At 64.4% G+C, this 51,633-nt stretch carries 48 protein-coding genes, 1 tRNA gene and 1 pseudogene; 19 read left to right on the top strand and 31 right to left on the bottom strand.

Features of this window, described 5'->3' with window-relative positions; translation table 11 throughout:
* Nucleotides 1-121 precede the first annotated feature (121 nt).
* Nucleotides 122-198 (top strand) — tRNA-Ile (locus tag L0D18_RS10730).
* Between the two features lie 118 nt (nt 199-316).
* Here the strand turns inward: L0D18_RS10730 and L0D18_RS10725 are convergent.
* The 4 genes from L0D18_RS10725 to L0D18_RS10710 all read right to left on the bottom strand — a co-directional run bounded on the left by L0D18_RS10725 (nt 317) and on the right by L0D18_RS10710 (nt 3,576).
* Nucleotides 317-469 carry a hypothetical protein gene (locus L0D18_RS10725; RefSeq protein ID WP_243028976.1) on the bottom strand — a complete coding sequence of 51 codons (153 nt, stop codon included), beginning with the start codon at nt 467-469 and terminating at the stop codon, nt 317-319.
* 2 nt (nt 470-471) lie between these two features.
* A complete protein-coding gene (locus L0D18_RS10720) occupies nt 472-813 on the bottom strand; it encodes an ArsR/SmtB family transcription factor (protein WP_243028975.1) in 342 nt (113 codons plus the stop codon).
* Between the two features lie 169 nt (nt 814-982).
* Entirely contained in the window at nt 983-2,164 is a 1,182-nt protein-coding gene (locus L0D18_RS10715) for a hypothetical protein (RefSeq protein ID WP_243028974.1), read from the bottom strand.
* Nucleotides 2,161-3,576 carry a hypothetical protein gene (locus tag L0D18_RS10710; protein ID WP_243028973.1) on the bottom strand — a complete coding sequence of 472 codons (1,416 nt, stop codon included), beginning with the start codon at nt 3,574-3,576 and terminating at the stop codon, nt 2,161-2,163. The genes L0D18_RS10715 and L0D18_RS10710 overlap by 4 nt, the downstream gene beginning before the upstream one ends.
* 151 nt (nt 3,577-3,727) lie before the next feature.
* Here L0D18_RS10710 and guaB point away from each other — a divergent pair, with 151 nt between their 5' ends.
* The gene (guaB, locus tag L0D18_RS10705) at nt 3,728-5,212 is read left to right on the top strand and encodes an IMP dehydrogenase (protein ID WP_243028972.1); all 1,485 of its coding nucleotides are present in this window, start codon (nt 3,728-3,730) and stop codon (nt 5,210-5,212) included.
* Nucleotides 5,213-5,307: 95 nt separating this feature from the next.
* Here guaB and L0D18_RS10700 read toward each other — a convergent pair whose 3' ends face one another.
* The gene (locus L0D18_RS10700) at nt 5,308-5,538 is read right to left on the bottom strand and encodes a hypothetical protein (protein WP_243028971.1); all 231 of its coding nucleotides are present in this window, start codon (nt 5,536-5,538) and stop codon (nt 5,308-5,310) included.
* 40 nt (nt 5,539-5,578) lie between these two features.
* Here L0D18_RS10700 and L0D18_RS10695 point away from each other — a divergent pair, with 40 nt between their 5' ends.
* A complete protein-coding gene (locus L0D18_RS10695; RefSeq protein ID WP_243028969.1) occupies nt 5,579-6,040 on the top strand; it encodes a hypothetical protein in 462 nt (153 codons plus the stop codon).
* A gap of 7 nt (nt 6,041-6,047) precedes the next feature.
* Here L0D18_RS10695 and L0D18_RS10690 read toward each other — a convergent pair whose 3' ends face one another.
* The 10 genes from L0D18_RS10690 to aroQ all read right to left on the bottom strand — a co-directional run bounded on the left by L0D18_RS10690 (nt 6,048) and on the right by aroQ (nt 13,707).
* Nucleotides 6,048-7,307, bottom strand: coding sequence for a sensor histidine kinase (locus L0D18_RS10690; RefSeq protein WP_243028968.1), 1,260 nt, complete (start codon nt 7,305-7,307; stop codon nt 6,048-6,050).
* 18 nt (nt 7,308-7,325) lie between these two features.
* Nucleotides 7,326-8,012 carry a response regulator transcription factor gene (locus L0D18_RS10685; RefSeq protein WP_243028967.1) on the bottom strand — a complete coding sequence of 229 codons (687 nt, stop codon included), beginning with the start codon at nt 8,010-8,012 and terminating at the stop codon, nt 7,326-7,328.
* Nucleotides 8,009-8,371 carry a hypothetical protein gene (locus L0D18_RS10680; RefSeq protein ID WP_243028966.1) on the bottom strand — a complete coding sequence of 121 codons (363 nt, stop codon included), beginning with the start codon at nt 8,369-8,371 and terminating at the stop codon, nt 8,009-8,011. Before L0D18_RS10680 ends, L0D18_RS10685 begins: the two co-directional genes overlap by 4 nt.
* A gap of 11 nt (nt 8,372-8,382) precedes the next feature.
* The gene (locus L0D18_RS10675; RefSeq protein ID WP_243028965.1) at nt 8,383-9,030 is read right to left on the bottom strand and encodes a DUF502 domain-containing protein; all 648 of its coding nucleotides are present in this window, start codon (nt 9,028-9,030) and stop codon (nt 8,383-8,385) included.
* Nucleotides 9,031-9,096: 66 nt separating this feature from the next.
* On the bottom strand, nt 9,097-9,705 hold the full coding sequence (locus L0D18_RS10670) for a helix-turn-helix domain-containing protein (protein WP_243028964.1): 609 nt from the start codon (nt 9,703-9,705) through the stop codon (nt 9,097-9,099).
* 77 nt (nt 9,706-9,782) lie between these two features.
* Nucleotides 9,783-10,013 (bottom strand): hypothetical protein, encoded by a 231-nt coding sequence (locus tag L0D18_RS10665; protein WP_243028963.1) that lies wholly within the window; start codon nt 10,011-10,013, stop codon nt 9,783-9,785.
* A complete protein-coding gene (locus L0D18_RS10660) occupies nt 10,010-10,432 on the bottom strand; it encodes a nucleotidyltransferase (protein ID WP_243028962.1) in 423 nt (140 codons plus the stop codon). The genes L0D18_RS10665 and L0D18_RS10660 overlap by 4 nt, the downstream gene beginning before the upstream one ends.
* Nucleotides 10,429-10,740 carry a divalent-cation tolerance protein CutA gene (gene cutA, locus L0D18_RS10655; protein WP_243028961.1) on the bottom strand — a complete coding sequence of 104 codons (312 nt, stop codon included), beginning with the start codon at nt 10,738-10,740 and terminating at the stop codon, nt 10,429-10,431. Before cutA ends, L0D18_RS10660 begins: the two co-directional genes overlap by 4 nt.
* Nucleotides 10,740-13,160, bottom strand: coding sequence for a DNA gyrase subunit A (gene gyrA / locus L0D18_RS10650; RefSeq protein WP_243028960.1), 2,421 nt, complete (start codon nt 13,158-13,160; stop codon nt 10,740-10,742). Before gyrA ends, cutA begins: the two co-directional genes overlap by 1 nt.
* A gap of 100 nt (nt 13,161-13,260) precedes the next feature.
* Nucleotides 13,261-13,707, bottom strand: coding sequence for a type II 3-dehydroquinate dehydratase (aroQ, locus tag L0D18_RS10645; RefSeq protein WP_243028958.1), 447 nt, complete (start codon nt 13,705-13,707; stop codon nt 13,261-13,263).
* 30 nt (nt 13,708-13,737) lie between these two features.
* Between aroQ and L0D18_RS10640 the strand changes: the two genes are divergently transcribed.
* The gene (locus tag L0D18_RS10640) at nt 13,738-14,727 is read left to right on the top strand and encodes a peptidoglycan DD-metalloendopeptidase family protein (RefSeq protein WP_243028956.1); all 990 of its coding nucleotides are present in this window, start codon (nt 13,738-13,740) and stop codon (nt 14,725-14,727) included.
* On the opposite strand, the gene L0D18_RS10635 is transcribed toward L0D18_RS10640, so the two are convergent.
* Nucleotides 14,719-15,942, bottom strand: coding sequence for a class I SAM-dependent RNA methyltransferase (locus L0D18_RS10635; protein WP_243028954.1), 1,224 nt, complete (start codon nt 15,940-15,942; stop codon nt 14,719-14,721). The two genes, L0D18_RS10640 and L0D18_RS10635, sit on opposite strands and share 9 nt — an antisense overlap.
* A 42-nt stretch (nt 15,943-15,984) precedes the next feature.
* Between L0D18_RS10635 and L0D18_RS10630 the strand changes: the two genes are divergently transcribed.
* The 6 genes from L0D18_RS10630 to L0D18_RS10605 are packed head-to-tail and all read left to right on the top strand — an operon-like array spanning nt 15,985 to nt 23,241.
* A complete protein-coding gene (locus L0D18_RS10630; RefSeq protein WP_243028952.1) occupies nt 15,985-16,638 on the top strand; it encodes a response regulator transcription factor in 654 nt (217 codons plus the stop codon).
* Complete coding sequence (locus L0D18_RS10625) at nt 16,638-17,630, top strand: M20/M25/M40 family metallo-hydrolase (protein ID WP_243028949.1); 993 nt, start codon at nt 16,638-16,640, stop codon at nt 17,628-17,630. The genes L0D18_RS10630 and L0D18_RS10625 overlap by 1 nt, the downstream gene beginning before the upstream one ends.
* A 5-nt stretch (nt 17,631-17,635) precedes the next feature.
* The gene (locus tag L0D18_RS10620; RefSeq protein ID WP_243028947.1) at nt 17,636-18,469 is read left to right on the top strand and encodes an acyl-CoA dehydratase activase-related protein; all 834 of its coding nucleotides are present in this window, start codon (nt 17,636-17,638) and stop codon (nt 18,467-18,469) included.
* A 51-nt stretch (nt 18,470-18,520) separates the two neighbouring features.
* Entirely contained in the window at nt 18,521-20,263 is a 1,743-nt protein-coding gene (locus tag L0D18_RS10615) for an ABC transporter ATP-binding protein (protein WP_243028946.1), read from the top strand.
* Nucleotides 20,260-22,065 carry an ABC transporter ATP-binding protein gene (locus L0D18_RS10610; protein WP_243028944.1) on the top strand — a complete coding sequence of 602 codons (1,806 nt, stop codon included), beginning with the start codon at nt 20,260-20,262 and terminating at the stop codon, nt 22,063-22,065. The genes L0D18_RS10615 and L0D18_RS10610 overlap by 4 nt, the downstream gene beginning before the upstream one ends.
* A gap of 3 nt (nt 22,066-22,068) precedes the next feature.
* Nucleotides 22,069-23,241 (top strand): bifunctional folylpolyglutamate synthase/dihydrofolate synthase, encoded by a 1,173-nt coding sequence (locus L0D18_RS10605; RefSeq protein ID WP_243028943.1) that lies wholly within the window; start codon nt 22,069-22,071, stop codon nt 23,239-23,241.
* Here L0D18_RS10605 and L0D18_RS10600 read toward each other — a convergent pair.
* The 10 genes from L0D18_RS10600 to glnA all read right to left on the bottom strand — a co-directional run bounded on the left by L0D18_RS10600 (nt 23,209) and on the right by glnA (nt 34,421).
* Nucleotides 23,209-24,267 (bottom strand): protease complex subunit PrcB family protein, encoded by a 1,059-nt coding sequence (locus L0D18_RS10600; RefSeq protein ID WP_243028942.1) that lies wholly within the window; start codon nt 24,265-24,267, stop codon nt 23,209-23,211. The genes L0D18_RS10605 and L0D18_RS10600 overlap by 33 nt on opposite strands.
* A gap of 53 nt (nt 24,268-24,320) precedes the next feature.
* The gene (locus L0D18_RS10595; protein WP_243028940.1) at nt 24,321-25,169 is read right to left on the bottom strand and encodes an ABC transporter permease; all 849 of its coding nucleotides are present in this window, start codon (nt 25,167-25,169) and stop codon (nt 24,321-24,323) included.
* 4 nt (nt 25,170-25,173) lie between these two features.
* On the bottom strand, nt 25,174-26,184 hold the full coding sequence (locus tag L0D18_RS10590; protein ID WP_243028937.1) for an ABC transporter permease: 1,011 nt from the start codon (nt 26,182-26,184) through the stop codon (nt 25,174-25,176).
* Nucleotides 26,185-26,237: 53 nt separating this feature from the next.
* The gene (locus L0D18_RS10585; protein WP_243028936.1) at nt 26,238-27,821 is read right to left on the bottom strand and encodes an ABC transporter substrate-binding protein; all 1,584 of its coding nucleotides are present in this window, start codon (nt 27,819-27,821) and stop codon (nt 26,238-26,240) included.
* 96 nt (nt 27,822-27,917) lie between these two features.
* A complete protein-coding gene (locus L0D18_RS10580; RefSeq protein WP_243028933.1) occupies nt 27,918-28,631 on the bottom strand; it encodes an ABC transporter ATP-binding protein in 714 nt (237 codons plus the stop codon).
* A complete protein-coding gene (locus tag L0D18_RS10575) occupies nt 28,628-29,407 on the bottom strand; it encodes an ABC transporter ATP-binding protein (RefSeq protein WP_243028931.1) in 780 nt (259 codons plus the stop codon). The genes L0D18_RS10580 and L0D18_RS10575 overlap by 4 nt, the downstream gene beginning before the upstream one ends.
* Entirely contained in the window at nt 29,404-30,732 is a 1,329-nt protein-coding gene (locus tag L0D18_RS10570; RefSeq protein ID WP_243028930.1) for a branched-chain amino acid ABC transporter permease, read from the bottom strand. The genes L0D18_RS10575 and L0D18_RS10570 overlap by 4 nt, the downstream gene beginning before the upstream one ends.
* Nucleotides 30,729-31,697, bottom strand: a complete 969-nt coding sequence (locus L0D18_RS10565) for a branched-chain amino acid ABC transporter permease (RefSeq protein ID WP_243028929.1) — start codon at nt 31,695-31,697, stop codon at nt 30,729-30,731. The genes L0D18_RS10570 and L0D18_RS10565 overlap by 4 nt, the downstream gene beginning before the upstream one ends.
* A gap of 65 nt (nt 31,698-31,762) precedes the next feature.
* Complete coding sequence (locus L0D18_RS10560) at nt 31,763-32,935, bottom strand: branched-chain amino acid ABC transporter substrate-binding protein (protein WP_243028928.1); 1,173 nt, start codon at nt 32,933-32,935, stop codon at nt 31,763-31,765.
* 145 nt (nt 32,936-33,080) lie between these two features.
* The gene (gene glnA, locus L0D18_RS10555; protein ID WP_243028926.1) at nt 33,081-34,421 is read right to left on the bottom strand and encodes a type I glutamate--ammonia ligase; all 1,341 of its coding nucleotides are present in this window, start codon (nt 34,419-34,421) and stop codon (nt 33,081-33,083) included.
* A gap of 185 nt (nt 34,422-34,606) precedes the next feature.
* Between glnA and L0D18_RS10550 the strand changes: the two genes are divergently transcribed.
* A complete protein-coding gene (locus tag L0D18_RS10550) occupies nt 34,607-36,265 on the top strand; it encodes a bifunctional metallophosphatase/5'-nucleotidase (protein WP_243028924.1) in 1,659 nt (552 codons plus the stop codon).
* Between the two features lie 58 nt (nt 36,266-36,323).
* On the opposite strand, the gene L0D18_RS10545 is transcribed toward L0D18_RS10550, so the two are convergent.
* The 3 genes from L0D18_RS10545 to L0D18_RS10535 are packed head-to-tail and all read right to left on the bottom strand — an operon-like array spanning nt 36,324 to nt 38,381.
* Nucleotides 36,324-36,761, bottom strand: coding sequence for an MOSC domain-containing protein (locus L0D18_RS10545; protein ID WP_243028923.1), 438 nt, complete (start codon nt 36,759-36,761; stop codon nt 36,324-36,326).
* A complete protein-coding gene (locus L0D18_RS10540) occupies nt 36,758-37,162 on the bottom strand; it encodes a sulfide dehydrogenase (RefSeq protein WP_243028922.1) in 405 nt (134 codons plus the stop codon). Before L0D18_RS10540 ends, L0D18_RS10545 begins: the two co-directional genes overlap by 4 nt.
* Before the next feature lie 16 nt (nt 37,163-37,178).
* Nucleotides 37,179-38,381: a molybdopterin-dependent oxidoreductase gene (locus tag L0D18_RS10535; RefSeq protein WP_243028978.1), complete on the bottom strand. Its 1,203-nt coding sequence runs from the start codon at nt 38,379-38,381 to the stop codon at nt 37,179-37,181.
* A gap of 260 nt (nt 38,382-38,641) precedes the next feature.
* Here L0D18_RS10535 and mutS point away from each other — a divergent pair, with 260 nt between their 5' ends.
* Nucleotides 38,642-41,068 (top strand): DNA mismatch repair protein MutS, encoded by a 2,427-nt coding sequence (gene mutS, locus L0D18_RS10530; protein WP_243028921.1) that lies wholly within the window; start codon nt 38,642-38,644, stop codon nt 41,066-41,068.
* Nucleotides 41,065-42,684 (top strand): DNA mismatch repair endonuclease MutL, encoded by a 1,620-nt coding sequence (gene mutL / locus L0D18_RS10525; RefSeq protein WP_243028920.1) that lies wholly within the window; start codon nt 41,065-41,067, stop codon nt 42,682-42,684. The genes mutS and mutL overlap by 4 nt, the downstream gene beginning before the upstream one ends.
* On the opposite strand, the gene rraA is transcribed toward mutL, so the two are convergent.
* Nucleotides 42,578-43,072: a ribonuclease E activity regulator RraA gene (gene rraA, locus L0D18_RS10520; RefSeq protein WP_243028919.1), complete on the bottom strand. Its 495-nt coding sequence runs from the start codon at nt 43,070-43,072 to the stop codon at nt 42,578-42,580. The two genes, mutL and rraA, sit on opposite strands and share 107 nt — an antisense overlap.
* Before the next feature lie 71 nt (nt 43,073-43,143).
* Here rraA and L0D18_RS10515 point away from each other — a divergent pair.
* The 6 genes and pseudogenes from L0D18_RS10515 to L0D18_RS10485 all read left to right on the top strand — a co-directional run bounded on the left by L0D18_RS10515 (nt 43,144) and on the right by L0D18_RS10485 (nt 50,862).
* Nucleotides 43,144-44,062: pseudogene (locus L0D18_RS10515) on the top strand (transposase).
* A gap of 224 nt (nt 44,063-44,286) precedes the next feature.
* Complete coding sequence (locus L0D18_RS10505; protein ID WP_243028916.1) at nt 44,287-45,264, top strand: LacI family DNA-binding transcriptional regulator; 978 nt, start codon at nt 44,287-44,289, stop codon at nt 45,262-45,264.
* Nucleotides 45,265-45,326: 62 nt separating this feature from the next.
* Nucleotides 45,327-46,559 carry an ABC transporter substrate-binding protein gene (locus L0D18_RS10500; RefSeq protein ID WP_243028915.1) on the top strand — a complete coding sequence of 411 codons (1,233 nt, stop codon included), beginning with the start codon at nt 45,327-45,329 and terminating at the stop codon, nt 46,557-46,559.
* 60 nt (nt 46,560-46,619) lie between these two features.
* Nucleotides 46,620-47,723, top strand: coding sequence for a carbohydrate ABC transporter permease (locus L0D18_RS10495; RefSeq protein WP_243028913.1), 1,104 nt, complete (start codon nt 46,620-46,622; stop codon nt 47,721-47,723).
* Nucleotides 47,723-49,078, top strand: coding sequence for a carbohydrate ABC transporter permease (locus tag L0D18_RS10490; RefSeq protein ID WP_243028912.1), 1,356 nt, complete (start codon nt 47,723-47,725; stop codon nt 49,076-49,078). Before L0D18_RS10495 ends, L0D18_RS10490 begins: the two co-directional genes overlap by 1 nt.
* The gene (locus tag L0D18_RS10485) at nt 49,075-50,862 is read left to right on the top strand and encodes a glycogen debranching N-terminal domain-containing protein (RefSeq protein WP_341474595.1); all 1,788 of its coding nucleotides are present in this window, start codon (nt 49,075-49,077) and stop codon (nt 50,860-50,862) included. Before L0D18_RS10490 ends, L0D18_RS10485 begins: the two co-directional genes overlap by 4 nt.
* A 100-nt stretch (nt 50,863-50,962) precedes the next feature.
* Here L0D18_RS10485 and L0D18_RS10480 read toward each other — a convergent pair.
* A partial coding sequence (locus tag L0D18_RS10480; RefSeq protein WP_243028910.1) for an RNA-guided endonuclease InsQ/TnpB family protein occupies nt 50,963-51,633 on the bottom strand: 671 nt, incomplete at its 5' end.

Below are 51,633 nucleotides of genomic sequence, written 5' to 3'. Positions count from 1 at the left end.
AGCAGGCAGCGCAAAGAAAAAACTACCAGACCAAAACAAAACTGTCAAGGGGGCCAAAGGGATAGACTCCCGGTATCTTGACGGAAAGGCTTCCCCTCGTTAAGCTGGTTTTTGCGTGCGGGGGCGATTAGCTCAGCCGGTCAGAGCGCACGCCTGATAAGCGTGAGGTCGGTGGTTCAAGTCCACCATCGCCCACCACCCGAGGTCCCCGGGAAGGTTCCCGGGGATTTTGTTTGTGGTGTTGCCTGGGGGGTGGGTTCCTCCCTGGTCCGGGACCGCATCGGCCACCAGAAGGGGGAGGTTGGGAACCACAGGGTCAGGGCCCTGGCCAGGAACGACGTCCGTGCTTTCCACCCCGAAGGCCAGTCCGGGTAAAGGCATCGCCCAGAAGGCTGGTGGTTTGGGCGGCATAGAGGCGGGCGAAAAGGGGGTTGCGCAGGCTTCGCAAAAGGGGGAGGAGGCTTCCCATGGTTACGCCTCGTGCTCGGGAAGGCCCAGGCGCTGGTGTTCCGCATGGGCGAGGGCCTGAAGGAGGAGATCCGGGATGTGGCTCCGGAGGCGGTAGAAGACCTGGTTGCCCTGGCGGCGGGCCACCACCACCCCCCTTTCCCGCAGGATGGCCAGGTGCCTCGAGGTGGTGCTTTGGGGAAGGCGTAGGCGCTGGGCTAGCCCTCCCACGCTTTCTTCCCCCCTCAAAAGGGCCAAGGCTATGCGCAAACGGGTGGCCTCACCTAAAGCCGAGAAGGTCTTTAGGACCAGCTGGATGTCGGCTTCTTGATGCCGATCTTCTCCGGGAACCTGGTGGCGCCGCACCCCCTTATCATATATCCGGAAGATCGGATATATCGTTGGCCTGTTCCCTGTTCCTATAGCCAGGACATGGGGTACTCGTGGAGCAAAGAGCAAACGAATCTTGGCGCTTCTTTTTTGGAAGGGAAACACCCCTCCGCCCCTAGGGGCGGAGGGGTGCGATGGGGGCGTGCTAGAAGTGGCGTGCCACCACGTAGAGGCCCAAGGCGAAGTAGAAGACAAACCAGCCGAAGAGGAGCTTCACCCCCAGGTCCCCGAACCGCTCCACCTGGGGCGAGGGGTCTAGCCCTTCCTTGCGGCTACCTGAGGCGTAGAGCACCTGGGCCAGGTAGGCGATGACCGGAACCGCGGCTAAAGCGGTGGCCACAAAGTAGAGGATGGACCCCCAGTCCCACACGAAGGGGTATCGGAAAACGTTGTAGCCCATGGAGGCCAGGGCGGAAACGCGAATCCCTTCCCGGAGGATGCCCACCACCAACAGGGCCACCAGGTAGAGGCCCAAGGTGGCGAGGGCCCTCTCAGCGCGGACCTTAGAGGCCTGCAGGTAGAAGACGGCGGCCACGGCCAGGGTGGCCAGGGCCACGGGCACGGTTAGGCCCAGCTCCCGACCCTGGGTGAGGCCCCAAAGGAGGCCAAAGAGGCCGAAGACCAAGGCTCCCACCCGCAGGGCGCCTTGGGCCACCCTCTCCGTGAGGGCCAGGAGGTCCTTTGGCACGTCCTCCCGCCTGCGGAAGTACCAGGCGAAGAGGAGGAGCATCACCCCCAGGGAGAGGCCGGCTTGGCCGAAGAGGAGGGCGGTGAAGCGGGGAAGGTTGTAGCCTAAGAAACGCTCCCCTGTGGAGTAGGCTACTCCTCCAGGGGCATACCACTCCACCCAGCGGGAAGGATACAGGCCGGCGTTGGCCAGGCTGTGCATGATGAAACCCGCCAGGACCAAAAGGGCTAGCGAGGTGTATCCCACCGCCGGCAGGTTACCCCTAAGGTAAAGGACGTAGAGCAGGAGATACCCCAAAGCCACGATGGGGATGAAAAGGGCAGTCCAAAGCCCCATCAGGGTGGTGGCGGTGTACCAAGGGGGGTCGTAGATGACCTGGACGAAGAGGAGAGGGGCTATGCCCATGGTGATGCCCAGGCCCGTGGCCTGGGTGGCGAGGCGGATGGCGACTTGGGCAAGGCGCTGCCAAGCCTCCTCCTTCCTGCCCAGGCCGTAAAGCCCCAAGAGGAGGCTTCCGATGGCCGTGGTCACGAAGAAGATGTGAAGGACGTAGGTGACCACCAGGAGGATTTGCACCGCCAGGGGATGCACGGGAGCCCCCAAGGGGTCCCGCATGGCCAAAAGGGTCTCCGGACTCATCGCTTACCTCCTTGAGCCACTGGATGGGATGGATTTGCAGCTTGCGGATACATCTCCTGAACAAACCGGGCCAGGTACTGGGCCATGTAGCCCCGTTCTTCCGGGGTGCCCACCACAGGGTGCATGTAGGGGAAGCCGCCGATGGCGTTCAGATAGGCTTCTATGCCGCTGGCCTCGGTCATGCCCCGACGTTTTAGCAGGGCGGCCAGGTTGCGCGTACCTCCTAAGAAAGCGGTGTTTTGGCTCACCGTATGGCAGGAGGAGCACTGGAGGAGGACCAGGGCTCGGCCCGTCTCCACGGGATCCACTCCCCCGGCAGGACCCGCGAGGGCGGCTCCTTTGGTCACCGCGAAGGGAAGCCTCTTTAAAACGCCCTCTTGGTCCAGTAGCGGGGCCTCGGAGCGGATTTCCCGGTTACCCAGCTTGAGGTCTACCCGGATGATCTGGTTGGAGGCCATGTATCCCAGAACGACGTCAGGCTTGCGGATGGCCTCTCGGGTTCTCTCGGCCCCGAAGAGCCCCAAGAAGGCTATGGCCAGGGCCAAGTACCCCACCGCGGGCCGGGATACGGCCTTGGGTGCCAAGAAGGCCAGGCCCAGCACGATGGCGGTGACCACCACGCCTAGGATCATCTTGTAGAAGAAGATGGGCTGGACCACCTGGGGTATGCCCAGAAGCGTTTTGGCGTGCTCAGGGAGCTGGGGTACATACCAAAGGAGGATCAGGGCTACGCCAGCCACGAGCCCTACGAGACCCACCTTGCCCGCCAGGCGGACCACCTCCTCCCGGGCGGGATGGTCCTGGGGCATGGTGGAGGCCACCAGGATGGCGTAAAGCCCTGTGAGGGCGAACATCAGGCCGAAGCGGGCGAAGAGCATGGGCCAGAAGGTGGGGTTGTAGAAACCATCCAGGCTCAGCCCTGTTTGCAACCAGGCCCCTGGGGAGAGCTTAAAGCCCAGGATCCCCACGATGATGGCCAGGGTGCCCGAGGCGGCCAGGGCCAGGATCAGGCCGATGCGGGCGTGGACCTTGGGGTTCACCCGGCCGAAGGTGTAGTAGTAGACGGCGATGCCGAAGACGTCGATGATGAACCAGAACCACTCCGAGGCCCAGTAAAACACGAAGTTGTGGATGAGGGTGGAGATGCCCCTGGGGTTGGAGCCGGTGACGGAGAACCAGATGCCTACCCCCGTCATAGCCCCAATCGTGTAGGCGAACATGAGGAGGCGAAGGGCCGAGGCCTTGAGGTAGTCTTGAAGGTAGGGCTTGTTCTCCAATAGAGATTTCCGCTCCACCCACCAGTTGAACCAAGTAGCCGCCACCGTGACATGGGAAAAGAGCACATGCAAGACGGCAACGATGGCAACTACCATGGCCGAGTGCAGGATGAAGCCCTCCCAAACTGGGTACATACCTTCCTTCCTCCTTTCGTGAGGGTTATCCCTCGAGGCTGAAGATAGCACCCCCCTTTGGGACATATGTACTGTCTGGGATAGGCGAAACCCGTTTCAATGGAAGCCCACCCCTGGACTAAGGCTTGGGTTAGCGTATAGCCTTAAGGACATGTACGAGGGCAAGATCCTCTACGAAGGCCTCACCTTTGATGATGTCCTCCTTCTCCCCGGGTACTCCGAGGTGTTGCCCCGGGAAGTTTCCGTAAGGACCAGGCTTACCCGGAAGCTCCACCTCAACATCCCCATCCTCTCCGCCGCCATGGACACGGTGACCGAGGCGGAGATGGCCATCGCCATGGCCCGGGAAGGGGGGCTTGGGGTGATCCACAAGAACCTGAGCATTGAGGCCCAGGCGGCCATGGTGCGCAAGGTGAAGCGCTCGGAGGCGGGGATGATCCAGGACCCCGTCACCCTTCCCCCCACCGCCACCCTCGAGGACGCCGAGCGCCTCATGCGGGAGTACCGGATCGGGGGGCTTCCCGTGGTGGACCTCTACGGGAAGCTCCTGGGCCTGGTGACCAACCGCGACCTGCGCTTTGAGAGGAATTTGAAGCGCCCCGTCACCGAGGTCATGACCCCCTTGGAGCGCCTCATCACCGCCCCTCCGGGCACCACCCTGGAGGAGGCGGAGGAGATCCTGCGCAAGCACAAGGTGGAAAAGCTTCCCCTGGTGGACGAGGCGGGGAGGCTTAGGGGCCTCCTTACCTTGAAGGACATCGTGAAGCGCAAGCAGTACCCCAACGCCGCCAAGGACGCCTTGGGAAGGCTATTGGTGGGGGCGGCGGTGGGGGCAAGCCGGGACCTTCCGGAAAGGGCGGCGGCCTTGGTGGAGGCGGGGGTGGACGTCCTGGTCCTGGACTCGGCCCATGGCCATTCCAAGGGGATCCTCGAGGCCCTCACCTATCTGAAGGAAACCTTCGGGGACAAGGTGGAGGTGATTGCGGGCAACGTGGCCACCCGGGAAGGGGCCCGGGCCCTGGCGGAGCGGGGAGCGGATGCGGTGAAGGTGGGCATTGGCCCCGGCTCCATCTGCACCACCCGGGTGGTGACCGGGGTGGGGGTGCCGCAGATCTCCGCCATCCTGGAGGCGGTGGCGGGGGTGGCCCATCTGGATGTGCCCATCATCGCCGATGGGGGGATCAAGTACACGGGGGATGTGGCCAAGGCCTTGGCCGCCGGGGCCCATTCGGTGATGCTGGGCAGCATGCTGGCGGGCACCGACGAGGCCCCGGGGGAGGAGGTGTTGAAGGATGGGCGCCGCTACAAGCTCTACCGGGGCATGGGTTCCTTGGGGGCCATGAAGCAAGGCTCTGCCGACCGCTACTTCCAGGAATCGGGCCGGGGCGGGGAGACCGAGGCCAAAAAGCTGGTGCCGGAAGGTATAGAGGGCATGGTGCCCTACAAGGGCCCCGTGGCCGACGTCCTCTACCAGATCGTGGGAGGCCTGCGGAGCGCCATGGGCTATGTGGGGGCACCGGACATAGAGACCTTCCGGCAGAAGGCCCGCTTCGTGCGCATGACCATGGCGGGCCTCATAGAAAGCCACCCCCACGACGTGGTGGTCATCAAGGAGGCCCCCAACTACTCCCGCTAAAGCCCTAGGCCATCCCACCCTGGTTTGGGCTGGGGTGGGGCATGGGAAAGGGCTTGGGATGGGCGCCTGCTTGGTGGAGCCTAAGGAGCCAGGCGTCAGTTGCCGAAAAGCTTTTCAAAAGCCTCCCCGCCCCCCTTCTTGTGGGCCAGGCGGTAGGTGCCTTCTTTCTCCTCCAGCTTTCCTTCCGCCACCAGGGCCTTAAGGGTATCCTCCAGCTCCTTTTTGGAGAAGGCCTCGCCCTCCTCGTCCAGGTACCGCTGGATTTCCTTGAAGCTGGCGAAGCGCAAAGCCTCCACTGCCCGCATGACCCAAGCCTTGCGATCCATGCCACCATCCTATCCCCTTTTCCCGTGGCATCCTGATCCCATGGACCCTTACCGGGAGTACCAGGACTACGCGGTGGCCTCGAGGCTCCTTTTGGCCTTGGGCCACTCCCGGGAGGTTCTTTCCCTGGGCCAGTATGCCCGCCTAAGGCTTCGCCGGATGGAGCTGGCCCGGCAAGGCCGCTTGTCCCAGCTGGAAAGCCTGGACGAACGCCTCCGCTACGGCTTCTGGAGCAACCCTTTGCGGCTTAGGGAGTTTCTTAGGCGCACCGCCCACGCTCCTTACTGGGCCTCCCCTTCGGCCTTTGAGGCCCTTCTTTTCCCTGAGGAACGGGCCCGCCTCCGCTACCCAGACCAGGCGGGGGAGTATTACCTGGGGTGGCTCAGGCTACCCCATCTCCTAATGGACCCGGTGGCCTTTGAGGAGGCGCTACGGGAGCAGGAGGTCCGAGCCCAGGCCCTCCCCCTTTTCCTAAACGCCTTCCACCGCGTCCTGGGGCCTTGAGGCCAGGCTATACCTCCTCCTCCAAAAGGGGTAGGTGCACCCGGAAAAGGGTGCGGCCGGGCCGGCTTTCGGCGGTGATCCTTCCCCCGTGGGCCTTGGCGATGGCCTGGGCGATGGCCAGGCCCAGGCCCGTTCCGCCCCCCGGCCCCCGGGCGAAGCGCTCAAAGAGGTGGGGGAGGAAGTCCTCCGGGATGCCGGGGCCGCGGTCCTCCACCTCCAAAAGGGCTTCTTCCCCGTCCCGCCTGAGGCGCACCCAAACCCCTTCCTTGCCCGCGGCCCGCACGGCGTTGGCGATGAGGTTCCTCAGCATTTGCAAGAGCCGGTCTGGGTCCCCTAGCACCTCCAAGGCCTCCCCTTGGAAGGCCACCCCGTGCTCCCGGGCCGCCTCCTCGGCCAGGGCTCGCAGGTCCACGATGTGGGGGTTTAGGGTGCGCTCCGCCTCGCCCCGGGCCAGGGAGAGGAGGTCCTCCACCAGGCGGCGCATCCTCTCCGCGGTGGCCCGGGCGGTGGCCAGGGCTTCGGGGTCCTGGGGGTTTCTGGAAAGCCGGTCCAGGTGGCCCAGAAGCACGGTGAGGGGGGTTCTGAGCTCGTGGCTGGCCTCGGCCAGAAAAGCCCGTTCCTTTTCCTTGGCCTCCTTGAGGGCAAAGAGGAGGCTATTCACCGCCTCCACCATGCGGCCAAACTCGTCTTTAGGAAGGTTCAGGGGTACGGGGTCCAGGCGCTCAGGGTTACGCCTGGCGATCTCCCTGGCGGCCTCCTCCAGGGGTCTGGCGGTGAGCCGGGCGGTGAGGTAGACCAGGGCCATGCCCAAGGGGAAGAGGAGGAAGAAAGCCTCGAGGAGGGCCTGCCTGAGGGCCCGTTGCGCTAGGTCTATGGGGGCGGTGTCCTGCGTAAGGGCGAGAAGGCCCAAGGGGGTTCGCACCATAGCCGCGGCGAAGCCCTTCCGCCAGATGGCTTTGGGGATTGGCCCGGCTTCCTTTAGGACCTCGGGGGGAAGGCGGTGGGCCTCCTGGGTGAGGACCAAGGGCTCCCCGTCCTCCGCATAGAGGTGTAGGTAGATGCCCCCGGTGGTGAGCAGGGCCCCGGTCTGGCCCCGGCGGTAGGCCTCCGCCGCCCGCTTGGCATCCTCCAGGAGGGTGGCCTCGAGGTGGCCTCTAAGGGCCCGCTCCACGCTTCGGCCCGCCAGGTACAGGGCCCCCACCAGGAAGAGGAGCCAAAGGAGGCTGAAGGCTAGGAAAAGCCTAAGGCGGAAGGAAAGGGGGGCCATAACCGGAGGGGAGTCCTGTTAGCCCTCGCCCTCGTCTCCCTTTCCCGGGCGCACCGCATACCCCAGGCCCCGCACCGTGCGCAGGTAGCCGTAGGCCCCGGCTTCCCTTAGCTTGGCCCGGAGGTTGGCCACGTGCACATCCAGGACGTTGGAATCCCGGCCCAGGGGCTTACCCCAGATCTTTTCCTCGATCTCCTCCCGGGGGAAGACCCTCCCCGGGCGGCCCATGAGCAGGTGGAGAAGGTCAAACTCCTTGGGGGAAAGCCGCACCTCCCTTTCCCCGAAAAAGACCTGCCGCCTCTTGGGGTAAAGCTCCAGCCGTCCCACGCTCAGGACCTCGCTTCCTTCCTTGTGCCTCAGCTGCACCTGGATGCGGGCCAGAAGCTCGGCGGGGTGGAAGGGCTTTACCAGGTAGTCGTCGGCCCCATCGGAAAGGAGGCCCACTTTGCGCTCCACGGCATCCTGGGCGGTGAGGACCAGGATGGGGGTGTCGTCGGTGGCCCGGATCCTCCGGGCCACCTCGGCCCCATCCAGGTCGGGAAGGCCCAGGTCCAGGACCACCAGGTCGGGCTTCCTCTCCCGGTGCTTCACCAGGCCCTCCATGCCGCTTTTGGCCCACTCCACGGCAAAGCCCGCCTCCTTTAGCTCCAGCTCCACCAGCCGGGCCACTTCCGCATCGTCCTCAATGAGCAGGATGCGTTTCATGGCCACAGCCTTTCCGGAGGGGCGAGGCCATAGACCTCCTTGAGGAGCCTAAGCAGGCTCACCCGCTCCTTGTCTTGCAGGAGGACCACATCCCCGCGGTCGGCCACCCCGGGAAAGGTGCGGGGCTTCTCCCCGGGGAGCACCAAAAGGAGTTGCACCTCCTGGCCCAGCCTAGGGGGCACCGGGGCGGAGAGGGGGATCAGCCTCTTGCCCTCCACCCGCCAAGCCCCGTGCAGGATGCGCAGGTCCTGGGAGAAAAGCCTCAGCTCCGTGCCCGGGGGGAGACCAGGCCCCAGGAGGGGAGGAAGGGCAGCCGAAACCGTCCCCAGGAAAAGGAGAAAGAGGATCAGGGGACGCATCGTCTCCCATTCTACGCCGGGGGCCCAGCCCTTTGTGGGAGGGAGGTTAAGGGGCCTGAAGGTTTTTCCGGGAGGAGGAAGCCGGCGGAAACCACGTACTTTAAGGCATCCTCCACGCTGATCTCCAGGGGTATCACCTCTTCTGAAGGCACCAGGATCACCATGCCGCTTGCGGGCACGGGACTGGTGGGCACCAAGACGGCGGTGTACCCTTCCGGTAAGGGAGGAAGGCGGCCGTTCACAGGCTGCACCACAAAGCAAAGGGTGTATAGCCCCCGCCTGGGATACTCTATGACCGCCGCCCGGCTAAACTTCACCTCCTGGTGGCCGAAGAGGGTGTGGGTGATCTGCTGCACCGCCTTATAAATGTCCCGCACGATGGGGAAGAGGAGGAGGGAGCGCTCCAAGGAACCGATGAGCCGCCGGCCTAGGTAGTTCTCGGCCACGGTGCCCACCAGGTAGATGAGCACTCCAGCGAGAAGAAGGCCCACGAAGGGCAGTAAGGGCTGGTAGGCCCGGGGCACCTCCAGGTCCAAAAGGCGCAGGAAGCTTTGGATGTAACCCCCGGAGTAGGTGTAGACCCAGGCCAGGAAGTAGAGGGTGACCAGAAGGGGTAGGAGGGTCACCAGTCCGGTGAGGAACCTCTGGCGCAGGCGCATGACCCTTAGTTTACGGGAAAAGGGGGGATTAGCCGGGCAGGGTTCCAATTGGGCTTGGTGGCAGGGCTAGCGCCCGTCCCCGCGGCTTTGGGCCAGTTCCTTAAGGCCCTTTAGGTCCTTCAGGACAATCTTGCCGTAGCCCGAGCGGATGTAGCCTTCCCGGGTGAGCTCGCCGATCACCTTGGTCACGGTTTCCCGCACGCTGCCCACCGCGGCCGCCAGCTCATCGTGGGTGGCGCGGAGAACCAGGCCCTCCGCTTCCTGGTGGGCCAAGGGGGTTTCCGCCAGCTCCAGAATAGCGGCGGCCATGCGGTTTTTCAGGCGCTGGGTGGCCAGGCGCTCTATGCGCCGGTAGGACTCAGAAAGGGCCTGGGCTAGGCTCAGGAGCACCTGGCGGACCTCCTCGAGGTGGGGTTCCTTGGGAAGGGGTTCGGCCACCACCTCCGTCACCGCCTCGGCGAAGTAGGTGCGTTCAAGGCCTGCCAAGGCCTCCTCCCCGAAATACCCCCCGGGGCGGACCAGGCGCAGGGTGAGGGCGTTGCCCTCCTCGTCCACCGCCTCGAGGCGCACAAGGCCCTCCAGGACCCTATACACCCGGTCCCGAGGCCCGGGAACCCCGGGGTACAGGATGACCTCGCCGGGCTTGAAGCTTACGGTTTCGCGAGCCTGGGTCATGGCTGCCTCCTTGCCCCCAGGCTACCACGCCCTCAGGGTTTTGTAAACCTTTAGGTTACAAAAATGGCCCCCCTGGACTACGGTCTTGGCAAGGGGTGTTTCCTCGCCAGGGGAAGGAGGCGGTCCGTGGCGATCTCAGCTTCCCTGCCCTCCCTCTTGGCCTTTTCCCTCTCCAGCTCCGCCCAGAAAAGGGCCATCTCCCAAAGGGCTTCGAGCCGCTCTTCCAGGGGCAGGCTTAGCCACTCCGCCCGATCGTCGGGGCGGGCGGAAAGGGGAAGCTTCCGGGCTAGGGGCCGGATTCCTCTCATAGCTCCTCCAGGTCGCGCAGATCTATGGGCCGGCCAAAGGCTTTCTTCAGAGCCCTAAAGTCTTCGGGATGGACCACGTACACCGCCACACCCCTCACCCGATGCACCGTGGCCCGGCTGAAGGCCTCATCAAAGGAAGGTTTTTCCAGGATCACCAGGTCAATGCGGTTGGGAGCGTACCCCAGTTGGACCACCCCGGGGGTGGCAAGGTCGGATGGGGTAAGACCCAGGTCATCCCCGCCAAAGAAGGTCCGGATGGCGGCAAGGACCTTGTCCGCCTCCTGGGCGCTCACCCAGAGGTCCAGGTCTTTGGTAAATCTGGGGCGGCCGAAAAAGGCCAAGGCGTACCCGCCGATCACCAAAAACCTGGCTCCGGCTCCGTGCAGGGCCTGGATAAAGTCCAGCATGTCAGGAGTCACCGCACGTTCTCCCGAAGCCATGCTAGGTAGGGCCCATGCCCCTCGGCGATGGGCAGGGCCACCATCTCGGGCACGGTGTAGGGGTGGAGGGAAAGGACCCGCTCCTTAAGCCGGGGGAAGGCGAAGGTGGTGGTCTTCACCAGGAGTAGGACCTCCTTATCCTCCACCACCTCCCCCTGCCAGCGGTAAACGGAGGTGAGGCCGGGCACCAGGTTCACGCAGGCGGCCAGGCCCTCCTCCACCAGGGTGCGGGCCAGGGTGCGGCCCACCTCCTCGTTGGGGGCGGTGATCAGGACCACTTCCTCCATCACGGCTCCTCCTCCACGGCAAAGGCGCTGGCTACCTCGTCGTCCTCGGGAAGGTTCATGATCTTGACCCCGGCGGTGGCCCGGGAGTACTGGGGGATCTCGGCCACCGGGGTGCGGATGGCCAGGCCCTTCTTGGAAAGGACCAAGAGATCCTCCGTGCCCCGCACCTTGAGGAGGGCGGCCAGGCGGCCCACCTTAAGGGAGGTGGCGTAGGTGATGACCCCCATGCCCCCACGGCCCTGCAAGGGGTACTCGGCAAGGGCGGTACGCTTGCCGTAGCCCCGGGTGCTCACCGCCAGCAGGTCCACCATCTCCCCGGGCTTCACCGTCAACAGGGAGACCACCCGGTCCCCGGGCTTTTTGAAGCGGATCCCCGTCACCCCCTGGCTGTCCCGGCCCGTGGCCCGGACCTCCTCCAGGGGGAAGCGGATGGCTTGGCCCGCTTCTGTGGCCAGGATGGCCTCGTCCTCGGGGTCGGAAAGGGCCACCCCGATGAGCCGGTCGCCCTCCAGGAGCCGGATGGCGATGAGCCCTGCCGCACCCAGGTTCTGGTACTCCTTTAGGGCGGTGCGCTTCACCAAGCCCCTCTCCGTGGCGAAGACCAGCTGGCCCTCCCCGTCCAAGCCTCTCACGGAAAGCAAGGCGGCCACCTCCTCCTCCTCGGCCAGGGGGAGGAGGGTTTTCACGTGCACCCCCCGGGCCTGGCGGCCCATCTCCGGGAGGTCGTAGACCTTTAGGCGGTAGACCCGGCCCCGGTTGGTGAAGAGGAGGAGGTCCTCATGGGCCTGGGCCACGAAGACCTGGATGGCTTCGTCCTCCTCCTTGGTTTTGCCAGCGATAAGCCCTTTCCCGCCCCGTCCCTGGGCCCGGTAGCTCTCCAGGGGAAGGCGCTTCAGGAACCCTTGGGCGGTGAGGGTGATGACCATGGGTTCGTCCTCTATGAGGTCTTCGGGGTTGAAGCTTTCCTCAAACTCGATGATCACCGTGCGCCGGGCATCCCCGTACTTTTCCTTGACCCTTAGGAGGTCCCGTTTCACCTCGGCCCAAAGCCGCCCCTCCTCCTCGAGGATGGCCCTAAGCCGGGCGATCTCCTCCATGAGCTCCCGGTACTCCTCCAAGAGCTTTTCCCGCTCCAGGGCCACCAGGCGTTGCAGGCGCATGTCCAGGATGGCCTGGGCCTGGACCTCGCTGAGGCCAAAGCGCTCCATAAGCCCTTTTCGGGCCTCGCCTGCGTCTTGGGAAGCCCGGATCAAGGCGATGACCTCGTCAATGTGGTCCAGGGCGATGAGGAGGCCCTCCAGCACGTGGGCCCTTTCCTCGGCCTTCTTGAGCTCAAATAGGCTTTTGCGCCGGATCACCTCCTTGCGGTGGTCCAGGTAGTGGCGCATGAGATCTAGGAGGGAGAGGACCTTGGGCTCCCCGTCCACGATGGCCAGGAGGTTCACCGTGAAGGAGGCTTGCAAGGCGGTGTGCTTGTAGAGCTGGTTCAGCACCACCTGGGGGCTTGCTCCCCGCTTGAGCTCTATGGCGATGCGCAGGCCCTGGCGGTCGGACTCGTCCCGGAGGGCCACGATGTCCTCCAGCTTCTTGGCCTTCACCAAGGCGGCAATCTGGGCGATGAGGCTGGCTTTGTTGACCTGGTAGGGAATCTCGGTGACCACCAGCATGGGCTTCTGGCCCTTCTCCTCAATGCGCACCTTGGCCCGTATTTTGAGGCTCCCCCGGCCCGTGGCGTAAGCCTCCTGGATGCCCTTGCGGGAGAGCTTGCCTCCGGTGGGAAAGTCGGGGCCGGGGAGGTGGCGCATGACCTCCTCAAGGGTGATCCCCGGGTTCTCGATCATGGCCACCAGGGCGTCCACCACCTCGCTGAGGTTGTGGGGGGGGAGGCTGGTGGCCATGCCCACGGCGATGCCGCTGGCCCCGTTCACCAGGAGGTTGGGGATGGCGGCGGGGAGGACCTCGGGCTCCTTGAGGGAGCCGTCGTAGTTGGGGCGGAAGTCCACGGTTTCCTTGTCAATGTCCAAAAGCATCTCCGCCCCTAAGGGGGAAAGCCGGGCTTCCGTGTAGCGCTGGGCCGCGGGCGGGTCCCCGTCTATGGAGCCGAAGTTTCCTTGGCCGTCCACCAGGGGGTAGCGCAGGTTCCAGGGCTGGGCCAGGCGGGCCAGGGCATCGTAGATGGCGGCGTCCCCGTGGGGATGGTACTTACCCATGACCTCGCCCACGATCTTGGCGCTTTTCACGTGCTTGCGGCCCGGGAGCACCCCCTCCTGGTAGGCGCCGAAAAGGATTCGTCTCTGGACCGGCTTAAGTCCGTCCCGCACGTCGGGCAGGGCCCGGTCCACGATGACGGACATGGCGTAGTTGATGAAGCTCTGCTTGAGTTCTTCTGTGATTTCTACAGGAATGACCGTCTCGGGCATAGTCTTCCTCTCGGGCCAAAGCCTTTTTTCAGTATATCAGATGGGCCGGTCCATAGGGCCGGCCCTCCGGGAAAGGGATTCTAGGCCTGGCCCACCTCGGTCAGCCTGGCGGGGCTACCTCCAGGACCTCCGCCAAGTACACCAGGGCCAGTTTGTAGGAGAGGGGCCCGAACCCCGAGATGATGCCCCGGCAGGCAGGGGCGGTCACGGAGTGCTGGCGGTAGGGCTCGCGGGCATGGAGGTTGGAAAGGTGGACCTCCACCACGGGGAGGGGCTGGGACCGGATGGCGTCCAGGAGGGCGTAGGAGTAGTGGGTGAGGGCCCCAGGGTTCAGGACGATGGCCAAAAACCCTTCCCGGTGGGCCTGCTGCACCCACTCTATCAGCTGGCCCTCGTAGTTGCTCTGGCGGAAGGCCACCCCCAGGCCCAGCTCCGCCCCCCAGGCCTCGCAGAGGGTTTCCAGTTCCTCCAGGGTGGTGCGCCCGTAGACCTCGGGCTCCCGCTGGCCCAGAAGGTTCAGGTTGGGTCCGTTTAGGATCAGCACCATAGGGGCTCCTTTTGCACTAGGATACCCCTTGTGCGCCGCCTTTGGCCTATTGGGGTCGTGCTCTTGGCCTCCCTTTTTGGCTTAGCCCAAAGCCCCCGGGGTCTGGTCCATACCGTGGCTCCCGGGGAAACCCTCTTTCAGATCGCCCGGCGTTATGGCACCACGGTGGAGGAGCTGGCCCGGCTCAACGGGCTAAGGGACCCCAACCGCATCCAGGTGGGCCAGGCGCTCCTGGTGCGGTCCAGGGGGGAGGTGGCCTTGCCCAAGGGAAGGCTGGTCTACTTCCCCCCGGTCCAGGGGCGGGCCTTTGGCCTTAGGGTGGAGGGGTACGCCCAGGGGTGGGTGGGGTTTTTGGGGGAGCGGTACCCCTTGGTGCCCGGGAAGACGGGCCTATGGACCCTTTTGCCGGTGGGGGCTTTGGTGGAGGCCAAGGCGCATCCTTTGCGCCTTGGCCTCGAGGGGGAGGAAATCCCCCTTGCCCTTCAGGTGGCTCCGGGAGGCTACGGCCAGGAAACCCTGGTTCTGAGCCCTTCCCTGGAGGGCCTGCTCCAGGACCCCAGCCTAAGGGCGGAGCGGGAAAAGGTGGTGGGGGCCTGCCCCAAAGAGGGACTCCTGACCTTTTCCCGGTTCCTAAGGCCCCTGGAGGGGCGGATCACCAGTCCCTTCGGTACCAGAAGGCGCTACGGCACCCTTTTCACCTCCTACCACGAGGGCCTGGACTTCGCTGCCCCCCTAGGTACCCCCGTGCGGGCGGTGGCCGAGGGGGTGGTGGTCCTTTCCGAGAGGCTGAAGGTGCGGGGGGAGGCGGTGATCCTTAGCCACGGCATGGGCCTTTGCACCGGGTACTGGCACCTTTCGGAAAGGCGGGTGAGGGTGGGCGAAAGGGTTAAGGGGGGCCAGGTGCTGGGGCTTTTGGGGAATACGGGGCTTTCCACGGGGCCCCACCTGCACCTGGAGGTGCGCCTTTGGGGGGTTCCCGTGGACCCCCTGCCCTTTTTCCAGGGCCTCCCCCTACCCTAGCTGCAGGAGGGAAAGGACCTCCACGTGGTGGGTGAAGGGGAAGAAGTCGTAGGGGCGGGCAAAGGCTAGGGTGTATCCTCCCTTCTGAAGCGCTCCCACGTCCCGGGCCCAGGTGGCGGGGTCACAGGCCACGTAGAGGATCTCCTTGGGCCGGCTTTCCAGCAGGTAGGCCCGCACCTCAGGGGAAAGCCCAGCCCTGGGAGGGTCCAGCACCACCAGGTCAAAACGGCCCAGCCGGCGGGCTTCCTTAGCATCCCCGCGGTGGAAGCGGACGTTTTCCAAGCCGAGGCGTCTCCTGTCCGCCTCTCCCCGGCGCACCGCCTCCTTGCTGATCTCCACCGCCACCACCTCCCCGTAGCGGGGGGCCAGGAGGAAGGAGATGAGGCCGCTTCCCGCATAGAGTTCCAGGGCTCGTTCCCCTCCCGAAACCAGGCCCTGGGCCTCCTCTAAAAGCTCCCCCATGGCCAAGGGGTTCACCTGGCTGAAGCTTTCCACGCTCACCGTGGCCGTGAGGGGGCCAAACTTTTCCAGGAGGGTTCTTTCCCCATGTAGGGGCTGGACCCTCCCCCGGAAACGCCCTTTGGGGGAGGGTTCGGCCCAGACCACCCCGGCAAAGCCTTCCTCCACGAGGGCCTTGGCGGGGCGCCTTAGGCTTTCCGGGCTTCCCCCGATGAGACCGAGGAGCACCCGGCCCTCCAGCAGGCTTCCCCTTAGGGCCACCTCCTCCACGGGCAAGGGCCAGGTCTTCAGGAGGGAGAAGGCCCAGGCCAGGGGTTCGGAAAGCAGGGGATCCTCCTCCAGCCGGAAGAGCTCCTGGCCCTCCGGCAAGCGGTAGGCCAGGCCCCCTAAAGGATGGCGGGCGTACTGGGCGGCGGTGCGGTAGCCCAGGGGCCTGGGGGAGGGGCGGATGGGGGCCAGGGGAACGGAGAGCTTGGCGATGCGCATGAGGGCGTCCTGCACTAGGCCTTCCTTCAGGGGGAGCTGGCTTTCGTAGGCCAGGGGGAGGTCGGCGGAGGGGGGGAGGGGGTGGGGGTAGCGGTCGGGGCGGGGGGTGAGCACCTCCACCTCTTCCAGGAATAGGGTTCCCTTGCGGCGCACGGGCCTTCCTTGCACCACCTCCCCCGGTAAACCTCCCTTGATGAGAATGGCCCCTTCCTCGGTGCGGGCCAGGCCGTAGCCTCCCGGTACCAGCTTCTCCACGGTGAGAACCTTCACCTTTCCACCCTACACCAAGCCCCTTGGCGCTAAGATGAAGGGGTGATTCGGGTACTGTTAGCGGACGACCATGCCCTCTTTCGCCAAGGGCTTAAAAGCCTTCTGGAGGCGGAAGGGGATTTCCGGGTAGTGGGGGAGGCCAAGGACGGCTGGGAAGCCTTACGGCATGCCCTCGAGGCTCGGCCCGATGTGATCCTCATGGACATCCAGATGCCCAACCTGGACGGGGTGCAGGCCACCCAGGCCATCCTCAAGGAGTGGCCTGAGGCCAAGGTGATCATCCTCACCATGTACCGCCAGGACGCCTACGTGTTTGAGGCGGTGAAGGCGGGGGCCAGGGGCTACCTCCTAAAGGACACCGACGCCAGCGAGCTCATTGAGGCCATCCGCCGGGTGCACGCCGGGGAGGTGCTCTTGGATGCCGAGCTGGCTGGGCGCATCATCCAGGACTTCCGGGCCAAGAAGGAAGCCAGCCTCCCCCTTCACGCGGAGCTTTCCGAGCGGGAGATCCAGATCCTCAAGCTGGTGGCCCAGGGGTACACCAACTTGGAGATCGCCGCCGAGCTACAGCTTTCCGAGAAGACGGTGCGGAACCGGCTTTCCGAGATCTTCCAGAAGCTTCACCTGAACAACCGCACCCAGGCGGCCCTGTACGCCATACGGGAAGGCCTGGCCGGGCCTGAGCCCCAGGAGTAGTGGACCCGGTGCGGCTTCTTTTGGAGCTTGCTCCCTTGGCGGGGGAGGGGGTGAGGGGCGATTTTGTGGCCGCCCATCTTCCCCGGGCCCGGCGGGACGGCCTGGGGAATGTGTGGACCGGGGAAGGCCGGGTGCTTCTCCTCGCCCATCTGGACACGGTTTTGCCCCCAGAGCCCCCCAGGCAGGCGGGGGAGAGGCTCTACGGCCCCGGGGTGGGGGACAACTCCAGCGGGGTGGTCGTCCTCCTCTCCCTTCCCGAGATCCCGGGGGTGGTCCGGGGCTTCACCGTGGGGGAGGAGGGTTTAGGGAACCTTAGGGGGGCCCGGGCCCTGGTGGAGACCCTGGCGCCCGAGATGGTGGTGGCGGTGGATGGGTATCTGCCGGGGGTGGTGGACCGGGGCCTAGGCTCGGTGCGCTTCCGGGCTACCTTCCGGGGCCGGGGTGGCCACGCCTGGGGGGACAGGGGGATGCCCAATCCCGTGTTTGCCCTGGCGGAGGGGCTTTCCCGGCTGCACGCCCTTTTCAAGGAGGTGGGGAGCGAGGCCAGCTTGAACGCCAGTGGCCTCTATGGGGGCGAGGCGGTGAACGCCATCCCCCAGGAGGCCTCCGTGCTCCTAGAGATCCGGGCCCTGGAAGGGGAGCATCTCCACCGGCTTTATGGGGAGGCCCAGCGGGTTCTCTGGGAGGTGGCGGGCCGTCATCGGGTGGATCTGGGCTTGGAGGTTTTGGGGGAAAGGCCAGCGGGAAGCACGGCCACCCCAGAACTCCTTCGGGCGGCGGAAGCCGCCTTGGCCCGCATTGGGGAAAAGCCTCAGTTCCAGCCGGGTTCCACCGACGCCAGTGCCGCCATTGAGCGGGGCATCCCCGCCTTGGCCCTGGGGGTGTACCGGGGGGGCGGGGCCCATACCCCGGAGGAATGGGTGCTCCCCCAAAGCCTTTGGGAGGGGCGGGAGGTGCTCCTCGCCTTTCTCAGGGCCCTTGGCTTAGGATAGGGCGTATGCGTGTGGGCATCCTGAAGGGCTTCCTCTCCCGGCGGTACCTGGGTTTTTGGGAGGCGTATTTAAAGGCCTTGGGGGTGGAGGTGGTGCGGGCGGAAGCTTCCCCTGCCCGCCATCAGCCCTATTGCCTCCCCGTGCAGGAGCTCTTGGCCCAGGTGGAGGCCCTGAAGGCCCAAGGGGTGGACTACCTGCTCCTCCCCGACCTGCAAGGGGGGGTGGAGTCGGAGAAGGGCGGGGGGCAGTGCCCCTGGCTTTTGGACCTGGAGGCCACCCTCCTCCGCTACTTCCCGGGGCTTCCCCCGGTGCTCAAGGTCCCCACAGAGCTCTCCGAACGGGTCTTGGGCCGGGCGGGGGAGGTGGGCCACCTCCTCACCCAGAACCCCATGCTGGTGGGCCGGGCCCTGGACCGGGTGCGGGGGTTTTTGAAGCCCCCTCCTCCCCTCAAGACCCCTCTGGGGAGCGTGGGGGTGGTGGCCCAGCCCTACCTTTTGGAAGACGAGGGCTTCCGCAAGGCGGTGGAGGAGGCCTTGGCTCGGGAGGGGCTCATCCCCTACTTCCCCGATCTCCCCCCGGAGAAGCTGAGGGAGGAGGGGGAGAGGCTTCTTCCCATGGACCTTCCCACCGACCGGGAGCTTTTGGGCATGGTCCACTACCTTCACCGCCTGGGCCGGGTGAAGGGCCTTTTGCTGGTGGTTTCCTATGCCTGCCCTCCCATCCCTGGGCTTTTGCGCAAGGCCGCCCGCAAGCTTCTCAAACCCCACCGCCTCCTCACCTTGGGGGAGGATTGGACAGAGGCCTTGCACTCCTTGCGGAGGGAGATCCAGGAGGGCTAGGGTGTGGTCTATCTATCCTTCGCCCACCGGATCTAGGGTAAACTCAGGCGTATGACCGGTTGGTCAGTCGCTCCCTTGCGCCGCCTGGGGGCCTACTTGGCCCCCTACCGAGGGCGGTATGCCCTGGGGGTCTTGTTGGGCCTCCTCTCCATTTTCTTTTTCGTCCTAAGCCCTTACTTCCTGCGCCTGGCGGTGGACGCCGTGGGGGAGGGGGGACCATATGGGCGGTATGCCCTCCTATTGGTCCTCTCGGCGGGGGTTAGCGCCCTGCTTTCCTACTTCATGCGCCGGCTGGCGGTGGTGGCGAGCCGGTTGGTGGAGTACGACTTAAGGAAGGACCTATTCCATCACCTTCTCCGCCTGGACCGGGACTTCTACCAGAGGACCCGGGTGGGGGACCTGATGAACCGCCTCAACACCGACCTGTCCGCGGTGCGGGAGATGGTGGGCCCGGGCATCATGATGGGGAGCCGCCTTTCCTTTCTGGTCCTCCTGGCCTTCCTTTCCATGTACGCGGTGAACCTCAGGCTAGCCCTTTACCTCACCTTGCTCCTCCCCTTAATCGCCCTGACCATGTTCTACCTGTTGCGCCTGGTGGACCGCCGCTACCGGGAGGCCCAGGAGGCCTTTGACCGGATCAGCACCCTGGCCCAGGAGGCCTTCAGCGGGATCCGGGTGGTGAAGGGGTACGCCTTGGAAGGGCGCATGCTTAGCCGATTCCAGGAGCTAAACCGCGTCTATATGGGAAAAAGCCTGGCCCTGGCCAAGGTGGAGGGGCCCATGCACGCCCTCTTGGGCTTCTTGATGGGCTTTGCTTTCCTCACCGTGCTCTGGGTGGGCGGGGGGATGGTGGTCCGGGGCGAGCTCACCGTGGGCCAACTGGTGCAGTTCAACGCCTATCTGGCCCAGCTCACCTGGCCTATTTTAGGCCTGGGCTGGGTGATGGCCATGTACCAGCGGGGTTTTACCAGCCTGAGGAGGCTTTTGGAGCTTTTGGACCAGGAGTCCGCTGTCCGCGACCAGGACCCCCTACCCCTTGCCGTGGCCGATCTTTCCGGGGAGGTGCGCCTCGAGGGTGTGGGGCTTTTCCGGGATGGGCGCTGGCTTCTTAAGGACCTTACCCTCACCATACCCGAGGGCATGACCCTGGGGATCACCGGGCGCACGGGGTCGGGGAAAAGCCTCTTGGCGGCCCTCATACCCCGGCTCCTGGATCCCACGGAGGGGCGGGTTTACGTGGGGGGGTATGACGTGCGGAGGATTCCCCTTGCCACCCTGCGCCAGGCGGTGGGGGTGGCGCCCCAGGAGCCCTTCCTCTTCAGCGAAACCCTTTTGGAGAACATCGCCTTCGGCCTGGAAACCCCGGATCGGGAGCGGGTGGAGTGGGCGGCCAGGCTCGCCGGCATCCACGAGGAGATCCTGGCCTTCCCCAAGGGCTACGAGACGGTTTTGGGGGAGCGGGGGGTGACGCTTTCGGGAGGCCAGAGGCAGCGGGTGGCCTTGGCCAGGGCCTTGGCCAAAAGGCCCAAAATCCTGGTATTGGACGATGCCTTAAGCGCCGTGGACACGGAGACCGAGGCCCGGATCCTTCAGGGCCTGAAGGGCGTCTTGGGCCGCCAGACCACCTTCCTCATCTCCCACCGCACCGCCACCTTGCGCCATGCGGACTGGATCATCGTAATGGACGAGGGGAGGATTGTGGAGGAGGGAACCCATGAGAGCCTCCTCGAGGCCGGGGGCCTCTACGCGGAGCTGGACCGCATCCAGCGCATGGAAGGGGAGGTGGAAGGGTGACCCACGAAGACGCCTACACCAAGGCCTTTGATCGGGTTCTCTTCGCCCGCATCCTCCGCTACGTTTACCCCTATAGGGGGCAGGTGGCCTTGGCCCTGCTCTTCCTCCTCCTCACCACCCTCACCGCGGCCCTCACGCCCCTTTTCTTCAAGTGGGCCATAGATGGGGCCCTGGTGCCCAAGGAGGCCAAACCCCTGGAGGAACGCCTCGCCCTGCTCCTTTGGGTGAGCCTGGGCTTCCTCCTGGTGCGGGGGGTGAACTTCGCCGCCACCTACGGGCAGACCTACCTGATCCAGTGGGTGGGGCAGAGGGTGCTCTTTGATTTGCGAAGCGCCCTCTTTGCCAAGCTCATGCGGCTCCACCCGGGCTTTTACGACAAAAATCCCGTGGGCCGCCTCATGACCCGCATCACCTCCGATGTGGACGCCATCAACCAGTTCATCACCGGGGGGCTCGTGGGGGTCATCGCCGACTTCTTCACCATCCTGGGCCTCTTGGCCTTCATGATGGTCCTAAGCCCCAAGCTCACCCTGGTGGTCCTCCTGGTGGTGCCCGTGCTCCTTTGGGTCACCGCCTGGGTGCGGAACGGCATGCGTACCGCCTACCGGGAGATGCGCCTGCGCCTGGCCCGCCTTAATGCGGCCTTGCAGGAAAACCTTTCCGGGGTGGAGACCATCCAACTTTTCGTGAAGGAGAGGGAGCGGGAGGGGAAGTTTGACCGCCTAGGCCGGGACCTCCTCGAGGCCTGGGTGGAGATCGTGCGCTGGTTTGCCCTGTTCTTCCCCATAGTGGGCTTCTTGGGGGATCTGGCGGTGGCGGGCCTCCTCTTCTATGGGGGGGGACAGGTGGTCCAAGGCATGGCTTCCTTGGGGCTTCTGGTGGCCTTTGTGGACTACACCCGTCAGCTTTTCCAGCCCCTACAGGACCTTTCCGACAAGTTCAACCTCTTCCAGGGGGCCATGGCCAGCGCCGAGCGCATCTTCGGGGTTTTGGATACGGAGGAGGAGTTAAAGGATCCCCCAAACCCCAAGCCCATCCAGCGCTTCTGGGGCGAGGTGGCCTTCCGGGACGTGTGGCTGGCCTACACCCCTAAGGGCGTAGAGCCCTCGGAAAGGGACTGGGTCCTGAAAGGGGTTTCCTTCCGCATCGCTCCGGGGGAGAAGGTGGCCCTGGTGGGGGCCACGGGGGCGGGTAAGACCAGCGTGGTGAGCCTCATCGCCCGCTTCTACGATCCGCAACGGGGCCAGGTGCTCATAGATGGGGAGGATGTCCGTAACTATCGCCAGGAAGATCTGAGGCGGCATGTGGGCATCGTCCTTCAGGACCCCTTTCTTTTCTCGGGCACCATTCTGGATAACCTGCGCCTTTTTGATGAGGCCATCCCCGAGGAAAAGGTGGTGGAGGTAGCCCGTTTCCTGGGGGTGCACGAGGCCATTTTGCGCCTGCCCCAGGGGTACCACACCCGGGTGGGGGAGAGGGGAGCGGGGCTTTCCACGGGGGAGAAGCAGCTTCTGGCCCTGGTGCGGGCCCTTCTGGCCAGCCCCGACATCCTCCTTATCCTGGATGAGGCCACGGCCAACGTGGACTCGGAGACGGAAAGGCGCCTCCAGGAGGCCCTCTATAGGGCCATGGAGGGAAGGACCTCCCTCATCATCGCCCACCGCCTTTCCACCATCCGCCGGGTGGACCGGATCCTGGTCTTCAAAAAAGGGCGGCTTGTGGAGGAGGGTACCCATGAGGAGCTCCTCCAGAGGGGAGGGTATTATGCCACCCTCTACCGGCTCCAGTACGCGGAGGGGTAGGCCATGGTCTACCGGGAGGCCACGGAGTGGCTTTTCACCCAGCGCCGCCAGGGGGAGCGGGGCCTGGGCCGGGTAAAGGCCCTCCTGGAGCGCCTGGGGCATCCGGAGGAGGCCTTTTCGGCGGTGCACGTGTTGGGCACCAACGGCAAGGGAAGCGTGGTGGCGTATCTGGAAGCCGCCTTCCGCGCCATGGGGCTGGCCTATGGGGCCTATACCAGCCCTCACCTCCAGGACTTCCGGGAGCGGATCCGCACCCACCTGGGCCTGATCCTCGAGGAGGAGGTGGTGGAGTTCGTGGCCTGGGCCATGGGGGAAGCCTGGCCGGAGCCCCCGGGGTTCTTTGACCTGGCCACCGCCATGGCCTTCCACCACTTCCAAAGGAAAGGGGTGGCCTTGGCCGTGGTGGAGGCGGGGGTGGGGGGGGAGAAGGATGCCACCAACATTCTCCCCCGGGTGGCCCTCACCGTGCTCACCAACGTGGGAGAGGACCACCTGGAGGCCTTGGGGGGGAGCCTCGAGGCCGTGGCCCGGGAGAAGGCGGGCGCCTTCCGGGAAGGGGCGCCGGTGATCACGGGGGCCAGGGGGGAAGGCCTAAGGGTGGTCCAGGAGGTGGCCCGGGCCAGGGGAAGCCCCCTTTACCTCCTGGACCCGGAGGACCCCCTCTTTGCCCTTCCCGCCCCGCCCGCCTTGAAGGGGGCTTTCCAGGAGGAAAACGCCCGTTTGGCGGCAGCAGCCCTAAGGCTTTTGGCCTTTCCCGAGGAAGCCATCGCTCAAGCCCTTCGGGAGGCCAGGCATCCAGGCCGTTTGGAGCGCTTCTTGGTGGAGGGGGTGGAGGTCTTTTTGGACGGGGCCCATAACCCTCCGGCGGCCTTGGCCCTAAGCCGGGAGTTTCCCGCCTACCACTTGGTCTTCGGTGCCTTTCCCCGGAAGGACGTGCAGGGGGTCTTGGCCCACCTCCTTCCCCAGGCCAAAAGCGTCCGCTACACCCGGGCCGGGGAAGGGGCCTTGGGGCGGGAGCTGGGGGAGCCCTTCTTTGAGGACCCGGGGGAGGCTTTGGCCCAGGCCCTGGGAAGGGCCAGGGAGGATGGTCTCCCCGTCTTGGCCACGGGCTCCCTTTACCTGGTGGGGGACCTGCGGGCCCGGCTACTCCCGGGCTTCGGCCAAAACCTTCCCTGAGGGGTCCGTGAACACCACCCGGCTCACCCTTTCCAGTTCCAAGAGCACGTAGGGGCTGGTGAGGGCCTGGGTGACGATGGCCCCGGGCCTGGGGCTTTGTAGGCTTAGGACCACCCGGGCGGTGCCGGCGGCATAGGTGACCCCCACCACCTCGAGGCCATACCCCCCGGTGGGCTTAAGCCCCCAGAAGAAGGCGGCCACGCTTTTGCTGCGGAAGTCCACGCTGGGGGCGGGAGGGCGGGGGATGCGGTTGCCCACCACCAGGTTCCAGACCTCGGCAAAGCGGGTGGGGTTGTTGGCCAGGAAGGCCCTGGGCTCGGTTTCCTGGTAGGCGGCGTTGACGCCGCGGTCCAGGATGCGGTAGGCGGGTGGGGGCGGGGTCACCACCTCCACTTTAAGCCCGTACTGCACCTGCAGGGCCCCGATCCGGTAACCGTCGGGGACGGGATCAAAGGCCAGGGGCCTTAAGACTGGCTCGGAAAGCTCAAAGACCACCACCTGCCTTCCCCCCCGGCGGGCCAGGACCTCCCGCAGGAGGACTTGGGTTTCCGCTCCGGTGAAGGCGTAGAGGTCCGGGGTCTTGTAGCTGGCGGGTTGGACCAGGGTACGCCGTTCCCCTTCCCTAAGGCTTCCCGTAAGCCGCACCCAGCCGACCCCGTCGTAAAGCCAGCTGGAGCGCAAGGGGGCATAGGCCCGCACCTCGAGAAGGCTTCCCTGAACCCCCCGCACCGCCTCCGCCAGGGGCCTTAGGGCAGGGCCCACCTCCCTGAGGACCGGGCTTCCATTCACCCAAAGGGCTCCAGGGACCGCCCAGAGGCTTTCCCCTTGGGCCTTTTCTAGGCGCAGGACCTGGGTACCGAGCTTGACCTCCCGCGGCTCCCCATAGAAGTAGCTCCAACGCTCCGTGGCCTCGGGGAAAAGGAGTTGGGCCTCGGCCACCCGGTAACCCGTGCCTTCCAAAAGCTCGCAGGCGCTCAAGGCCACGAGGAGGGGAAGGAGCAAGAGGAAAACAGGCCCTTTTCTCATGGCTCCATGATACCTTTGGGCACCCGGCTCCCCCTTAAGGCGGCCTTAAGCCTCTAGCGGCTCCTGGGGTCCAGGGCGTCCCTCAGGCCGTCCCCAAGGAGGTTGAAGGCCAAGACGGTCAGCATGATGAAAAGGCCGGGAAAGATCATGGTCCAAGGGGCGTTCATGGCGTAGCCCCCCTTGAAGCTATCCGCGATCATGGCCCCCCACTCGGGGGCAGGGGGCTGGGCCCCAAGGCCCAGGAAGCCCAAGGCGGCGGCCTCGAGGGTGGCGGTGCCGATGGACAAGGTGGCCTGGACCACCAGGGGGGCTAGGGTTCCGGGAAGGATATGCCGGAAAAGGATCCGTCCGTTGCCTGCTCCCAGGGCTATGGCCGCCTGGACGAAGTCCTGCTCCCTTAAGGAGAGGACCATGGAACGGGCCAGGCGGATGTAGACGGGCACCTGCACGATGCCGATGGCCAGCATGGCGTTTTGTAGACTGGGTCCTGACACGGCCACGATGGCGATAGCTAACAGCGTTCCGGGAAAGGCCAGGAGGATATCCGCTAACCAACCTACGAAGAGCTCGGTTCTTCCCCGGTAAAACCCTGCCAAAAGTCCCAGGAGGGTTCCCAGAAAGAGGCCAATGCTGACGGAGATCACCCCCACTTGCAAGGAGATGCGGCTGCCGTGGAGGACCCGGGTGAAGACATCCCGGCCCAGGTGGTCGGTGCCGAAGGGGTGTTCCCAGGAAGGGGGCGAAAGGCGGTTCAGGTAGTTCCGGTCGGTGGTGGGGTCGTAAGGTTTCAAGAGAGGGATGAGCAGGGCCAGCAACACCAAGAATAGGGTCAGGGCCAGGCCCACCTTGCCGGAGGGGGACTTCAAGAAACGCCTGAAGGCTTGGCGAGAAGGGGTTTCCATGGGCTCACCTGTACTGGATGCGGGGGTCCAAAAGGGCATAGGAGAGGTCCACCAGGAGGTTGACCAAGACAAACACCGTGGCCACCACCAGTACCCCCGCCTGGACCACGGGGTAGTCGCGGTTGAGGATGCCTTCGTAGATATAGGAGCCAATACCCGGCCAGGAGAAGATGGTTTCCGTGAGGATGGCCCCGCCTAGTAGGGTGCCAAACTGCAGGCCGATGATGGTCACTACGGGTAAAAGGGCGTTCTTAAGGGCGTGCTTCAGGATCACTTGGCGTTCGGCCAAACCCTTAGCCCGGGCGGTGCGGACATAGTCTTGGGAGAGGACCTCCAGCATGGCGCTGCGGGTGATGCGGGTGAGGATGGCCAGGGGGATGGTGCCCAGGGTGAGGGCGGGGAGGATGAGGTGGCGAAGGGCGTCCCCAAGCACTTCCAGCCGTAGGGTTAGGAGGCCATCCAGGAGCAAAAAGCCCGTGATGGGGCGGAAATCAATGCCCAAATCCGTGGAAAGCCTTCCGCCCGTGGGCAGCCAGTGAAGGTTGACCGCAAAGAGGTAGACCAAGAGGAGGCCGAGCCAAAAGACGGGCATGGACACGCCCACCAAGGAAAGGCTCATGGAAAGGGTGTCTAAAAGGCTATTCTTCCGCACTGCCGCCAGGATGCCCACGGGAATGCCCAGGACCACCGCCACCAAGGTGGCGGCCAAGGCCAGCTCAAAGGTGGCGGGCCAGCGCCTTTTCAGCTCCTCGGCCACGGGGATGGTGGAAACGGCACTGGTGCCCAGGTCCCCGGTGAGGACGTTCCGGACAAAGGTTAGGTACTGCACGTAGAGGGGCCGGTTCAGCCCCAGTTTCTCCCGGAGGGCCTCCAGCTGCTCCGGTGTGCCCCTTTCCCCTAGGATAGCCTGGGCCGGATCCCCGGGGATGAGCTGCAAGAACAAAAAGACCAAGAGGGTGATCCCGAAAAGGACCGGGATCAAGCCAATGAGCCTCCGCAAAACATAGCTCCACATTTTTCCGCCTCAAAAATCCCGGACCCCCCGCAGGGGGTCCGGGGTCCAAGGGCCTAGCGCTTCTCTATGGTTTCAAAGGACTCGGAGCCCAAGGGGCTAGGCACCCAGCCGGAGATGTTCTTGCGCTTGGCCAAGAGGGGCTGGGAGTGGACTATGGGGATGCGCAGGGCCAGGTTGAAGGTGAGTTCGTCCGCCTGCTGGTAGAGGCGCTTGCGCTCCTCGAGGTTGGGGGTGGTGGCGGCCTTGGTGAGGATGTCGCCAAGCTCCTTCACGCAAAGCGGCTTGCCTGCGCTGTCAAACAGGTCGGCGATGGGGCAGGCGAAATGGGGGTCGTAGAAGTTCTGGGGGTCGCCGTAGTCCCCGGTCCAGCCCAGCATATAGGCCTGGAAGCCGGGTGCCTTCTTGCGGTCCGCCAAGTAGCTGGCCCAGTCCTTGGTCTGAAGCTTAACCCGGATGCCAAGGGCGGAAAGATCCGCAGCCATGGCCTCAGCGATCTCCTTGGGGGTGGGGAAGTAGGGCCGGGAAACGGGCATGTACCAAAGCTCCAGATCAAACCCGTTGGGATACCCGGCCTCCGCCAGGAGCGCCTTGGCCTTCTGGGGGTTGAACTCGTAGTCGGTGACCTTGGGGGATTGGAAGGCCTTCATGGAGGGCGGGGTGAAGTGGCCATCGGTGACACCCAGCTTGCCCCAGAAGGCCTGGACGATGGCCTTCTTGTTGATGGCCATGGCGACGGCTTGGCGCACGCGGATGTCGGAGAAGGGTTTGTGGGAGGGGTTCAGGGCCAGGTAGCCCACGTTGAAGGAGGGGCGGAAGACGGCGTCCAGGTTGCGGTCGGCCTCTATGTCCTTGAGGTTGGCAGGGGGAATGTCGGTGGTGAAGTCAATGGTGCCGGCCTTTAGGGCGGCCAAGCGGGCAGCGGGGTCCTTGATCACCCGGAAGACCACCCGGTCCACCTTGGGGAAGCCCTTCTTCCAGTAGGTGGGGTTTCTTTCCAGGACCACCTGCTCCCCGGGCCGCCACTCCACCAGGCGGAAGGGCCCCGTGCCCACCGCGCTTCCCGTGGGAGAGCCGTATTTGGCCCCATCCTTCTTGATGGCCGCGGGGCTGGCGATGCCAAAATAGCCCGAACCGATGGCGGCGGGGAAGGCAGGGAAGGGTTGGTTAAGCACGAAGCGGATGGTGTACTTGTCCACCACCTGGATCTCCTTCAGAATAGATCCCCCTTCCCCTTTGAAGCCGCCGAAGAGCTCCGGCCAGATCTCGTAACGGGCGGCGGCGTCAATGCGGGTGGGGTTCTTGGGGTCCCACCAGCGCTCGATGTTGAACTTCACCGCTTCCGCGTCCAGCTCGGTGCCATCTTGGAACTTGACGCCCTGGCGCAAGCGGAAGGTCCAGACCTTGCCGTCTTGGGAGCTAAACCAGCTGGTGGCTAGGCCAGCGGTGACCTCGGTGGAGCCGGGCTTAAAGTCCACCAGGGTGTCGTAGATCTGGCGTTGCACGTAGATGGAGATGCCGTCGGTGATGTTGCCCGGCTCGAGGCTCACCGGCTCCCCGTTGGACCCAAAAACCAAGGTCTTCTGGGCGAACCCCAAGCCCAAAGCTGCCATTAGGCCAAGTAGAAGTTTCCTCTTCATACCGCTCCTTTCCGGGGTCTTCCCCTTTGGTCCGGACCAAGTATAAAGCGCTCCCATAAGGGAGCGCAAGCCCGGGTATAAGGCCAGGGGTACGCCCTAGCCCTCCCCCAGGTAGGCCTTCTGCACCTCGGGGTTCTGGGCCAGGTCGCGGGCCGGGCCTTCCAGGGTGATCTCCCCGGTGGCCAAAACGTAGCCCCGGTGGGCGATCTGCAGGGCCAGGCGGGCATTTTGCTCCACCAGCAAGATGGTGCGCCCTTCCCGGTTGAGCCTCTGGATGATCTCAAAGATGAAGTCCACCAGCACCGGGGCCAGGCCCATGGAGGGTTCATCCATGAGGAGGATCCGGGGGTTTTGCATCAGGGCCCGGCCGATGGCCAGCATCTGCTGTTCCCCCCCGGAGAGGGTCCCGCCCTTCTGGTGGCGCCTTTCGTAAAGCCGGGGAAAGAGGGCGAACACCTCCTCCTTGCGCTTTTGCACCACCTTGCGGTCCCCTTCCAGATAGGCCCCGATCTCCAGGTTCTCCTCCACGGTGAGCCGGGGGAAGATCCGGCGGCCTTCGGGCACGTGCCCCACGCCCAGGGCCACGATTTGGTGGGCGGGGAGGCGGTGGATGGGTCTCCCCTGGAAGAGGACCTCCCCCTGTCGGGGTTTGACCAGGCCGCTGATGGTGCGCAAGGTGGTGCTCTTGCCGGCCCCGTTGGAGCCGATGAGGGTGACGATCTCTCCCTCCTCCACCCTTAGGGAAATCCCCTTAAGGGCATGGATGTGACCGTAATAGGTATGGACGTTCTTCAGCTCCAGGAGGCTCATGCGGCACCTCCCGCCGCACCCTTCCCCAGGTACGCTTCAATAACCCTGGGGTTTTGCCGCACCTCTTCAGGGGTACCTTCGGCGATTTTGGCGCCGTACTCCAAGACGGCGATGCGATCCGAGATGCGCATGACCAGGCGCATGTCGTGCTCAATGAGGACGATGGTGATGCCAAGCTCCTCCCTAAGGCGCCCGATGAAGGCCTGGAGCTCCTCGGTTTCCCGGGGGTTCATGCCGGCTGCGGGCTCGTCTAAAAGTAAAAGCCTGGGCCTAAGGGCCAGGGCCCGGGCGATCTCCAGCTTGCGTTGTTCCCCATAGGGCAGGTTCTTGGCCAGCTCGTCCTTGCGATGGGAAAGCCCCACGTACTCCAAAAGCCTTTTGGCCTCCTCCTCGGCCCGTCTCTCCTCCCGACGGGCCAGGGGGGTACGGAAAAGGGCGTGGAAGTAGGGCACGCGGATGTGGATGTGCATGCCCACCAGGAGGTTTTCCAGCACGGTCATGGCCCCGAAGAGGCGGATGTTTTGGAAGGTGCGCCCCACCCCTTCCTTGGCGATGCGATCCGGGGGCAGGCCGGTCACATCCTTGCCAAAGAGGAGGATCTTTCCCTCATCGGGAGGGTAGATGCCGGTGAGGAGGTTGAAGAAGGTGGTCTTGCCCGCCCCGTTAGGGCCGATGACGGAGAAGATCTCCCCTTGGTTTACGGAAAGGCTCACGTTGTTCACCGCCACCAGGCCGCCGAAGCGCTTGGTGGCCTGGGTGACCTCGAGGGCCTTCATGCTTCCTCCATCTCCGCCTTGTGGCGCCTCTCAGGGATTAGGCCTTCGGGCCGGAAGATCATCATCAGCACCAGGATAAGGCCGAAGACCAGCCTCTCGTACTTGGCGGGGTCCACCTGGCTCGGGATCTGGGGGAGGCTGGTGCGCACGAACTCGCTAAAGGTTTTGAGCACGTCCAGGTTGAGGATGGTGAGGGCTGCGGCCCCTAGGATGGCCCCGGGGATGGAGCCCATGCCGCCCAGGATCACCATGCCCAGGATGGTGATGGAGGCCAGGAGGGTGAAGGACTCGGGGGAGACGAAGGTGCGCTGGGCGGCGAAGATCACCCCCATGACCCCGGAGAAGGCGGCCCCGGTCATGAAGGCCAAAAGCTTGGTGGGGAGGAGGGGAATGCCCATGGAGCGGGCGGCCACCTCGTCCTCGCGGATGGCCACCCAGGCCCGGCCAAAGCGGGAGTTGGCCAGGTTCACATTGGCCAGCACCACCAGGCCGATCATGAGGAGTACCAGGAGGTAGAAGAAGAGCTGGTAATCGGTGGCCTGGTCCAGCCGTACCCCCAAGCCTCCCATCAGCTCCCGGAACCAGTCGATGGGGGGGCGTTGCACGGGGGTAATGCCCTGGGGTCCGTTGGTGAAGTTGATGGGGTGGTCCAGGTTGTTGGCCAGGATCCGGACCACCTCCCCTAGGCCCAGGGTCACGATGGCCAGGTAGTCCCCACGGAGCCTAAGGGCGGGAAGGCCGATGAAAAGACCGGTCAAGGCGGTGGTGACCACGGCGATTCCCATGAAGAGGTACATGTACTCCCCAGGGAGGGGGAAGCTGCCCTGCATGAAGTTCTTGGCCTGCTCGCTGCCGAAGATGGCCCAGGTGTAGGCCCCTACCGCGAAGAAGGCGGCATAGCCCAGGTCCAGAAGCCCCGCCATCCCCACCACCACATTGAGCCCCAAGGCCATGGCGGCGTAGATGCCGATCTGGATGCCCAGCTCAAAGATGAAGGTGTTGGCGAAACCGGCCATGGGCACGCTGAGGAGGAGGATGGCCAGGCCCAACAGGGCCCGGATCCAGCCCGGGATGCGGGGCAGGGTGGTGAGGGCCACCAGGATCCCCACCAGGCCGATGAGGCCCAGGGTGTTCCCCGAGCGCACCAGGCCCAGGGTAAAGCCCAGGGTGAGGAGGGCCAGGTTCAGGGTGCGCCCGTTGGGGGAAAGCCTAAGGAAGGCGGTGGCTCCCAGGGCCAGGAGGCCGAAGAGGTTGCTGAGGGCCCCCGGGGCCAGGAAGACCAAGCCCAGGTAGGCCAGGCTGAGGAGTAGGGCAAGGGCGTTCATACTTTCTCCCTAACCACCTGTCCCAAGAGGCCTTGGGGCCTAACCAGGAGGATGAAGATGAGGATGAGGAAGGCCACCACGTCCTTGTACTCCGTGCCGAAGTTACCGCTCGTCAGGATGGGAAGGTAGGTGCCGAAGAAGTTTTCCAGCTGGCCCAGGACCAGCCCGCCCAGCATGGCCCCGGGGATGTTGCCAATACCCCCTAAGACCGCCGCGGTGAAGGCCTTGATGCCGGGAAGGAAGCCCACGTAAGGGGTGATGGTGGTGTACTGGAGGGCGAAGAGCACCCCCGCCACGCCCCCCAAGGAACCCCCGATCAGGAAGGTGCGGGAGATGATGCGGTCGGGGTCTATGCCCATGAGGCTTGCGGTCTGGAGGTCCTGGGCCACGGCGCGGATGGCCACCCCAAGCTTGGTGCGGTTCACCAGGTAGGTGAGGCCCAAGAGCATAAGGATGGACACCCCCATGAGGATGAAGGACTTGCTCTGGGCGAAGATGGCCCCGCCGAAAAGCTCGATGGACCCCTCCAGGTCCTCCACGGTGCGCATGCGGAGAAAGAACTCGTTGTGCCAAAGGCCCTCCACGAGGCGCACCAGGTCCTGGAGGATGAAGGAAACCCCGATGGCGGTGATGAGGGGCACCAGGCGGTTGGTGGTACCCCGGGCCCGTAAGGGCCGGTAAGCGAAGCGTTCCACCAGGATGGCGGTAATCCCCGCCACCACCCCGCCCAGGACCAAGGCTATGAAGAGAAGTAGGAAACCGTTGCCCACATGGGGCGCCAGGTAGCGGAAGACCTCCACCCCCACCACCGCCCCGATCATGAAGATCTCGGAGTGGGCGAAGTTGATGAGCTCCAAGACGCCGTAGACCATGGTGTACCCCAGGGCCACCATGGCGTAGACGAAGCCCAGGATGAACCCGTCAAAGATCACCTGGGGCAGTAGGGCTAGGATTTGCTCCAGCAAGGTGCCTCCTTTCTCCGGGCCAAGGGGGTGGCCTTAAGGCCACCCCCTTGGGTTGGAGTCCCCGTCTACCTGGCGCCTGGGGCAGCCATCTCAATGACCCGGATCAGCTTGTTGTCCGCCCAGTTGCCGGTGGAGGCCACCTGCATCACGAAGTACTTGGCCTTTTTGTTGTCGCCCTTGTCGTCAAACTCAATGGTGCCGGTGAGGCCTTCCATCTTCACCTGGCGTACCGCTTGGGCCACCTGCTCCCGGGTGGGCTTCTTATTGCCTGCCGCCTTGATGGCAGCCTCCAGGGCGGCGAGGAGCACGTTGGCGGAGTCGTAGGCGTAGATGCCGAAGCCCTCCAGGTCCTTGCCGTACTTCTGCTTAAAGCGCTGGGCCACCGCCTTGGCCTTGGGGAAGGCGGAAACGGGGCCGGCCACCGTGGTGTAGAAGGTACCGGCGGCGTTCTCCTTGCCCGCCAGGCGTACGAACTCGCTGGAGTCAAGCCCGTCCCCGCCCATGACCCGGGTCTTGACGCCCCGCTCCCGGAGCTGCTTCACGAAGGGCCCGATCTGGCTGTAGATGCCCCCGAAGTAGATGAGCTCGGGCACGGGCCGGGCCCCGCGGATCTGGTTGATGATGGGCACGAAGTTGGAGGTTTCCTCGGTGCCCACGAAGGCCACGGCCTTGCCGCCCAGGGCCTCGAGGCGCTTCTTGAACTCCTCCGCCAGGCCCTGGCCGTAGGCGGTTTTGTCGTGGATGACGAAGACGTTCTTTACCTTCAGGTTGTTGAAGGCGTACTCGGCGCCCACCGGACCCTGGACGTCGTCACGCCCACAGATACGGTTCACGTTGGGGAGCTTGCGGTCCGTGACCCGGGGGTTGGTGTTGGCGGGGGAGACCATGACCAGGTTCACCCGGGCGTAGACCTCACTGGAGGGGATGGCCACGCCGGAGTTCAGGTGGCCCACCACGCCCAGGATGTCGGGGTCGTTGATGATGCGGTTGGCGTTGGCCACGCCCACGTCGGGGTTGGCCTGGTCGTCGTAGGGGACCAGGACCAGGTCAAAGCCTAGGGCCTTGAACTTGGCCTTGGCCTCCTCGATGGCCAGCTCCGCCCCCAGCTTGATCTGTTCCCCCAAGGCGGCCTGGGGGCCGGAGAGGGGAGACTGGGTGGCGATCTTGATGACGTTGGCCTGGCCTAGGGCCATGCCCAAGGCGGCCACACCTGCTACCAGCAAGCCGATTTTCCTCATACGCACCTCCTTAAGAGCACGCGCTCACGTTGCGGCCCCATTCTAAGGGGGGGGTACCGGTTCTTGTCAATGCCCCCTCGTAAGTTTATGCCTGACCCATGGGTCAGCCCCCCCTCCGGAAGGAGGAGGGGCCCAATACCCACCCTTAGTACGTGGCCAGGTACTGGTCCAGCTCCCACTGGTGGACCGTGACCCGGTAGTCGTCCCACTCCATCTGCTTGGCCTGGAGGAAGTGGGTATAGACATGCTCGCCCAAGGCCTCGCGGATCACGGGGTCTTTCCTCAGGGCCTCGAGGGCCTCCCTTAGGGTTCCGGGAAGCTCGCGGATCTTGTGCTTGCGCCTTTCCCGCACGCTCATCTGGTAGATGTTGCGCTGGATGGGGGGTGGGGGGAGGAGCTTGCGCTCCATCCCGTCTATGGCGGCAGCGGCCATGACCGCCAGGGCCAGGTAGGGGTTGGCGGAGGGGTCGGGCATCCTTAGCTCCGCCCGGGTACCCACGCCCCGGCGGGCGGGGACACGGATCATGGCCGAGCGGTTGGCTGCCGACCAGGCGATGTTGGTGGGGGCCTCGTACCCCGGGGTGAGGCGCTTGTAGGAGTTCACCAGGGGGTTGGTGATGGCCACCATGCCCTCGGCGTGCTCCAGGAGCCCGGCGATGAAGTGGAGGGCGGTCTTAGAGAGCTGGTACTCGGCCTTGGGGTCGTAGAAGGCGTTTTCCCCGTTCTTGAAGAGGGAGAGGTGGGTGTGCATGCCGCTGCCGTTGATGCCCCGGATGGGCTTGGGCAGGAAGGTGGCGTGGAGGCCGTGGTTCAGGGCCACCCGCTTCACCACCCACTTGAAGGTGGCGATGTTGTCGGCGGTGGTGAGGGCCTCCGCGTACTTGAAGTCAATCTCGTGCTGGCCCGGGGCCACCTCGTGGTGGGAGGCCTCAATCTCAAAGCCCATGGCCACCAATACGTTCACCATGTCCCGCCGGGCTTCCTCGCCCTTGTCAATGGGGGCCAGGTCAAAGTAGCCCGCCCGGTCGTGGGTTTCCACCGTGGGCAGGCCGTCGGGCGTGCGCAGGAAGAGGAAGAATTCCGGTTCGGGGCCCGCATACATGTTGTCAAAGCCTAGCTTTTGCAGCCGTTCCACCTGGCGCTTCAACACGTACCGGGGGTCCCCCTCAAAGGGGCGGCCATCGGGGTAGGCCACGTCGCAGATGAGCCGGGCCACCCGGCCCCGTCCGGGGTCTTCCAGGGCCTCGGGCAGGATGACGAAGGTGTTGTAGTCGGGCTTGAGGAGCATGTCCGATTCCTCAATCCGGGTGAAGCCCTCAATGGAGGAGCCGTCAAACATGATCTCCCCGTCCAGGGCCTTCTCAAACTGGGACTCGGGGACCTCCACGTTCTTGACCACCCCCAGGATGTCGGTGATCTGGAGCCTCAGGAACCTCACCTTCTCCGCCTTGAGCGCCTTGAGGATTTCTGCTTTGGTGTACGCCATTTTTGCCTCCTTGACCTGCCGAGGCCGGGCTTAATCCACTTACCCCCAGCAGATTGTGCAAAGTGTACAGCCATCTTGTGCATGTTGTCAAGGGTTATTGTGTCACCCCGAAAGTCTGTGGGGGCCTTGGCTCCTTGACCGTCCCCTGACCGGGCTTTGGGTAGACTAAGGCCTGGAGGTCGGGTATGTATAAACGGCGTGAAGTATTGAAGGCGGGAGCGGCTTTAGGCTTGGCGGGCCTAGGCTTGGGGCGGGCCCAGGGGGGGTTTACCCTCACCCTGGTGCACACCAACGACACCCATGCCCACCTGGAGCCCATGGAGCTCACCCTTTCCGGGAAGAAAGTGCGGGTAGGGGGTGTGGCCCAGCGGATCGCCTTCTTTGACCGCCTTAGGGCCAGCCGGAAGAACCTCCTTTTCCTGGATGCGGGGGATGTCTTCCAGGGTACCCTCTATTTCAACCAGTACCGGGGCCTGGCGGACCGCTATTTCATGCACCGGGCCCTATACCGGGTCATGGCCCTGGGCAACCACGAGTTTGACCTGGGGCCTGGCCCCTTGGCGGAGTTTTTGAAGGGGGCCCGGTTCAAGGTGGTCTCCGCCAACGTAGGGGTAGAGCGGGAGCCTAAGCTGAAGGGCCTTTTTGCCCCTTATGCCGTGGTGGTGGTGGGGGGGGAAAAGGTAGGGGTGATCGGCCTCACCACCCCGGATACCCGGGAAATCGCCAACCCCGGACCCACTGTGGACTTCCTGGACCCCTATGAGTCCGCCCAGAAGGCGGTGTACGAGCTTTTGCAAAAGGGAGTTAACAAGATCGTGGTCCTTTCCCACCTGGGTTACGGGGAGGACTTGAAGCTGGCCCGGAGGCTTGTGGGGGTCCAGGTGATCGTGGGCGGACACTCCCACACCCTCTTGGGCAGCTTCCCCCACAAGGAACTGGCCCCGGCGGGGCCCTACCCCACGGTGGTGAAGAACCCCGAGGGCAAGGATGTCCTGGTGGTCCAGGCCTGGGAGTGGGGCAAGGTGGTGGGTGTCCTGGAGGTGACCTTTGACGCCAAGGGGGAGGTGGTGGCCTACAAGGGCGAACCCTTCCTCATGACCCCCGAGGTGGCCCCCGAGGACTTCTTCGCTAAAGAAGCCCTCCTGGCTTATGCCCAGCCGGTCTTGGCCCTGATGGGGCAGGTGGTCGCCCAGGCCAAGGTGGACCTCATCGGGGAAAGGGCCATCGTGCGCAGGCGGGAGAGCAACCTGGGGAACCTGATCGCCGACGGCATGGTGTGGAAGACGCGGAATGCGGGGGTGCGGATCGCCCTGCAAAACGGCGGGGGGATCCGGGCTTCCATTCCCAAGGGTCCCATCACCGTGGGAAAGGTCTACGAGGTCCTGCCCTTCGGCAATACCCTGGTGGTGATGGACCTAAAGGGCAAGGAGATCAAGGCGGCGTTGGAGAACGGGGTTTCCCAGTGGGAGCAGACGGCGGGCCGCTTCCTCCAGGTTTCCGGCCTGCGCTATGCCTTTGACCTCTCCCGCCCCGTGGGGGACCGGGTGGTGCGGGTGGAGGTGAGGGCCGAGACCGGTTACGTGCCCCTGGACCTCGAGGCCACCTACCGGGTGGTGGTGAATAGCTTCATCGCGGCAGGGGGCGACGGCTTCACCGTGCTCAAGGAGGCTCAGGGCTACCGGGTGGATACCGGTTTCAGCGATGCGGAAAGCTTCATGGACTATCTGAAGGAACGCAAGGAAGTGGAGGCGGGCCTCGAGGGCCGGATTGAGGTGCTGAACGAGCCCAAAGGGGAAAGGCCCGCCTACTGGGCCTTCCAGGTTCCCAGGGGGATGCCCGTCTAGTCCTTGATAAAGATCAGGGCCCTGGAAGCTCCTCCAGGGCCCTCAGTTTAAGGATGGGCTAGACGGTTACCAGGAGCTGCACCGGGTCCCCCACCCGCACCACACCTCCCTCCAGGACCCGGGCGTATAGCCCCCGTCCCCCATAGAGGAGCTTGGGAAGCCTTAAGTCAAACTGGGAAAGGCTGGAGCAAACCGTGCACACGTAGGAGAACGCCAAAAGGGCCTCCCCCACCCTCAGCCGGGCACCTGGGGGAAGGGCATGGGGGTCAAGGTCCAGGAGGAGGTTCTCCCCTAAGGCCCCAAAGGGGAGCTCAATCCCCGCTTCCCTAGCCCTCTCGTAGGCGGGAAGCCCCGCCACCAATACCGCCCGCTCGGGGTCTTTGCCCGCGTGCCGGTCCCCTTTGGCGCCGAAACCGGCAAGGAGCTCCAAGCTTTCCACCTGGGGCTTGGGTAAACCCGAGCCCAGGCCCAGGTGAAGGGAGATAACCCGGTTCATTGCTTGCGCGTCTCTGGGGTGTAGTGGGCTTGGAGATAGGCCAGGATCTTTTCCGCAGCCTCAGCGGGAATAAACTTTTCCCCACCGTAGGTCTTCAGCATCTTGTCCATGGTGGGTTTCCAGTTGGCCAAGGGGGGCTGCATGGGGATGTAGGTCACGCTGTGGCAGATGGAGCAGTAGGCCATGACCAATTCCTTCCCCTCTCCATCAGCAAGCTCGGCAGTATACAAGGGTAGCGGGCCGATGTTTATGGTGGACCCCTCCCCAGCTGCCGCAGGTGCGGGTTGAAGGATGGTTCCCAGATCGCCTTGGGTCCATTGGCCCCGCACCACACCTGGGACCTCGGCCGCGACGAAGCCCAAACCTAAAAGCAGTACCAGCGCAACCAGTTTCTTCTTCATGACTTCCTCCTACTTGCTACTTGGCTGCCAACACCACCACTTCTTGGCGCTCGATCTTGTTCCAGAAATAGCCTCCAGGGTTCCACACAGGGGTATCGGGTTGGACGTTGCCCTTTTCATCCGTGGCCCGCACGGCAATGACGTATTTTCCGGGCTTGGTGGGGCGCCAGGTGTACTCGTAGGTGCGGAAGGAGTATTTGCCGTAATCGGGTCCCAGGAGGGCGGAGCGCCAGGTTTGGCCGTCGTCGGTGGAGACCTCCACCTTGACCACCTTTCCGTACCCGCTGAAGGCTACGCCCCTTATCTTCACCGGCATCCCCACCACCAGGGGGCTGCTCCCATCGGGATCAATGATGAAGGAGCGCACCGGCATCCTGAAGCGGCCGATGGGAACAAACTTCACCTTTCCGGCCGCCACGTCCTCAGGGGTGGTGGAGCCGTTGGGGGTGTCGGGTACCTTGTAGGCCGTGGCCATCCAGAAGTTTTTGTCCTCCTCGGTAAGGGCCCGGATCCAGGTGAGGTGCTTGAGCCAGTAGGTGGCGGTTATACCCGGCACCACCAGGCGAACGGGGAAGCCGTTCAACATGGGCAGGGGTTCCCCGTTCATGAGGTAGGCCACGATGGCTTCCTCAATCAGGGGGTCGTTCACGTCCAAGGACTTCATGAAACGGTGTGACCCCAGGTTCTCCGGTCCCTTGCCTCGTTCAAGGCCTTCAAACTGGATCTGGACGGTTCCGGGCTTTACCCCCGCGGCCTCCAACAGGTCCTTTAGCCGTACCCCCGTCCAAAGGGCGTTGCCCATGGCCCCGTTACCCCATTGCCCACCAGGTACCCTGGGTTGGAGGCGGCTACGGGAGTTGCCGGAGCACTGGTTGACGGCGGCCAGCGAGACGGATCTGAATTTGGTCAGGAGATCTTCAAAGCTAAGCTCCAAGGGACGCTCGAAATTGCCTTCAAGCTTGAGACGCCATTGGGACAGATCAATCTCATTTGGGATTTCATCTAGGTGATAGCGAACATAGAACGCTTCGTTAGGCGTGAAAACGGTTCGGAAGTAGTGCCTTGGTGTTTCCAACTGCACGGGCCTGTCCGTAAGGCGCAGGAGGGGCAGCTTCTGGGGGTAGACGACATAGGGCAGGACCCCATTCCAGTAGGGGTTAGGGCCGGGCCCCGTGAAGGAGGGAAGGGGGGTTTCCGCCTGGGAAGACACCTGGGCCATGCTGGGACGAAGGGCCGCCAGAGCACCTCCTACGCCTAACATTGTGAGAAGCCGCCTGCGATTAATGGGCTTTTCCATTGTTACCCCCTTACTTAGGACAGGGAGTAGCCGCGATGGAATGATGTTTGTCCCTATCCTTCCTTGCATCCTAAGGGGAAACCATTCCCCGGTCAAGTGTGGGTATGCTCTAATCTGTCCCTTGGACAAGAGTTTGTAGGAAAGGCCCTCTATAGGGGTATACCAGGGTTATGCTAGGAGCTATGCTGAAGGGCGAGGGTCCAGGCCCCCTTCCCCCCCTTCTCCAACAATATGTGGAGCTAAGGGACCGGTACCCGGAGTACCTCCTCCTCTTCCAGGTGGGGGATTTCTACGAGTGCTTCGGAGAGGATGCCGAAAGGCTGGCCCGGGCCTTGGGCCTGGTCCTCACCCACAAGTCCAGCAAGGACTTCACCACCCCCATGGCGGGGATTCCCATCCGGGCCTTTGACGCCTATGCGGAAAGGCTTCTCAGGATGGGTTTCCGCTTGGCCGTGGCCGACCAGGTGGAGCCCGCGGAGGAGGCCGAGGGCCTGGTAAGGCGGGAGGTGACCCAGCTCCTCACCCCGGGCACCTTGGTGCAGGAGGCCCTTCTGCCTAAGGAGGCCAACTACCTGGCGGCCGTGGCCACGGGGGACGGGTTTGGGGTGGCCTTTTTGGACGTGTCCACGGGGGAGTTTAAGGGGACGCTCCTTAAGGGCAAAAGCGCCCTTTACGACGAGCTATTCCGCCACCGGCCTGCGGAGGTGCTTTTGGCGCCGGAGTTACGGGAGAACGGGGCGTTTGTGGAGGAGTTTCAGAAGCGTTTTCCGGTGATGCTCTCCCAGGCCCCCTTCGATCCCGTGGGCGAGGGGCCCTTGGCCCTGCGCCGGGTCCAGGGGGCGCTCCTTTGGTACGCCCGCTGGACGCAAGGGGAAGGGTTCTCCCCCAGGCCCTTTCGCCTCTATGACCCTGGGGCCTTCATGCGCCTTTCGGAGGCCACCTTAAGGGCCCTCGAGGTCTTTGAGCCCATCCGGGGGCAGGACACCCTTTTTGGCGTGTTGGACGAGACCCGCACCGCCTTTGGCCGCAGGCTTCTCCAAAGCTGGCTTCGCCACCCCCTGGTGGAGGAAGGGCCCATCCAGGCCCGCCTGGACCGGGTGGAGCGGTTCGTGGGGGAGGGGGCCTTGCGGGAGGGGGTGAGGCGGCTCCTCTTCCGCCTGGCGGACCTGGAGCGGCTTGCCACCCGGCTGGAGATGGGACGGGCAAGCCCCCGGGACCTGGGGTCTTTGCGGCGTAGCCTGGAAATACTTCCGGAGATCACCGCCCTTCTTGGGGAGGAGGTGGTCTTGCCGGACCTGACACCCCTTCTGGAGGAGCTCAAGGCCGCGTTGGTGGAGGATCCTCCCCTAAAGCTTTCCGAGGGGGGGCTTATCCGCGAGGGCTATGACCCCCACCTGGACGCCCTGCGCCGGGCCCAGCGGGAGGGGGTGGCCTATTTTCTGGAGCTGGAGGAGAGGGAGAAGGCGAGAACCGGTATTCCCACCCTTAAGGTGGGGTACAACGCCGTCTTCGGTTACTACCTGGAGGTGACCCGGCCCTATTACGAACGGGTTCCCCCCGAGTACAAGACCGTCCAGACCCTCAAGGACCGGCAACGCTACACCCTGCCGGAGATCAAGGAGCGGGAAAGGGAGCTTTACCGCCTCGAGGCCCAGATCCGCCGCCGGGAGGAGGAAGCCTTTCTGGAGCTTAGGGAAAAGGCCAAGGGGGAGGCCGAGGCCCTCAGGGAAGCGGCCCGGGTCCTGGCGGAGCTGGACGTCTACGCCGCCTTGGCGGAGGTGGCGGTGCGCCAAGGCTACACCCGGCCCCGTTTTGCGGAGCATCTTCGCATCCGGGGGGGGCGGCACCCGGTGGTGGAAAGGCGGACTAGCTTTGTCCCCAACGACCTGGAGATGGCCCACGAGCTGGTCCTGGTCACCGGGCCCAACATGGCGGGGAAGAGCACCTACCTGCGCCAAACGGCCCTCATCGCCCTTCTGGCCCAGATCGGCAGCTTTGTGCCCGCAGAGGAGGCCATCCTTCCCCTCTTTGACCGGATCCTCACCCGCATCGGGGCCTCCGACGACCTGGCGGGAGGCCGGAGCACCTTCATGGTGGAGATGGAGGAGGTGGCCTTAATCCTAAAGGAAGCTACGGAAAGCAGCCTGGTCCTCCTGGACGAGGTGGGGAGGGGGACGAGCTCCTTGGACGGGGTGGCCATCGCCACCGCCGTGGCCGAGGCCCTGCACGCAAGGCGCTGCTACACCCTTTTCGCCACCCATTACTTTGAGCTCACCGCCTTGCCCCTGCCCCGGCTTAAGAACCTGCACGTGGCCGCCAAGGAGGAGGAAGGGGGCTTGGTCTTTTACCACCAGGTCCTCCCTGGTCCCGCCTCCAAGAGCTACGGGGTGGAGGTGGCCCGCATGGCGGGGCTCCCTCGGGAGGTGGTGGAAAGGGCCAAGGCCCTCCTCCTGGTCATGGCTGCCCGGAGGGAGGGGGTGGCCGAGGCGGTGTTGGAAAGGCTTTTGGCCCTGGACCCCAATAGCCTCACCCCCCTCGAGGCCCTCCGCCTCCTCCACGAGCTAAAGGCCTTGGCCCTGGGCACCCCTTTGGATACCATGAAGGGGTGATCCGCATCCTTCCCGAGGAGCTCCGGGGGCTTCTGGCCTGGGGCGAGGTGGTCTTTTCCCTAAGGGATGCGGTGCGGGAGCTCTTGGAAAACGCCCTGGACGCGGGGGCCAGAAGGGTGCGGGTGGAGCTTTTTGGCGGAGGGGAAAGGATCGTGGTGGAGGATGACGGGGAGGGCATTCCCTTCGCCGAGCTTCCCTTGGCGGTGGAGCCCTTTGCCACCAGCAAGCTGGAAGACCCGGACCGGATAACCACCTTGGGCTTCCGCGGCCAGGCCCTCTATGCCCTCAGGCAAGGGGCCCTTCTCCGCATCCGTTCCCGGCCCCGCTACCAGGTGGGCGGGGGGTTGCTGGTGGCCAGGCGGGAGGGGGTGGAGCTTAAGGAGGCGCCGGCCCCTCCGGGGACCCGGGTGGAGGTGGTGGGGTTTTCGGGGAGGGGCTCGGAGCAGGAGGTGGGGGAGCTTTTAAGGCGCTACCTCCTTCACTATCCTTGGCTTTCCCTGGCCTTCTTCGCCGAGGGGGAGGCCCGGCTCCTCTTCCCCGGGGCGGGGCTTAAGGAAGCGGCCCGCCTGGCCTTTGGCCGGGTTTTGGCGGAAAGGCTTCTCCACTTGGAGGGAGAGGCTGGCAGCCTTCGTCTGGAAGGGCTTCTTTCTGGGCCCCAGGCCTCCCGCACCCGGCCCGACCTTCTCTTTCTTGCCATCAATGGCCGCCCCGTGGCCTGGCCCCAAAGGCTCCTAAAGGTGGTGCGCTGGGCCTACCGGGAGCTTTTGCCGGAGGGGCATTTCCCCGTGGGGGTTTTGAACCTCACCCTGCCCCTAGGGGCCTTCCGCCTGCGGTTGGATGCCCGGAAGGAGGAAGTGGAGGTTTCCCAGGAGGTGGAGGCCTTCTTGGAGGAAAGCCTGCGCCAGGCCTTCCAAAGCCAAAACCTGGCCCGAAGCCTTCCCGAGCCCAGGCCCCTTGTGCCCCTGAGTCCGCCCACGCCCTCAGGGCTTCCCAGGCTGCGCTACCTGGGGCAGTTTAGGGAGAGCTACCTCCTGGCGGAGGCGGGGGAGACCCTTTTTGTGGTGGACCAACACGCCGCCCACGAGCGGGTCATCTACGAGGAGTTCCAAAGGCGCCTAAAGGAGGAGGGTCTAGTGGAGCTTCCCTACCCGGTGCTGGTGGAACTTTCCCCCCTAGAGGAGGGCCTCCTTCCGGAAAGGGAGGAGGCCTTGGGGGGCCTCTTTGCCTTTGAGGCCTTCGGCCCGGGAAGGGTCCGGCTCCTTAAGGCCCCGGCCTTTCTTCACCCCTACCCTCTGTTGCTCCCCGAGGTCTTCAAGGAGGCCTTGAAGGGGGAAGGGAAAAGCCTTAAGGAACTCTTGGCCCGTCTGGCCTGTCTGCCCGCAGTCAAGGCAGGGCATCCTTTGGCTCAGGCCCAAGGCCAGGCCCTTCTAGACGCCCTTTTGGGGTGCGAAACCCCCTGGGTCTGCCCCCACGGCCGGCCCACCCTCCTAGCCCTGAAGGAGGAGGACCTCATCCGCCGCTTTGGCCGCCGTCAGGGGGCGAGGGCAGGAGAAGGATCCCGTCCTCGTCTGCTAGAAGAAAGCTTCCCGGGAAAACCGTGGCCCAAGGGAGGCTAAGGGGTGCATCCATCTCTCCCAGCCCCTCCTTGGCGCTTTTCCTGGGGGTGGCCGCCAGGGCCAGGATGCCCAGGGGCACCTCCCGGAGTTCCTCCACATCCCGCACCGCCCCGTGCACCACCACCCCGGCCCAGCCCCTTTGCCAGGCTAGCCGGGCCAGGTTGCCGCCCAAAAGGGCGGTTTTCAAGGAGCCTCCCCCATCCACCACCAGCACCTGGCCGGCTCCTTCCTCCTCCAACATCCTTCGCACCAAGGCGTTGTCCTGGAACACCTTGAGGGTGCGTACCCGTCCTTGGAAGCGGGCCTTTCCGCCAAAGCTCTTGAAGACCATGGGCAGGGTTTCCCCTTGAGGGTTGGCATCGGAAAGGTCCGTGGTCCGCCACGCCATAGGGATATAGTAACCCAAGTTGCTACCTACCCTTGTCCTAGCCGGGCAGGTCCTGAAAAATAGTGGCCACTATGCTGAGACAAGCGATAGTGGCCTTTTGCATCATAGATGATGCCCTCAAGGCCCTGGGACATAGGGACGATCCCCAAGCCAAGGTGCCCACCAGCGCCATCCTCTTTGGGGCCCCTGCACCCCAAATGAACCGCTTTGGGGCCCCTGCACCCCAAATGAACCGCACCCTGGCCATCCTGGCCTCCTTGGAACTTGGCGGCAAGCACGCCAAGGCCCTAGCCTTGGCCAAGGAGCTCCACCTTTTCAGCCACGTCCCCTCACCCAGTCGCTTCAACCGTCGCCTACACCGGGCAAAGCCCTATCTTCTCCCTCTCCTGCACCTGCTATCCCGGGCCTGGCAGAAGCTCCACACCGCCCAAAGCTATGCCCTGGATACCTTTCCCATCCCCGTCTGTGAGAACATCCGCGCTCCAAGGTCTCGCCTGGCCCCGGATGGGGTCTACCGGGGCTATATCCCCAGCAAAAGAACCTTCTTTCACGGCTACAAGCTTCACCTCTTGGTGGATGATGGGCGATTTATCTGCGAGGTGAACCTGAGCCCAGGGAGTTTCCATGACCTGACCTCTTTGGGGCCCCTACCCCAAATGAACCACCTTCTTGCTCCTGCCCCTGGACATCCATGAGGGAAAGGAACTCTACATGGACCGGGGGTACACCAGCTCCCTTTACGAGGACCTGCTCAAGGAGGCCCAAGGCCTCGTGCCCATGCCCATCCGCCAGGTCCGTAGCCGGCGGTATGTACCCCATCTGCAGTGCCTGGCCATCCTGGGGCGGAGGGTGGTGGAGACGGTGGGGAGCATGCTCCATCACCTCTTCCCTAGGCGCATCCATGCGGTTACGGCAGAAGGTTTCGTCCTGAAGGTACTCACCTTCGTCCTGGCCCACAACATCCGACTCATCGCAAATAAGATTGCCTAGGTGGCAACTTGGGTTATCATAGCAAACCTACGACAAAATGTGCCATGTGCCCATGCGGGGCACGTGGGGGGTCCATGTATCCCCGGTTTGAAAACCGGGGGATTATAGCCCCCCACACCCCCCTTTTCTCTAAAGGGCCAAAAAGTCAATGTGGGCCCTGGCCACTTAGCCCTTGACGGGAAGGAAGGTGGGTGCTAAGCTCAGGTTAGCCGTAAACGTTTACGATGATGCGAGATAGGAAGCTCACCATTAAGGAGTTAGCCAGGCTTGCAAACGTTTCCGTTGGTACGGTAAGCCGGGCCCTAAACGACCGTCCCGGGGTGAGGGCCGAAACCCGGGCCCGTATTTTGGAGCTGGCCCGGGCCCATAACTTCGTCCCCAACCTGGCGGCCCGGGAACTTGTGGGACAAAGCACCTTGGTAGGCCTCCTGGTGCCTCCCGGGGTACCCCGGTATACCCCTTACTTCAGCCTCCTCTTGGAGGCCCTGGGGGAGGAGTTATGGCGTCTGGGCCTTAGGGTTGCTGAGGTTCCGGGGGATTCACGGGGGCTGCCTTTGGGCCAGGCCCGGGGCTACATCCTTTTGGGAGCCCATGACCACGATCCCCGGCTAGAGGCTCTGCGTCAACAAGGGGTGCCCTTCGTGCTCATCGGGGTGCAGGAGGGGGTCTTCTGGGTGGCCCCCGACGACGTGGGGGGTGCCTACCAGGCCACCCGGCACCTCCTCGAGCTCGGGCACCGAGCGATCGCCCATGTCACCGGCTACCTGCACCACCAGGCGGGTCGGGAGCGCCTTCAGGGTTACAGGAAGGCCCTTGGGGAAGCGGGCATTCCCTTCCGTCCCGATCTGGTCCTGGACGGCAAGTTTCAGGCCTTGGCCGCCTACCGGGCTGTTAGGCAGGCTTGGGAGCGGGGGGTTCGGTTTACCGCGGTTTTCGCCGCATCCGACGAGATGGCCCAGGGAGCGTGGGCGGCCTTGGAGGACCTGGGTCTTGGGGTTCCCGCCCAAGTGAGCGTGGTGGGCTTTGACGATCTTCCTGAGGTGGGAGAGGGCCTTACCACTGTTCACCAGGACATCCCCATCTTGGCCCGGGAAGCGGTGGCCCTCCTTAAGGAGGCCATGGAGGGGAAAGAACCCTACGGAAAGCGCCTGCCGGTCTGGCTGGTGCCCCGGGGTTCCACGGCAAGGAGGGAGGTGGGATAAGAAGGGAAAAACATGGAGGCTTTCGGCGTAGGAGGCTGCTGAAAGAAGAAAGGAGGAACAACATGAAACGCTGGTTGCTGTTGGCCCTAACCGCGCTGGGTTTGGCGATGGCCCAGACCCAGGTGCGGATATCCGGCTGGGGCGGCCCGGATACAGCGGTGGTGTCCGGTCTCTTAAAGGAGGTGGTCCAGCGCCAGCTGGACCGGGAGAACATCCGGGTGGTTTACGAACCCATTGAGGGAGATTACACCCAGTGGCTTTTTAACGCCCTTTCGGCAGGCACGGCTCCCGATCTCTTCTATGTGGACATCTTCTGGGCGGAAAGCCTCTTTGCCACAGGGCGCGTGGCGCCCCTGGACGCCTACTTCAGCCGAGAAGAGGTCCAAGCCTTTTTGCCCAACCTGGTCCAGGCCTTTACGTACAGGGGCCGGCTTTACGGGATACCCAAGGACTTTAACACCCTGGCCCTCATCTACAACAAGGACCTCTTTGACGAGGCCCAGGTGCCCTATCCCCACCAGCAGGACACCTGGGATTCCTTGGAAGGCAAGCTGCGCCAAGTGCAGACCAGGCTCAAGGACGTGGCGGGGCTTTGCCTGGTGGCGGACTTCGCCCGTTTCGGGGCCTTCGCCTTTGCGACCGGATGGAAGCCCTTTGACGCCCAGGGGCATACGGTCTTGGACCAAAACTTCCGCCGGGCTTTTGAGTGGTACACCGGGTTGGTGCGTCGGGGAGCGGCCCGGTTCGCCCAAGATCTAGGGGAGGGCTGGACGGGTGGGTGCTTTGGTGGGGAGAAGGCGGCGGTGGCCATCGAGGGAGCCTGGATTGCCGGTTTCCTCCGGGATAAAGCCCCCAACCTGCGCTACGGCACCACCTTCCTGCCCTTGGACCCCATGACCAAAAGGCGCGGCAACTTTGTGTTCACGGTATCCTGGAGCCTAAACGCCGCCAGCAAGAACAAGGAGGCCGCTGCCAGAGTCCTTAAGGCCCTAACCTCGCCCCAGGCCCAGCAGTGGGTTTTGGAACGGGGGCTGGCTATCCCCAGCCGCAAGGCCCTAGCGCAGAACCCCTATTTCCAGAGGCCCACCAAGGAGGCGGAGCTGAACCGGGTGGTCTTCCTGGGCTCCACGGCCCAAGGGGGCAACGTCTATCCATTTAGCTTCCGCGGGCTTGGAGGCGACTGGATGCGGCCCATCAACGAAGCCTTAGCGGCGGTGATCACCGGTCAGAAGAGTGTGGACCAGGCGCTAAGGGAGGCCCAGGCGGCCCTGGACCGGCTCACGGGTAGGAGGTAGCCTGGGGCCCTGGGGGGTGGCGCCTGCCGCCCCCCAATACCTTTCTCCAGGAGATGGCCTATGCGCCTAAAAGCCTCGTCCCTTGAGGCCCTCTACGCCCTTCTCCTCCTTTTACCCTTTCTCTTCACCCTCGGCGTCTTTTTCCTCTACGCCTTCCTCCGGGCCATGGTCTTTAGCTTCACCGACTACAACCTCTTCGACCCCCCTAGGTGGGTGGGCCTTGCCAATTACCTGCGCTTGGTACAAGATCCCCTCTTCCTCACGGCCCTAAAGCACTCCTTGGCCTACAGCCTGATCGTGACCACCTTGCAGACCCTCCTGGCCCTTCTCCTGGCCCTGGCCTTGAACCGACCCTTGCGGGGCGTCACCTTTTTCCGCACCCTCTACTACCTGCCCTCGGTGGTTTCCACCGCGGCGGCGAGCCTCCTCCTCCTTTGGCTCTTTCAGCGCACCGGGGTGGTGAACCAAGGCCTCTCATTCCTTTTGGGTTCTCTGCCCTTTTTGGCGTTGGGTTTCGTGCTTTTTGCCCTGGTTCAGGGGCTGGGGGTGGCCTGGTGGCGACGAAGGGGCAGGGCCCTTCCCCTACTGGACCCGGGTCTAGCCTGGGTGTCCCTGGCTCTGGCCCTCCTGGGGGTTTACGTCCTGGTCCAGGTAGGGTGGGTGAGGCCTTGGGAGGTCAGGGTGGACATCCCTTGGCTCACCACCCGCACCACCTTTCTGGGGCTTCCCTATCCCCTTTGGGCCATCATCCTGATGAACACCTACACCACCATCCCCACCTTCATGGTCATCTTGTTGGCTGGGCTCAAAGGCATCCCCAAGACCCTTTACGAGGCGGCGGCCCTGGATGGGGCCAGCCCTTGGGTGGTCCTGACCCGGATCACCCTGCCCCTCCTACGACCGGTGCTCTTTTTGGTGGTAACCCTGGGCCTAATCGGAACCCTACAACTCTTTGACCAGGTCCTCTTCGTGGGCGGGGCTGGGGGGGCTCCTCTAGAGAGCACCATCACCCTGGCCTACTACGTGTACGGGAACGTCTTCCCCCCGGGGGCCTCCCCAAGAGTGGGCCTGGCCTCAGCAGCCGCCTTGGTGCTGGCGGGCCTGACCTTGGCCGTGGTCCTCCTGCAACGGCGCTTCGGGGTAGGGGAGAGGGGGTGGTCCTGATGGAAAAGGCCCGGCGCCTCTGGGTCCGCTTGGCCTGGGCCTACGGCCTTTTACTGGCCTTCGGGGTCTTCTTCGTGGGGCCCTTTGCCATGGGGTTTCTGGCCAGCCTTAAGGCCAATCCCCTGGAGTGGCCCTTCTCCTTCCGGTTTGCCCAGGTGAGCCCCAAAAACTGGGTGGCGGCGTGGCGCCTGGGCCTCGAGGGCGGGGGGAATCCTTGGCTAGGGGGCATGGTTCCGGGGCGGGAGGTGGTCCTGGAGGTGGCCTACTTCAGCCCGGAGGGCCAAGAACCCACCCTTTTGGCCCAGATCTCGCGCAGGAAGCCGGGAGCGGGCATGGGGGCGGTGTTTGAAACCCCGTACGCCGCAGACCACGTGCGCCTGGAGGGGCCCGTGCGGGTAGAGGCCCGGCCAGCCCAGTTGGGGGATCGGGAGGGTATGGTCTACCGTTACCGCTTGCGCCTGTTCTACCCGGGAGAGGGGCCTGTGTTGGAGCGGGTGCCCCTGGACCTGGAGGTTCCCCGGGGGGTTGTCCTGGTGGGCGCCAGCCTGGATCCCACCAGGTTGGAGCGACGGGGAAGGGTGGCCAGCTGGGACAACGTGGTCCCCGGGCTTTTGGGCTACGTTTTTCACAACTACCTGAGGGCCTTCCGGGAAACCCGGAGCCTGGAAACGGGGGAGAGCCTCTTTTTGCGCTGGACCCTGAATTCCTTCTTCCTGGCGGCCCTGAAGGTGCTCACTACCCTTATCTTCGCTTCCATGGCGGGGTACGCCCTGGCGCGGATGCGCTTCCCTGGAAAGCACGCCCTTTTTCTTTTTATGCTCTTTTCCATGATGGTGCCGGCCCAGGTCACCTTCATCTCCAACTACCTCGTTCTTAAGGACGGTATCTTCGGCTTGTCCCGCCTTTTTGGGGTGGAAACCCTCCTCAACACCTACACCGGCCTTGTCCTATCAGGCCTAGTAGGTGCGGGGGCGGTCTTCCTCATGAAGCAGTTCTTTGAGTCCATCCCCCGGGAGGTGGAGGAGGCGGCCCTCATCGATGGGGCCACCCCTCTAGGGATTCTCTTCCGCATCGTCCTGCCCATGTCCACTCCCGCCTTGGGGGCTTTGGCCATTCTCACCTTTCAGGGCACCTGGAACGAGTTCTTCTGGCCCCTGGTGGTCCTGACCAGTCCCCGGGAGATCTACACCCTCCCCTTAGGCCTTCTCTCCTTCCGCAACGCCTACGGCCAGGTGGGGGATTGGGGTCTGATCCTGGCCGGGGGGTTCCTCTCCATGATCCCGGTCTTGGTGCTCTTTGCCCTTTTCCAGCGCTACTTTGTTGAGGGCCCCAGCCTTGGGGCCGTGAAGGAGTGAACGTGGTGCCGCTAAAGGAGGATGACACCTACCTGGTCCTGAACGGGGAGGGGTTTGCCCTGGAGGGGGCCGAGGGGTTTTACCGCCACGATACCCGCTTCCTCTCCCGTTACCGTCTCCGGTTCCGTCCGGAACTCACCCTCCTACAGACCCGCTTCCCGAGGCCGGACCGACTGGTCCAAGACTGGGCCCGATTTGAGGGCCCCGATGGGGAGGTGTACCTGCGGCGGGTCCTGGAGGTGCACCGGGGAAAGGTGGTGGAGAGGCTGGAATGGCGCAACCTCACTGCCCTTCCCCTGGAAGTGGGGGTGGCGTGGGAGGTCCAGGGGAGCTTTGTGGATATGTTCCAGGCCCGTGGCTGGCACGCCCAGCCCAGCCAGAGGGATGGCCTCCACTATCGGGCCCCCGACGGGGTGGAGCAGGGGGTGGCCTTTCTCCCCGAGCCCCCTCCGGAGGGGTTTCGCCTCCAGCTGCCCCCCAGGGGTAGGGGAGAGCTGGTCGTGGAGGTGCGGCTGGAGAGTCCCCTGGAAATGCCCGCCAGGCTACCTGACTACGAGGCCTTTTTGGCGGGCTTTCCCCAGGAGGCGGGGCCTTGGGGCCCGGTGTGGCGCCAGGCGGTGCTGGACCTGAGGGCCCTTTTGTTGGCCACCCCCGAAGGGCCGGTGCCGGCTGCCGGCATTCCCTGGTTCGTGGCCCCCTTTGGCCGGGATAGCCTCCTCACCGCTTTCATGATCCTCCCTTGGGGCAGGGAGGTGGCCAAGGGGGTCCTTCGCTACCTGGCCCGACGCCAGGGCACCGCGTGGGACCCTTGGCGGGAGGAGGAACCGGGGAAGATCCTGCACGAGGTCCGCCTGGGGGAGCTTTCCCGTACGGGGCGGCTTCCCTTTGCCCGTTACTACGGGACCGTGGACGCCACGCCCCTTTTCCTGGTGCTCCTGGGACGCTACTTGGACCTCACCGGCGATCTGAGCCTGGTGCGGACCCTCCGCCCCCACTGGGAGGCGGCCCTTGGCTGGATACAGCGAGCGGATCTGGATGGGGATGGGTTTTTGGAGTTCCAGCCCAGCGGATCGGGCCTAGCGGTGCAGGCTTGGAAGGATTCCCACGACTCCATGAGCCATGGGGACGGGCGGCTCGCCGAGCCACCTTTGGCGGTGAGCGAGGTACAGGGCTACGCCTACGCCGCCTACCAGGAAGCGGCCAAGCTGTACCGGGCCCTGGGGGAGGAGGGTCTTGCGGAGGGCTGGCGCCGGAGGGCGCAGGAGCTCTTCGCCCTCATCCAGGAGAGGTTTTGGCTCCCAGACCTCCGCACTTATGCCCTGGCCCTGGACCGCAACAAGGAGCCCCTTCGGGTAAAGACCTCCAACGCCGGCCATCTCCTGTGGGCTGGGGCGGTGGCCCAGGACTTGGTTCCGGAGCTGGTGGAGACCCTCTTTTCCCCGGAGCTCTGGTCTGGCTGGGGCTTGCGCACCCTGGGAACGGGGGAGGCCCGTTACAACCCCCTCTCCTACCACAACGGTTCGGTCTGGCCTCACGACACGGCCCTGTTTGCGGGGGGCCTTTTCCGTCATGGGCTTCTGGAGCAGGGAAGGAGGGTAGCAGAGGCCTTGAGGGAGCTGGCCCTTTCCCAACCGGATGGCAGGTTGCCGGAGTTGGTGGGCGGTTTTCCCCGTGAGGAAGGGTACCCTCCGGTGCCCTACCCCGTGGCCTGCCGCCCGCAGGCTTGGGATGCGGGGGCGGTGGTGTACCTGTACAGCTTGGAGCGAGGTGTGAGGGTTTGGTAGTGCCCCTTAGCGGAGTGACGACTCCCCGTTCTGGTCAGCCGTAAGGCTATCTTGTAGAACGGGGCTGCCTGATACGGGCTTTTGCCCGTGACCGCGGTTCTCACGGGACGGCCCACGCCGTACCCATCCCCGCAGGCTCCGTCCGAGCCTTAGCCAAGATGTTGATGGCCGCAGCCACATCCCGGTGAAGAGGAGTCCCACAAGAGTGACAGGTGAACTCCCTGACCCAAAGGGGTTTCCTCTCCCGGTGCCCGCACACCGGGCAGTCCTGGCTAGTATGTTTGGGGTCTACCCCCACAACCCGCCTACCAGCTTCCGCCGCTTTGTAGGCGAGGATTTGGAGAAACTGTGCCCACCCCGCATCGTGTACGCCCTTGGCGGTGCAGGAGCGGGCCAGTCCGAGGATGTTCAGGTCTTCGTGAACGATGGTTCCATAACGGTTCACAAGACTCCTGGCAAGCTTGTGGTGGAAGTCTTTGCGCTGATTAGCAATCTTACGGTGTAACTTGGCGATGCTTTCTCTGGCCTTCTTATACCGGTTGCTACCCCTTTTCTTTTGGAAAAGCTTTCTTTGGGCATTAGCAAGCTTGGCCTGGGGCTTCTGGAAGTACCGGGGGGCTTCTATCATTTCGCCCTCCGAGGTGACAAGGAAGTAGGGGTTGGTGCCCAGGTCTATCCCGATAGCTTTTTGATTTTCAGGTAGAGGCTTAGGTTCCGTCTCACAGACGAAGATGATGTACCAGTCATCCCCTTCCCGCTTTACCGTAGCCG

The organism is Thermus albus, assembly GCF_022760855.1.
Taxonomy (GTDB): Bacteria; Deinococcota; Deinococci; order Deinococcales; family Thermaceae; genus Thermus; species Thermus albus.
This window is presented reverse-complemented; position numbering and strand designations above follow the sequence as displayed.

Excerpts from the sequence above, each read along its gene's own strand:
- L0D18_RS10575 (WP_243028931.1), bottom strand. The coding sequence starts at position 29,407 with ATGAAGGCCCTCGAGGTCACCCAGGCCACCAAGCGCTTCGGCGGCCTG.
- L0D18_RS10600 (WP_243028942.1), bottom strand. The coding sequence starts at position 24,267 with ATGAGAAAAGGGCCTGTTTTCCTCTTGCTCCTTCCCCTCCTCGTGGCC.
- L0D18_RS10570 (WP_243028930.1), bottom strand. The coding sequence starts at position 30,732 with ATGAACGCCCTTGCCCTACTCCTCAGCCTGGCCTACCTGGGCTTGGTC.
- guaB (WP_243028972.1), top strand. The coding sequence starts at position 3,728 with ATGTACGAGGGCAAGATCCTCTACGAAGGCCTCACCTTTGATGATGTC.
- L0D18_RS10675 (WP_243028965.1), bottom strand. The coding sequence starts at position 9,030 with ATGCGCCTGCGCCAGAGGTTCCTCACCGGACTGGTGACCCTCCTACCC.
- L0D18_RS10540 (WP_243028922.1), bottom strand. The coding sequence starts at position 37,162 with ATGAAGAAGAAACTGGTTGCGCTGGTACTGCTTTTAGGTTTGGGCTTC.
- L0D18_RS10535 (WP_243028978.1), bottom strand. The coding sequence starts at position 38,381 with ATGGCCCAGGTGTCTTCCCAGGCGGAAACCCCCCTTCCCTCCTTCACG.
- L0D18_RS10505 (WP_243028916.1), top strand. The coding sequence starts at position 44,287 with ATGATGCGAGATAGGAAGCTCACCATTAAGGAGTTAGCCAGGCTTGCA.
- L0D18_RS10685 (WP_243028967.1), bottom strand. The coding sequence starts at position 8,012 with ATGAAACGCATCCTGCTCATTGAGGACGATGCGGAAGTGGCCCGGCTG.
- L0D18_RS10700 (WP_243028971.1), bottom strand. The coding sequence starts at position 5,538 with ATGGATCGCAAGGCTTGGGTCATGCGGGCAGTGGAGGCTTTGCGCTTC.
- L0D18_RS10670 (WP_243028964.1), bottom strand. The coding sequence starts at position 9,705 with ATGACCCAGGCTCGCGAAACCGTAAGCTTCAAGCCCGGCGAGGTCATC.
- L0D18_RS10585 (WP_243028936.1), bottom strand. The coding sequence starts at position 27,821 with ATGAAGAGGAAACTTCTACTTGGCCTAATGGCAGCTTTGGGCTTGGGG.
- L0D18_RS10665 (WP_243028963.1), bottom strand. The coding sequence starts at position 10,013 with ATGAGAGGAATCCGGCCCCTAGCCCGGAAGCTTCCCCTTTCCGCCCGC.
- L0D18_RS10605 (WP_243028943.1), top strand. The coding sequence starts at position 22,069 with ATGGTCTACCGGGAGGCCACGGAGTGGCTTTTCACCCAGCGCCGCCAG.
- L0D18_RS10595 (WP_243028940.1), bottom strand. The coding sequence starts at position 25,169 with ATGGAAACCCCTTCTCGCCAAGCCTTCAGGCGTTTCTTGAAGTCCCCC.
- L0D18_RS10500 (WP_243028915.1), top strand. The coding sequence starts at position 45,327 with ATGAAACGCTGGTTGCTGTTGGCCCTAACCGCGCTGGGTTTGGCGATG.
- L0D18_RS10560 (WP_243028928.1), bottom strand. The coding sequence starts at position 32,935 with ATGAGGAAAATCGGCTTGCTGGTAGCAGGTGTGGCCGCCTTGGGCATG.
- L0D18_RS10620 (WP_243028947.1), top strand. The coding sequence starts at position 17,636 with ATGCGTGTGGGCATCCTGAAGGGCTTCCTCTCCCGGCGGTACCTGGGT.
- L0D18_RS10725 (WP_243028976.1), bottom strand. The coding sequence starts at position 469 with ATGGGAAGCCTCCTCCCCCTTTTGCGAAGCCTGCGCAACCCCCTTTTC.
- aroQ (WP_243028958.1), bottom strand. The coding sequence starts at position 13,707 with ATGGTGCTGATCCTAAACGGACCCAACCTGAACCTTCTGGGCCAGCGG.
- L0D18_RS10615 (WP_243028946.1), top strand. The coding sequence starts at position 18,521 with ATGACCGGTTGGTCAGTCGCTCCCTTGCGCCGCCTGGGGGCCTACTTG.
- rraA (WP_243028919.1), bottom strand. The coding sequence starts at position 43,072 with ATGGCGTGGCGGACCACGGACCTTTCCGATGCCAACCCTCAAGGGGAA.
- L0D18_RS10490 (WP_243028912.1), top strand. The coding sequence starts at position 47,723 with ATGGAAAAGGCCCGGCGCCTCTGGGTCCGCTTGGCCTGGGCCTACGGC.
- L0D18_RS10715 (WP_243028974.1), bottom strand. The coding sequence starts at position 2,164 with ATGAGTCCGGAGACCCTTTTGGCCATGCGGGACCCCTTGGGGGCTCCC.
- L0D18_RS10680 (WP_243028966.1), bottom strand. The coding sequence starts at position 8,371 with ATGCGTCCCCTGATCCTCTTTCTCCTTTTCCTGGGGACGGTTTCGGCT.
- cutA (WP_243028961.1), bottom strand. The coding sequence starts at position 10,740 with ATGGAGGAAGTGGTCCTGATCACCGCCCCCAACGAGGAGGTGGGCCGC.
- L0D18_RS10590 (WP_243028937.1), bottom strand. The coding sequence starts at position 26,184 with ATGTGGAGCTATGTTTTGCGGAGGCTCATTGGCTTGATCCCGGTCCTT.
- L0D18_RS10695 (WP_243028969.1), top strand. The coding sequence starts at position 5,579 with ATGGACCCTTACCGGGAGTACCAGGACTACGCGGTGGCCTCGAGGCTC.
- L0D18_RS10710 (WP_243028973.1), bottom strand. The coding sequence starts at position 3,576 with ATGTACCCAGTTTGGGAGGGCTTCATCCTGCACTCGGCCATGGTAGTT.
- L0D18_RS10495 (WP_243028913.1), top strand. The coding sequence starts at position 46,620 with ATGCGCCTAAAAGCCTCGTCCCTTGAGGCCCTCTACGCCCTTCTCCTC.
- L0D18_RS10690 (WP_243028968.1), bottom strand. The coding sequence starts at position 7,307 with ATGGCCCCCCTTTCCTTCCGCCTTAGGCTTTTCCTAGCCTTCAGCCTC.
- L0D18_RS10550 (WP_243028924.1), top strand. The coding sequence starts at position 34,607 with ATGTATAAACGGCGTGAAGTATTGAAGGCGGGAGCGGCTTTAGGCTTG.
- L0D18_RS10580 (WP_243028933.1), bottom strand. The coding sequence starts at position 28,631 with ATGAGCCTCCTGGAGCTGAAGAACGTCCATACCTATTACGGTCACATC.
- gyrA (WP_243028960.1), bottom strand. The coding sequence starts at position 13,160 with ATGCCCGAGACGGTCATTCCTGTAGAAATCACAGAAGAACTCAAGCAG.
- mutS (WP_243028921.1), top strand. The coding sequence starts at position 38,642 with ATGCTGAAGGGCGAGGGTCCAGGCCCCCTTCCCCCCCTTCTCCAACAA.
- glnA (WP_243028926.1), bottom strand. The coding sequence starts at position 34,421 with ATGGCGTACACCAAAGCAGAAATCCTCAAGGCGCTCAAGGCGGAGAAG.
- L0D18_RS10545 (WP_243028923.1), bottom strand. The coding sequence starts at position 36,761 with ATGAACCGGGTTATCTCCCTTCACCTGGGCCTGGGCTCGGGTTTACCC.